Origin of the sequence: Flavobacterium sp. FlaQc-52, from assembly GCF_044007495.1 — a bacterium.
In the GTDB taxonomy this organism is placed as follows: domain Bacteria; phylum Bacteroidota; class Bacteroidia; order Flavobacteriales; family Flavobacteriaceae; genus Flavobacterium; species Flavobacterium cupriresistens.
In genome coordinates, this window is sequence record NZ_JBIPCV010000011.1 from 57,672 (window position 1) to 115,342 (window position 57,671).

Sequence of the window (57,671 nt, forward strand, 5' to 3'; positions counted from 1 at the left end):
CTTGCAATTGATCCAAAAACCATAAACGTTCCTGACTGAAAGACAATGGAATTCTCGCCGGACGCTCCTCCGCAACAATAGTCGGCAATAAGACTCCTTCTGATTGAACCGATACATGAGCCCCTAATGCGGCTATGGTAGTATATTCAAATATTTCTCTGATAGCTAACTCAATAGACAATTCTTTACGGATCATCGACACCAATCGGGTCGCCAGTAAACTATGACCTCCTAATTCAAAGAAGTTATCGTAAACACCTATTTTTTCTATTCCCAATAAATTCTGCCAGATAACAGCTAATTGTTCCTCTGTCTCTGTGCGTGGTGCAACATACTCCTGTGTAGAGAGATCTGAATTATCTGGATCCGGTAACGCTTTCCTGTCCAGTTTACCATTTGAAGTCAATGGCATCTGATCCAATTCGACCCAGATCATCGGAACCATATATTCGGGTAAACTTACCTTTAATTGATCCTGTAAATCTGTTTTATTTAGCTCCCCTTCTACAACCACATAACCAACCAGACGTTTGTTACCATTTGCATCTTCTTTGGCCAAAACACAACACTGAATCACCGATTCTAACAATGACAAAGTAGTCTCAACCTCACCCAACTCAATACGATAACCACGAATCTTAACCTGATTGTCCTTTCTGCCGATAAACTCAATACTACCATCCGCAAGCCAGCGTGCTAAATCGCCTGTCTTGTAAATTCTTTCTCCTTCTATAAATGGATTTGTTATAAACTTCTCTTGGGTTAGTTCCTCCTGGTTTAAATAACCTCGGGATACTCCTGAACCGCCAATACATAACTCCCCAACTACGCCTACCGGTACTAAACTCAGCTGCGAATCTAAAATGTAAATTTGAGTATTACCTATAGGTCTTCCTATGTTTATTTCTCTATCGTTACAAGTACCCTTATCATAAAAAGAGATGGTAGAAGTTACGGTCGTTTCTGTCGGACCATATTTATTATAAAATGAATATCCTTCATTCCAGGCTTCCATTAAATCTTTATTACAAATCTCCCCTCCAACAACTATTCTTCTTAAGGATTTTAAATCGGTCCTCACAGGTAAAGTACTTAACATACTTGGAGTAGTATGAAAATGTGTTATCTTTTGAACATCAATAAAATTCAGTAAATTTTCAGTATCAAGAATCGTTTCTTTATTTACAAGAATCAATTTACTACCACTACACAAGGTTATAAAAATTTGTTCAACAGAAGCATCAAAAGCAAAGTTTGAAAACTGCAAAACAACATCACTTGAATCAATAGCAAATGTGTTAACCTGAGAAGTAACCAGATTTATACTATTTGTATGTTCAATCATTACCCCTTTAGGTCTTCCTGTACTTCCTGAAGTGTAAATTACATAAGCCAAATGATTCGGCGCTACTAGACCACTATAATCTTCTGTAGAATATCCTGAGATCACATCCCAATCCTTGTCTAACAGTACCACCTTAAGATGGGTATGTTCTGCTAATACTTTATGGCTTGCGGTGCTGCTTAACACCAAATTCATACCCGCATCTTGCAACATATAAGTAATACGATCTGATGGATAATCAGGATCTATTGGAACATAAGCCCCACCAGATTTCAAAATTCCCAAGATACCTACAAGCATTTCCAGTCTGCGCTCTACACAGATCCCCACAAGGGCATCAGCTTGAACTCCTTGTTCTCTTAAATAAGATCCTAGTTGATTCGATTTCTCATTTAATTCCTTATAACTTAATTCTGCTCCCTCATAAACCACAGCAATGGCATCCGGAGTCTTTTTAACCTGCTCTTCAAATAAATCAACTAATGACTTATCCTTTGGATACGCAAGAGCTGTGTCATTGAAAACAGTTAACAATTGGTGCTTTTCATCTGCAGTCAACATCGTCAGATTACCGATTGGCTGATTGATATCATTCACAATATCTGCCAACAACTCCTGATAATGCAACAACATACAATCAATTGTACCTTTATCAAATAAATCGGTACAGTATCCCATATTTAAGGCGATACCATTACTATTTTCAGATACATTAAAGGTCAAATCAAATTTTGAACCGAAAGTCTCAAATTCATAGTTTGAAATCTCAATATCCTCTAATACTGTTTCTGTAGCTTCTTCGGGTGTGTTCTGTAATACGAACATTACCTGAAACAATGGTGTCATACTTCTGTCACGGGTAGTAACCACTCGGTCTACTACCTTTTCAAATGGAACTAACTGATGGTCATAACTCTCCAAAGTCGTTTCCTTTACTCTTCCTAAGAGTTCACTGAAACTTGGATTGCTTCCCAGATCAGTGCGAAGTGCCAGGGTATTGACAAAAAAGCCAATCATGCCCTCTAATTCCGATTGGGTACGGTTTGCTATTGGCGTTCCTACACAAATATCGTCTTGACCGCTATAACGCGCCAGTAACACTTTAAAAGCTGACAACATTACCATAAACAAGGTAACGCCTTCTTTTTGGCATAATGCTTTTAAAGACTCACTGATTTCTTTATCCAAAACTAAGTAAACATCCGATCCTGCTGTACTTTGAATTGAAGGACGTGCATAATCTGTTGGTAAGGATAAAGTAGCCACTCCCTGAAGCTTCGTTTCCCAATACAATAATTGGGATTCTAATACGTCGCCTTCGAGATACTTTCTTTGCCAGATCGCATAATCTGAATATTGTAAAGCAAGTTCCGGTAAAACAGCTGACCTTCCTGACTGAAAAGCGCTGTAAAACTCCATAAACTCATTCACCAAAATACCACTTGACCAACCATCGCTGGCAATGTGATGAAACACACAAGCCAATACATACTGTTGGTTTCCTAAATCATAGAGACCACTTTTTAACTTATAATCCTTTGCTAAATCAAAAGGACTTGCTAAATAATGTTGCAGATTACTTTCCAATAATCCTTGCTCTGTTACTTTTATCTGATCCAGTTTCCAATCTTCCGCATCTATTACTTGCTGGTATCCTACACCATCCTCTGATAAAAGTATCGTACGCAATACCTCATGACGTGATACTATATTTTGTAATGTTTTTTCTAAAATTGATACATCTACTGCTCCTTCTAAACGCAGCACTATTGGGATATGATACGCAATACTTCCTTCTAACTGATCCAAAAACCACAAACGTTCCTGACTGAAAGACATTGGAATGCGCTCCGGACGCTCCTCCACAACAATTGCCGGCAATAATATTCCTGCCGATTGTCCCGCTACATGAGTTCCTAAAGTTGCTATAGTAGTATATTCGAATACTTCTCTGATAGATACTTCAATAGACAGCTCTTTACGAATCATCGATACCAATCGGGTAGCCAATAAACTGTGGCCTCCCAACTCAAAGAAGTTATCATAAACTCCAACTTTTTCTATCCCTAATAAGTTCTTCCAGATGGCTGCTAATTGTTCCTCAATCTCTGTACGAGGCGCAACATATTCTTTTGTAGACAAATCCGAATTATCCGGATCCGGTAATGCTTTTTTGTCCAGTTTACCGTTTGAAGTTAAAGGCATTTGATCCAATTCAACCCAGATCATCGGAACCATATATTCCGGTAAGCTTAATTTCAATTGATTCTGTAAATCAGTCTTATCGAGTTTGTTCTCTGAAACTACATAACCCACCAGTCGTTTGGTACCTACTGCATCTTCTTTAGCCAATACACAACATTGAATAACCGATGCTAACGATGACAACGTATTCTCGATCTCACCTAACTCGATGCGATAGCCTCGAATCTTAACCTGATTGTCCTTTCTGCCAATATATTCAATATTTCCATCCGGGAGCCAGCGTGCTAAATCGCCCGTTTTATAAATTCTTTCTCCTTCTATAAATGGATTTGCTATAAACTTCTCTTGCGTTAATTCTTCTTGATTTAAATAACCAAGTGCAACTCCTGAACCTCCAACACATAATTCTCCAATAACACCGATTGGCAATAAATTCAATTTGGAATCTACGATATAGGCCTGACTATTTTTAATAGGCTTACCAATAGGAAGATTGGTATAAGTAACTTTATCAATCGTATAGGTCGTCGAAAACGTAGTATTTTCTGTAGGACCATACCCATTGACTATATTTAAATCGCTATAAAGCTCTTTTAATTTATTGGTATAATTAAACAAAACTACATCACCACCAACTGCTAAATCACTCAAATTTTCAAAAACAGTTACATCATCTTCTACTACTTGATGAAACCAAGAGGCTGTCATCCACATAGTGGTAACTTTATTTTTTACAATAAGTTCTTTTAGATTGCTGACATTTAGCAATGCATTTGTATCTGCTAATATTAATTGACCTCCATTTAGTAAGGTTCCGAAAAATTCTAAAGTAGTAGCATCAAAAGAAATAGATCCTGTTGACAACCATACCGTATCTGAATTTAATGAGATATAATCACAACTTGTACATAAACTGACAATATTACGATGTGTTACCATCACTCCTTTCGGATTACCCGTTGTTCCTGAAGTATACATAATATAAGCAACTGAAGCAGGCTCTGTTTTATGTAAAATTTCAGAAGCTTTATAATTAACCGATTTATCTATATCCAGGAAGACGATAAACTCTGAAGATAGACCTGATAATAAAGATTCTTCCCTGTAAATCAGAAAATTGACACTCGAGTCCTTCAAAATATAGGATAATCGTTCAGCCGGTAATGTAGGATCTAAAGGAACATAAGTACTTCCTGATTTTAGGATACCTAATATACTAATGATCATATCAAAACTTCTGTTAAACAAGACTCCTATTCGGGAGTTTCTTATCACTCCAACCGATTCAAAATAATGAACCAATTGATTGGAACGCTCATCCAGTTCTTTGTAAGTCATTACCTGATCTCCAAAAACCAATGCTGTCGCATCCGGTGTTTTAAGAACCTGATCTTTAAATAAATCGCTTATCGTTTTATCTTGAGGGTAAGCTAATTCCGTATCATTAAAAATATTCAACAATTGATGTTCTTCTGCTCCGGTAAGCATAGAAAGCCCATCTATAGGCTGATTGACATCCTTCACAATACTTGTCAACAACTCCTGATAATGCAACAGCATACGATCAATTGTAGCCTTATCAAACAAAGCACTACAATATTCTATATCTAAAATAATATTATCTTTAGTTTCAGATATATTTAGCGTTAAGTCAAATTTTGAATTAAATGCATCAGACTCATATCCCGAAAGCATGATATTCTCTAAAGTCAGTTCGTCTGAACCTTCCGGTGTATTTTGTAATACAAACATCACCTGAAATAAAGGACTCATACTTCTGTCACGGGTAGTAACCACGCGATCTACAACCTTCTCAAATGGAACTAACTGATGGTCATAGCTGTCCAATGTAGTCTCTTTTATTTGCTCTAAAAGTTCCTTAAAACTTGGATTACCTCCAAGATCACTGCGAAGCGCCAGCGTATTGACAAAAAAGCCAATCATTCCCTCTAATTCCGATTGGGTACGGTTTGCAATTGGAGTTCCCACACAAATATCCTCCTGCCCGCTGTAACGAGATAACAATACTTTAAATGCCGATAACAGCAACATAAACAAGGTAACACCCTCTCTCTGACATAACGTATTTAATGATTCACTACATTCTTTATTTAAGATAGCCGAAACATTTGATCCCGCTGTACTTTGTATCGAAGGACGGGGATAATCTGTTGGTAAAGTTAAGGTAACTACATCTTGCAGCTTTTCTTCCCAATAGGATAACTGGGATTCTAAGACAGCTCCTTCGAGATACTTTCTTTGCCAGATCGCATAATCTGAATATTGTAAAGTTAATTCCGGTAAAACAGCTGTTCTGCCATATTTCAGCGCACTGTAAAGCTCCATGAACTCATTGACCAAAATACCTTCGGACCAACCATCACTGGCAATGTGATGAAACACACAAGCCAATACATACTGTTGGTTTCCTAAATCATACAGACAGCTTTTTAATTTATAATCTTTTGCTAAATCAAAAGGACTTACTAAATAATGCTGTAGATTACTTTCCAATAATCCTTCGTCTGCTATTTTTACCTGGTCCAAAGTCCAGTTTTCTGTACTTATAACTTCCTGATACCCTACACCATCTTCTGATAATAATATCGTACGAAGTACCTCATGACGGGAAACTATGGCTTGTAATGTTTGTTCCAAGATGGATATATCCAGTGCTCCTTCCAGACGAAGTACAGTAGGCATATGATATTCTGTACTGCCTTGCAATTGATCCAAAAACCACAAACGTTCCTGACTGAAAGACAATGGAATTCGCTCCGGACGTTCTTCAACAACAATAGCAGGCAACAATACTCCCTCTGACTGAACGGATACATGAGCCCCTAAAGCTGCTATAGTAGTGTATTCAAATACTTCTCTGATTGATACTTCGATAGACAATTCTTTACGAATCATCGACACTAATCGGGTAGCCAATAAACTATGCCCTCCCACCTCAAAGAAGTTATCATAAATACCTATTTTTTCTATACCCAATAAGTTCTGCCAGATTACTGCTAATTGCTCCTCCGTTTCTGTACGCGGCGCAACATAGGCCTGACTAGACAAATCAGAATTATCCGGATCCGGTAAGGCTTTCCTGTCCAGTTTGCCATTAGGAGTCAGCGGCATGTGATCCAGTTCAACCCAGATCATCGGAACCATATACTCGGGTAAACTTGATTTTAATTGTTCTTGTAAATCAGCTTTATTGAGTTTTCCTTCTACCACTACATAACCAACCAAACGTTTGATACCATTAACATCTTCCTTGGCCAAAACACAACATTGGGTAACCGATTCTAATAATGATAATACATTCTCAATCTCACCCAGCTCGATACGATACCCACGGATCTTAACCTGGTCGTCTTTCCTACCGATAAGTTCAAGATTACCATCAGGCAACCAACGTGCCAAATCACCCGTTTTATATATTCTCTCTCCTTCTATGAAAGGATTTATGATAAATTTCTCTCTATTTAACTCTTCTTGGTTCAGATAGCCAAGGGCAACTCCTGTTCCTCCGATACATAACTCTCCAATTATACCAACAGGTAAAAGTGTATTCGATTGATTTAATACGTAAAACTTATTATTCCATAAAGGTTTACCAATTGGTACATGAACTAAACCATCCAGATTGTTAATGGTATCAACTTCAAAATAAGAACTGTCAATGGTAGTTTCTGTAGTACCATAACTGTTAATGATTCTCATGGAATGTCCAAATCTAACATACACTCTTTTGAAATCATTCATGCTGCAGATATCAGAACCTAAAATCAAAAGCTTCATCCAGCTATAATCTAAATTCTGATCATGGATATAATCCATTAATGGAATTACTAATCCCGGAGTACCTTCCAATATAGTAACACCGGTTTCTGAAATCAAGCTATACAATCGAGCCGGATCAAGTCGAATATCTGAAGAGCAAAGTATCATTTTACCTCCAAATAACAAACTTCTGCATAAATCTCCTGAAAATACATCAAAAGAAAAACTGGCCATTTGTAATAAACAAGTTGTATGATCGAGTTTATAAGATGCTTCCCAGCTTAAGGCTATGTTCAATAAACTGGTGTGACTAATCGCAACTCCTTTGGGTCTACCTGTAGAACCTGAGGTGTAAATACAATATACCTTTTGTTCTGAATCTAAAGTTATATTTAAAGCTGTGATCGGTTGCTGATGTATATGCTCTTTACATAAATCTATTGCAACTCCTGTAATCTCAACTTTATCAGCAATTAGAAATTCATAGTCCTTTTGGGTAACAAAAAAGGAAATACCACTGTCCTCTATTATATAATCAATACGGTCTTGCGGATATTCAGGATCTATTGGCACATAAGCACCTCCTGATTTTATAACCCCTAAAACACTTATCAGCATCTCCAAACTACGATCCAAACAAATGCCGACTAAATCCCCGGCTTGGACACGTTGTTTTAGCAAATAATGACCTAATTGATTCGACTTCTCATTTAATTCTCTATAAGTCAATTCTTCTCCTTCATAAACCACTGCAATGGCATCAGGAGTATTTTTAACCTGCTCTTCAAATAAAGCAACTATCGTTTTGTCCTTTGGATAGTCTACTGCCGTATTATTAAAAACATCTAATAACTGGTATTCTTCCTCTGTAGTCAACATTGACAGAGTACCTATTGGTTCATTGATATCATTCACAATACCTGCCAATAACTCCTGATAATGCCACAACATACGATCAATCGTAGCTTTATCAAATAAAGTGGTACAATAATTCATATTCAAAACAATACCATTATTGCTTTCGGATACATTTAATGTTAAATCAAATTGAGCCGTAACAATGTCAAACGCGTAACCTGAAAGGGTAATATCTTGCAACCCTTTTTCTGAATCTCCTGAACTTGCCTGTGCGTTTTCTAATTCAAACATCACCTGAAATAGAGGACTCATACTTCTATCACGGGTAGTAACCACTCGATCCACTATCTTCTCAAATGGAACCAACTGATGATCGTAACTACCCAAAGTAGTCTCTTTTACTCTTCCTAAGAATTCCCTGAAACTTGGATTGCCTCCAAGATCCGTGCGAAGTGCCAGCGTATTGACAAAAAAGCCAATCATACCTTCTAATTCTGATTGGGTACGGTTTGCTATTGGTGTTCCTACACAAATATCGTCCTGACTACTATAGCGAGATAACACTACTTTAAATGCCGATAACATCAACATAAACAAGGTAACACCTTCTTTTTGACATAAAACATTTAACGATTCGCTAATTTCTTTACTTAAGACCAAAGAAACATTCGATCCTGCTGTACTTTGCACAGCTGGACGAGCATAATCTGTTGGTAAAGATAAAGTAGCCACTCCCTGAAGTTTCGTTTCCCAATACGCTAATTGGGATTCTAAAACAGCTCCTTCGAGATACTTTCTTTGCCAAATTGCATAATCGGAATATTGCAGAGTAAGTTCCGGTAAAACCGTTGCTCTTCCTGACTGCAAGGCACTGTAAAGCTCCGTAAACTCACGCACCAAAATACCTTCTGACCAACCGTCACTGGCAATGTGATGAAACACACAAGCCAATACATACTGTTGGTTTCCTAAATCATACAGACAACTTCTTAACTTATAATCCTTTGCTAAATCAAAAGGGCTTACTAAATAATGTTGCAGATTACTTTCCAATAATCCTTGCTCTGTTATTTTTACCTGATCTAGTATCCAGTTTTCTGCGCCTATTATTTCTTGATAACCTACTCCATCCTCTGATAAAAGAACTGTGCGAAGTACCTCATGACGAGAAACTATACTTTGTAATGTTTGTTCTAAAATTGAGACGTCCAGTGCTCCTTCCAGACGCAGTACAATAGGAATATGATACTCTATACTGCCCTGCAGCTGATCCATAAACCACAAACGTTCCTGACTGAAAGACATTGGAATACGTTCCGGACGTTCTTCAACAACAATAGCCGGCAGCAATATTCCTGCCGATTGCCCCGATACATGAGTACTTAAAGTTGCTATAGTCGTGTGTTCAAAGACTTCTCTGATAGATACTTCAATAGACAGCTCTTTACGAATCATCGATACCAATCGGGTAGCCAATAAACTATGACCACCTAATTCGAAGAAATTATCATAAACTCCGACTTTTTCTATACCTAACAAATTCTGCCAAATAACGGCTAATTGTTCCTCAATCTCTGTTCGCGGAGCAACATATTCCTGTGTAGATAATTCTGAACTATCCGGATCCGGCAATGCTTTCCTATCCAATTTACCATTTGAAGTCAATGGCATTTGATCCAGTTCAACCCAGATCATCGGAACCATATATTCGGGTAAACTTAATTTTAATTGTTCTTGTAAAGCTGTTTTATCAAGTTTGTTCTCTGAAACTACATAACCAACCAGACGTTTGTTACCTGATGCATCTTCTTTGGCTAATACACAACATTGTGTAACTGATTCTAACAATGACAACGCATTTTCGATCTCACCCAATTCGATACGGAAACCACGGATCTTAACCTGATTGTCCTTTCTGCCAATGTATTCTATATTTCCATCCGGTAACCAACGTGCTAAATCGCCCGTTTTATAAATTCTTTCTCCTTCTATAAAAGGATTCGCTATAAATTTCTCTTGTGTTAATTCTTCTTTATTCCAATAACCTCGGGCTACCTGAATCCCTCCAATGCATAATTCACCTGTTACACCAAGTGGTACAAGTTCGTGTGCTTCATCTAAAACATACAAGCTGGTATTGGCAACCGGTTTACCTATTAAAACGGCTGACAAGTGACCTTCCAAAGGAACTTCCCAAGAACTAACGTCAATCGCTGCCTCGGTAGGACCGTATAAATTATCTAAACGTACATTGCGGAATTTCTCTCTAAACAGACTAACATGATCCAGTTGTAAAGCTTCCCCACTACATAAAACACGCTGTAATGAACTACAATCTCCTAATTCAATTGAACTAAGGAAAACGCTTAACATTGAAGGAACAAAATGGATCGTAGTGATATTATTTTCCTCGATGAGTTCTTTTAAATAAACAGCATCTTTATGACCTTCCGGTTTCGCAAAAACCAATTTAGCACCGCAGATAACAGACCATAATAATTCCCAAACAGAAACATCAAAACTAAAGGAAGTTTTTTGAAGAATAGTATCTTCAGCCGTTAACTGATAATGGGATTGCGTCCATAACAATCGATTTACAATACCACCATGCTCGTTCATCACCCCTTTTGGATTACCTGTACTTCCTGAAGTATAAATCACATAAGCCAGATGATTCGGTGCTACTACAACACTTAGATTTTCTGTTGAATATCCCGAAATCTTATCCCAATCTGTATCTAACAATACAACATTAATAGCACTATATTCCTCTAACACTTTATGACTCGCTGTGCTACTTAGCACCACTTTCATACCTGCATCATCTAACATATAGGCAATACGATCCTGTGGATAATCTGAATCGATTGGCACATAAGCCCCTCCTGATTTCAAGATTCCCAAGATTCCAACCAACATCTCCAAACTACGCTCTATGCAGATACCCACAAGCGTATCCGGCTCAACGCCTTGTTCTCTTAAATAAGATCCTAATTGATTCGACCTTTCATTTAATTCTTTATAACTTAATTCTGCTCCCTCATAAACCACCGCAATGGCATCAGGAGTATTTTTAACCTGCTCTTCAAATAAATCGACCAACGTTTTATCTTTTGGATAAATAGCCAATGTGTTATTGAAAACATCCAATAATTGGCCACTTTCCTCTTTTGATAAAACATTTAAGGTACTTATACTTACCCCTTCCTTGCTTAGACCTTCTAAAAGTTTTGTCAAAGCATTTTCCATGTATCCCAAAATACGGGTTGCCCCTATACTTCCATCAATCTGAGCCGTTAATTCAAAACCATCTCCAAGATCATCTACATTTAAGGTAAATGGGTAATTGGTTCGTTCCTGACCACCAAGAATGGTGATGCCCGAATCAAATTCAACAGTCTCATCCTGCTCTGCTACTGCCAGAGCCGAGTGACGATAATTTAATAAAGCACTAAAAAAGGCTTTATCATTACCAATACCACTCCAATCCTGAATATGCGATAAAGGTGTTTGCTCATAGGACAATAAATCCTGCAACAGTCCTTTGACTTGATTCACGTATTCTACAACATCACCTTTCAAATCCAACAATAACGGCAACGTATTGATAAACAACCCTAAGGAATCTGCTGCTCCTAAAGAGCCTTGAAGTCTTCCAGAGAACAACGAGCCGAAAACTGCATAATCTTTATTACTACACCTGGCCACTACCAATCCGTACGCGGCATGAAACAAGACGGCCGGGGTTATGCCGTGCAACACACATAATTTACGTAACTCTGTATTTAAATCTTTGGAGAGTACTATATGAGATTCTTCAATACTCCTGCCATTTCCTAAGACATTGGATAATTCAAAAGGATAAGTAGGCTCTTCGATCACTCCAAATAAAGACTTAAAGTAAGATGCTCCATTATTAACCGATTGCGCATGCAAAGTATGCCCTATAAAATCTCGGTACAAAACAGGAACTCCTAAACTATCTCCTTTACCCGATAAATACATCGTAATTTCTGATATGATTTTCTCCATACCAACATGGTCAATTATTAAGTGGTGTTGGTATACAATCAAATAATAACTGCCATTCTCAGTGTCATCTGCTGATTTTAACTGCAATAATGGTGCTTTTGAAACATCCATCCAATACCCTCCCGGAGCTATCAGAAGTTCTAATTGTGGTAAAACTGCTTTTGAATGATCCAATTCTAAATGCTCAATCCATAAAGGCGCTTCGCGTAAAACAACTTGAACTGCAACCGGTAAACCTGAACTCAAAATACCAGTACGCAAAACATCATGACGGTTCACTACAAATTGTAATGCCTCAATAAAAGAATCTCGTTTATCCTGATCTGAAAAAGAAAGTAAATTAGGAAGGATATAAGGATCTCCCTGTTTAGGATCACCCATTAGATGATGGAAATGAATCCCTTCTTGTAATGGTGATAAAGGATAGATATCCTCAATGTTAGAAACACCTCCCATTACCGTATCACTTATCTTATCTAAATCACTTTGGCTCAAATCTACCAAAGGAACCATTGACGGAGTAATAGAACTACTATCTACAGCTATACCATTGGCCGGAACACGATATGCTAAAGATAAAGAAGATAATTTCTCACTCATCGATGCTATCGTAGGGCCTGCAAAAATATCTTTTACTCCAATATGAAAATCTAACTTCTGTAAACGGGAGATTAACTGAACAGCCAATAAACTATGACCACCCAACTCAAAGAAATTATCATAAACTCCAACTTTTTCTATACCTAATAAATTCTGCCAGATGATTGCCAATTGTTCCTCAATTTCTGTACGTGGAGCAACATAGCTCTGACTGGACAAATCTGAAATGTCAGGATCCGGTAAGGCTTTCCTGTCCAATTTGCCATTAGGAGTCAAAGGCATATGATCCAATTCAATCCAGATCATCGGAACCATATATTCCGGTAAACTTAATTTCAATTGCTCCTGTAAATCAATCTTATTCAGCTCACCTTCTACCACTACATAACCAACCAAACGTTTGGTACCTCCTGCATCTTCTTTGGCTAAAACACAACACTGACTAACAGCTTCTAATGACGATAAAGCATTTTCGATCTCACCTAACTCGATACGATAACCGCGAATCTTTACCTGATCGTCTTTTCTTCCGATAAATTCAATATTACCATCGGCAAGCCAACGTGCTAAATCGCCTGTTTTGTAAATTCTTTCTCCTGCTACAAAAGGATTTGTTATAAACTTTTCCTTAGTTAACTCTTCTTGGTTTAAATAACCACGAGCCACTCCTGAACCTCCGATACATAATTCTCCGACTACTCCAATGGGTAAAGACTGATGTCTTTCATCCATAATATATACCTTGGTATTGTCTACAGGTTTACCAATAGGAATTTTAATTGGTCTATCCTTTTTTACTTTATAACTAGTCGCAACTACAGTAATCTCTGTTGGTCCATAATTATTATAAATAGTAATATCAGTCGATTTATTTAAATGCAGCACATCTCCTCCTGTTAAAACAACAAGGTTTGGCAACGAAATCTCTTCTTCTATAAAACTTTCACACAGGGAAGTTGGTATATAACTATGTGTAATCGAATGATCAATCAGAAACATTGAAAGTTGATCCAAATCATAGCGCATTTTATCCGGGATAGGATACAAGCTCGCTCCAAAAACTAAATAAGGACATATTTCCCAAATACTGGCATCGAAACCAATTCCGGAAAATAAAGTACCCCTGCTTTGAGCCGTAACAGCATACGCTCTTTGGTGCCAAAAACATAAATGAATTAAATTTCTATGTTCAATCATGACTCCTTTAGGTTGCCCTGTACTTCCCGAAGTGTAAATAACATAGGCCAAGTCATTTGACTTTATAGCAATCTCAGGCTGAACATCTGAATAATCAGAAATAGTTTCTTTAAATAAATTCAGAAATGAATTGTCTATAATTACCCTACAACCACTATCGTTTTTTATATATTCTTTTCTTTCTTCCGGATAATTAGCGTCAATAGGGACATAAGCAGCACCCGTTTTTAATATTGCCAGAAATGAAACAATTAACCAATCACTGCGCTCTAAAATAACGCCAACTAAATGCTCCGAATGAATCGTATTATGAGCTAACAGATAATTTGCCAACGCATTAGAACGCTTATCCAATGCCTTATAGCTCAACTCTTCTCCCTCATAAACCACTGCAATAGCATCAGGAGTCTTTTTAACCTGCTCCTTAAATAAATCCACCAGCGTTTTATCCTTTGGATATTCTACCGTTGTATCATTGAAAATATCCAATAACTGGTGCGACTCTTCTTCTGATAAAATAGGTAAAGCCGTTGTATTTACTTCTTCGTTTTTTAGACCTTCCAGAAGTTCCGTCAAAGCATTTTCCATATAAACCAGAATACGCTTAGCCTCTATACTTCCATCAATCTGAGCTGTTAATCCAAAATCATCTCCAAAATCGTCTACACTTAAAGTGAATGGATAATTGGTGCGTTCCTGACCTCCCAGAACCGTTATACCGAAATCAAATTCACTTGCATCTTCCTCTTCTGTTAAAGCAGGTGCCGAGTGACGGTAATTCAATAAAGCACTGAAAAAGGCTTTATCATTGCTTATACCACTCCAATCCTGAATATGGGATAAAGGAGTTTGCTCGTATGATAGTAAATCCTGTAACAAAACTTTTACCTGATTCACATATTCTGCTACATTCCCTTTTAACTCCAAAAGTACCGGCAATGTATTGATAAACAACCCTAGAGAATCTGCTGCTCCTACAGAACCCTGAAGTCTTCCCGAAAACAAGGATCCAAAGACAGCATAGTCCTTATTACTACACTTGGCTACTACCAATCCGTAAGCGGCATGGAACAAGACTGCCGGGCTTATCGCATGCAACACACTCAATTTACGCAACTCTGTACTTAAATCTTTTGAGAGTACTACACGAGACTCTTCAATGCCCTTACCACCTCCTAAAACATTAGATAATTCAAAAGGATAGGTAGGTTCTTCGATTGCTCCAAATAAAGTCTTAAAGTAAGATGCTCCATTATTAACCGCTTGCGCATTCAAAGTATGACCTATAAAATCGCGATACAAAGCAGGAACTCCTAAACTGGCACCTTTTCCGGATAAATACGATATCACCTCTGATATAATTTTCTCCATACTAACATGGTCCATTATTAAGTGATGTTCGTATATAATCAAATAATAACATCCATTCTCAACATCTACTGCCGATTTCAAATGCAATAATGGCGCTTTTGAAATATCCATCCAACAACCTCCCGGAGCTATCATAAGCTCTAATTGTGGTAAAACTGCTTCAGAACGATCCAATTCTAAATCTTCAATCCATAAAGGAGCTTCGCGTAAAACAACCTGAACAGCTCTTGGTAACCCTGAACTTAAAACACAGGTACGTAAAACATCATGACGGTTCACTACAAATTGTAGCGCCTCAATGAAAGAATCCCGTTTACTTTGATCTGAAAAGGAAAGTAAACTTGGGAGAACATATGGATCTCCCTCTTTAGAATTACTCATCAAATGATGAAAATGAATCCCTTCCTGTAATGGCGATAAAGGATAAATATCCTCAATATTGGAAACACCTCCCATTACCGTATCAATTATCTTATCCAGATCACTCTGGCTCAAATCCACCAAAGGAACCATTGACGGAGTGATAGTCTCACTATCAACTTTAATGTTATTAGCAGGAACACGATATGCTAAAGAGAAAGAAGACAACTTCTCACTCATTAAAGCTATCGTTGGTCCCGAAAAAACATCTTTTACTCCAATATGAAAATCTAACTTCTGTAAACGAGAGATTAACTGAACAGCCAATAAACTATGGCCTCCCAATTCAAAGAAGTTATCATAAACACCTATTTTTTCTATACCCAATAAGTTCTGCCAGATTACTGCTAATTGCTCCTCCGTTTCTGTACGTGGCGCAACATAGGCCTGACTGGACAAATCGGAATTATCCGGATCCGGTAAGGCTTTCCTGTCCAGTTTGCCATTAGGAGTCAGCGGCATGTGATCCAGTTCAACCCAGATCATCGGAACCATATACTCGGGTAAACTTGATTTTAATTGTTCTTGTAAATCAGCTTTATTGAGTTTCCCTTCTACCACTACATAACCAACCAAACGTTTGATACCATTAACATCTTCCTTGGCCAAAACACAACATTGGGTAACCGATTCTAATAATGATAATACATTCTCAATCTCACCCAGCTCGATACGATACCCACGGATCTTAACCTGGTCGTCTTTCCTACCAATAAGTTCAAGGTTACCATCAGGCAACCAACGTGCCAAATCGCCCGTTTTATATATTCTTTCTCCTTCTATGAAAGGATTTATGATAAATTTCTCTCTATTTAACTCTTCTTGGTTCAGATAGCCAAGGGCAACTCCTGTTCCTCCGATACATAACTCTCCAATTATACCAACAGGTAAAAGTGTATTCGATTGATTTAATACGTAAAATTTGTTATTCCATAAAGGTTTACCAATTGGTACATGAACTAAACCATCCAGATTATTAATGGTATCAACTTCAAAATAAGAACTGTCAATGGTAGTTTCTGTAGTACCATAACTGTTAATGATTCTCATGGAATGTCCAAATCTAACATACACTCTTTTGAAATCATTCATGCTACAGATATCAGAGCCTAAAATCAAAAGCTTCATCCAGCTATAATCTAAATTCTGATCATGGATATAATCCATTAATGGAATTACTAATCCCGGAGTACCCTCCAATATATTAACACCGGTTTCTGAAATCAAGCTATACAATCGAGCCGGATCAAGTCGAATATCTGAAGAGCAAAGTATCATTTTACCTCCAAATAACAAACTTCTGCATAAATCTCCTGAAAATACATCAAAAGAAAAACTGGCCATTTGTAATAAACAAGTCGTATGATCGAGTTTATAAGATGCTTCCCAGCTTAAGGCTATGTTTAATAAACTGGTGTGACTAATCGCAACTCCTTTGGGTCTACCTGTAGAACCTGAGGTGTAAATGCAATATACCTTTTGTTCTGAATCTAAAGTTATACTTAAAGTCGTGATCGGTTGCTGATGTATATGCTCTTTGCATAAATCTATTACAACTCCCGTAATTTCAACTTTATCAGCAATTAGAAATTCATACTCCTTTTGGGTAACAAAAAAGGAAATACCACTGTCTTCTATTATATAATCAATACGGTCTTGCGGATATTCAGGATCTATTGGCACATAAGCCCCTCCTGATTTTAAAATACCCAAGATAGCCACAAACATATCCAAACTACGATCTACACAGATCCCTACAAGACTGTCTGCCACCACACCCTGATCACGAAGATAATGTCCCATCTGGTTTGAACGCTCGTCTAACTGTCTATAACTTAACTCTTCTGAGCCAAAAAGTACAGCTATAGCATCAGGAGACTTTTGCACCTGCTTTTCAAACAAATCAAGTATTGTTTTATCTTTTGGATATTCAACCGCTGTGTTATTGAAAACATCTAATAATTGATGTTGTTCCTCTTGCGATAAAACATTTAAGGTAGTTACATTTAATCCTTTGTTACTTAAACCTCCTAAAAGTTCCGTCAAAGCATTTTCCATATAAACAAGGATACGCTTAGCTTCTACATTTCCATCAATCTGAAACGTTAATCCAAAATCATCTCCAAAATCATCAACACTTAATGTAAATGGATAATTGGTGCGTTCCTGACTTCCAAGAACCGTTATCCCCGAATCAAACTCATTTGCATCATCCTCTGATAGAGACCGCCCTGTATGACGGTAATTTAATAAAGCACTAAAAAAGGCTTTATCATTTCCTATCCCACTCCAATCCTGAATATGTGATAAAGGCGTTTGCTCATAGGACAATAAATCCTGTAACAAAACTTTCACCTGATTCACATATTCTACTACATCACCTTTTAATTCCAGAATCACCGGTAAGGTATTGATAAACAACCCTAAGGAATCTGCGGCTCCTAAAGAACCCTGAAGTCTTCCCGAGAACAAAGAACCAAAAATCGCATAGTCCTTATTACTACACCTAGCCACTACCAATCCGTACGCGGCATGAAACAAAACTGCCGGACTTATGGCGTGCAACACACATAATTTACGCAACTCTGTACTTAAATCATTTGGGAGCACTATATGAGATTCTTCAATCCCCTTACCATCTCCTAAAACATTCGATAATTCAAAAGGATAAGTAGGCTCTTCGATTGCGCCAAATAAAGTCTTAAAATAAGATGCTCCATCATTTACCGATTGGGCATGCAAAGTATGACCTATAAAATCACGGTACAAAACAGGAACTCCTAAACTGGCACCTCTTCCCGATAAATACGATATCACCTCTGATATGATTTTCTCTAAACCAATATGGTCAATTATTAAGTGGTGTTGGTATACAATCAAATAATAACAACCATTCTCAGCATCTTCAACTGATTTCAACTGCAATAATGGTGCTTTTGTAACATCCATCCAATAACCTCCTGAAGCTATCAGAAGCTCTAATTGGGGTAAAACTGCTTCAGAACGATCCAACTCTAAGTCTTCAATCCATAAAGGCGCTTCACGTAAAACAACCTGAACGGCTTTTGGTAAACCTGAACTTAAAATACAGGTACGTAAAACATCATGGCGGTTCACTACAAATTGTAGGGCCTCTATGAAAGAATCTCGTTTACTCTGATCTGAAAAAGAAAGCAAATTAGGCAAAACATAAGGGTCTCCCTGTTTAGAATCACTCATCAGATGATGAAAATGAATCCCTTCCTGTAACGGTGATAAAGGATAGATGTCTTCTATGTTAGAAACACCTCCCGCTACTGTGTCTATTATAAAATCCAGATCACTCTGACTCAAATCAGCCAAAGGAACCATTGCTGGGGTAATAACATCGCTATCAACTGTTATACCATTGGCCGGAACACGATACACTAATGATAAAGAAGATAACTTCTCACTCATTAAAGCTATCGTTGGTCCTGCAAAAATATCTTTTACTCTAATATGAAAATCTAATTTCTGTAAACGAGAAATTAATTGAACAGCCAGTAAACTATGGCCTCCTAACTCAAAGAAGTTGTCATAAACTCCCACTTTTTCTATACCTAAAAGGTTTTGCCAAATGGCAGCCAATTGTTGTTCCGTCTCTGTGCGAGGCGCAACATACTCCTCTGTAGAAAGATCTGAATTATCCGGATTCGGTAACGCTTTCTTGTCCAATTTACCATTAGACGTTAAAGGCATTTTATCCAGTCCAACCCAAATCATCGGAACCATATATTCCGGTAAACTTAATTTTAATTGATCCTGTAAAGCTGTTTTATCTAGTTTATCCTCTGAAACTACATAAGCAACCAGACGTTTGTTACCTCCTGTATCTTCTTTTGCTAAAACACAACATTGAGTAACCGATTCTAATAATGACAAAGCATTCTCGATCTCTCCCAATTCAATACGATAACCACGGATCTTAACCTGATTGTCTTTTCTTCCAATATATTCTATACTACCGTCAGCTAGCCAGCGCCCTAAGTCACCTGATCTATACAAGCGGTCTCCTGCTACAAAAGGATTCGCTATAAACTTCTCTTGCGTTAGTTCTTCTCTGTTTAAATATCCTCTTGCAACTCCTGCTCCTCCAACACATAACTCTCCAATAACGCCTACCGGTACTAAATTTAGATTGGCATCTAAAATATAACATCCTAAAGTAGGAATCGCTGAACCAATAGCACTAACCGAACTTAACATATCTGAACTTGTTAGCTCTTTATAGGTAACGTGAACCGTAGTCTCGGTAATACCATACATGTTTATCATTTTACAAGACGGATATAATACTTTCCAATTTTGTAAATAAACAGGGTTTAATGCCTCTCCTCCAAAAATCACATATCTGATCGCATGATCAAAATTCTCGGATAAGAATGCTTCCTGAAGTGCATAAAAAGATCCCGGAGTCTGGTTTAAAACCGTTACCCCTTCATTGATCAATAATTCTTTAAACGAAATAGCGTCTTTGGTTACTGCTTTTGGAACCACTACCAAACGGCCTCCATGAAGCAAGGCTCCGTACATTTCCCATACCGAGAAATCAAAACAAAACGAATGAAACAGCGTCCAGACATCATGAGTTCCGAAATCAAATAAACAGGATTCATTTTTAAACAAACGAACAACATTACTATGGGTAATCAAAACTCCTTTTGGATTACCTGTACTTCCTGAAGTATAAATCACATAAGCCAAATGATCCGGTGCTACAACAACACTTAAGTTTTCTGTTGAATAGTTTGAAATCTTATTCCAATCTGTATCTAAGAGCACAACATTAATAGCGCTATATTCCTCCAATACTTTATGACTTGCTGCACTGCTCAGTACTAAATTAATTCCGGCATCATCCACCATATAGGCAATACGATCTTCAGGATAATCCGGATCGATTGGCACATAAGCACCTCCTGATTTCAAGATTCCTAAAATACCAACCAACATCTCCAAACCACGCTCTACACAAATCCCTACAAGAGTGTCTGGCTCAACGCCTTGTTCTCTTAAATAAGATCCTAATTGGTTCGACCTTTCATTTAATTCTCTATAACTTAATTTGGCTCCTTCATAAACCACCGCAATGGCATCAGGAGTATTTTTAACCTGCTCTTCAAATAAAGCAACTATAGTTTTATCCTTTGGATACTCAACTGCCGTATTATTGAAAACATTCAACAATTGATGTTCTTCCTTCGCAGTAAGCATTAAAAGACTATCTATTGACTGGTTGATATTATTCACAATACCTGCCAATAACTCTTGGTAATGCAGCAACATACGATCAATCGTTACTTTATCAAATAAGGCTGTACAATAATTGATACTCAATACAATACCGTTATTTCCTTCTGATACATCCAATGTTAAATCTGACTTCGAAGTAACGGTATCAAACTTATAACCTGAAAGAGTAATGTCTTCTAAACCCTTTCCTGTTTCTCCTGAACTTTGCTGTGTATTTTGCAACACAAACATCACCTGAAATAAAGGACTCATACTCCTGTCGCGGGTCGTAACCACACGCTCTACTATCTTCTCAAATGGAACCAGCTGATGATCATAACTGTCCAAAGTAGTCGCTTTAACTTCTGCTAAAAGTTCTTTGAAACTTGGATTGCCTCCCAAATCACTGCGCAGTGCCAGAGTATTGACAAAAAAACCAATCATTCCTTCTAACTCCGACTGGGTACGGTTTGCGATCGGCGTTCCTACACAGATATCATCTTGCCCGCTATAACGCGACAACAATACCTTAAAAACAGACAGCATCACCATAAATAAGGTAACGCCTTCTTTTTGGCATAAAATATTTAAAGACTCACCAATTTCTTTATTTAAAACAACAGAAACATTCGATCCTGCTGTACTTTGCTCAGATGGGCGAGCATAATCTGTTGGTAATGCCAGCGTAGCCACTCCCTGAAGCTTCTCTTCCCAATACGATAATTGAGATTCCAAAACAGCTCCTTCGAGGTATTTCCTTTGCCAGATTGCATAATCTGAATATTGTAAAACAAGTTCCGGTAAAACGGCTGTTCTACCTGACTTCAGTGCATCGTAAAGCTCCAGAAACTCATTCATCAAAATACCTTCCGACCAACCATCGCTGGCAATGTGATGAAACACACAAGCCAGTACGTACTTTTGATTTCCTAAATCATACAGACAGCTTCTTAATTTATAATCCTTTGCTAAATCAAAAGGAGTCATCAGATAATCTTGCAAACTGCTCGCCAACAAAGACTCATCTGTTATTTTCACCTGATCCAGTTTCCAATCTTCTGAGCCTATTACTTCCTGATATCCTAAACCCTCCTCTGATAAAAGAATGGTGCGAAGTACCTCATGACGAGAAACGATACTTTGTAATGTTTGTTCTAAAATCACCCCATCTACTGCTCCTTCCAAATGAAGAACAGTAGGGATATGATATTCTGTACTACCTTGCAACTGATCTAAAAACCACAAACGTTCCTGACTGAAAGACATTGGAATACGCTCCAATCGCTCTCCTGTATAGGGAGTGACTTTCTCCAGTATTTTTTTTGCAATCTTGTTATCTTGATATTTATCTAATAATTCTTTGGTTATATTTTCACTCTGATATTTTTCCAGGTACTCAATAATCTGTTCTTTATTAGCTCTTATTTCCTGGAGTAATTCCGGACCGATTTCAGTATTTGACTTAATACTTAAAGATCCATTTTTTAATACCAACTTTATGCCTTCTTTGTTTATTCTTTGAAAAAAACTTAAAAATTCCATATATTATTAAAATTATAACCTAATATTCCTTACTATTATTTATACTATATCTTTCCTTAAAACTATTGACGTTAATTGCCTTATAATGTCAATAAGACAATAACTCAGCCACCGAATTAAATTTAAACAGTTCTCTAATTCGGCACACATTATCAGTCATCAAACAATTCATTTACAAACCATTAGCACGCAATACAAAAAAGTTATCCTAAATCCCTCCTTTTAGTACACTCTGCCAAATGGCAATCAATTGTATTTCTGACGCTGTTCTTACGCAGCAACATATTCATTAGATAGCGCTCACCGATCAGAATCAGGCGAGTCTTTCCTACGTAATTTTCACATTAGACGCTAATCGGATATTACTTTGTTCCACCCAGATCATGGGAACTCTATAACTCGAGTAACTTCATTCTAAACCTGCTGAAAATCAGCTTTTATTTTAACTTACTTTCTATAACTATCACAATCATCAGAGCGCTTGATATCTGCTACCTCTCCCTAGCCAAAAGGCAGTATTAAATCACAAAAATTCAATAAGGATAAAGCGCTTTTGATCTCATAAAATACCATACGAAAACCAAAAAACCCCACTCCTTAAACCCTACTTTACCATCAAGTAATCAGCATATTAATCAACCGACCTATAAGTTTTTTCATTCAAAAAAAAGTTTCACTATAGACTTCTTTTTAAGTTAATTCTTCCTTATATAAATAGCCGTGAGCAACCAGAATTACTCCAATACATAATTTTGCAATCAGCCCTAAAGATAGTATATTATCAAAATTATCCTATATATTAAGATAAAAATTCCTCATTAAATGAAATTAATTAATTAGAATTATGATATTATTAATTAATCTTTCAAATATGAGTTTATTGATATTTTGAACTAAAATTAAAGCGGTTTTTTTTGTTAAAATTCTTGTTTTAAAACCATTAAATAATCTGATATAGTTATTTCCGATTTTAAATTGCCCCTTACAATTGCGAAAAAAGTGCCTCAATTTTTTTTCTTGATTTTCCGAAAATAGAAGCTCGTTTTTTTTATACTCTGAAATAATTTCATTCAACGGATAAATTTATTTTTTATCCTTACCTAATAATTGCTTTTCAAAACCACTTAACTTTTGGGCTACAATCCAAATAATAGTGCAATTTTAAAATGAAAAAGCCAGCTCGAGAGCTGGCTTTTTGTTGAAAATCTAATTTGAAGGCTATTTCTATTTTTGAATTTAACTACATGCTTTACAATCAAATCCAAACCTTAGTATCGATTCTTAGTTGGCACATCCGGATCGGCAGCCAACTGTATTGAAATTATAGCTCAATATGCATACTAAATTCATCTATAGAATCATTAAAGTTAATTATCTTATAATGTAAGTAAGAAGATAACTCATCTACCGTACTAAATTTAAATATCTCTTGGATCGGTACTTCTATAGACAACTCGTCACGTATGATAGATACTAAACGGGTCACCAATAAACTATGACCACCCAATTCGAAGAAGTTGTCATAAACTCCAACTTTTTCTACTCCTAGTAAATTCTGCCAGATTTCCACCAACTGTCTTTCTGTATCGGTACGCGGCGCAACATACTCCTTACTCGATAACTGTGAATTATCAGGATCCGGTAAGGCTTTCTTATCTAATTTACCATTAGAAGTTAAAGGCATTTTATCCAGTTCAACCCAAATCATCGGAACCATGTATTCCGGTAAACTTAATTTTAATTGATCCTGTAAAGCTGTTTTATCTAGTTTATCCTCTGAAACTACATAAGCAACCAGGCGTTTGTTACCTGATGCATCTTCTTTGGCCAATACACAACATTGAGTAACTGATTCCAATAAGGACAAAGCATTTTCGATCTCACCCAATTCAATACGATAACCACGGATCTTTACCTGATTATCCCTTCTTCCAATATATTCTATACTACCGTCAGCTAGCCAGCGTCCTAAGTCACCTGATCTATACAAGCGGTCTCCTGCTACAAAAGGATTTGCTATAAACTTCTCTTGCGTTAATTCTTCTCTGTTTAAATAACCTCTTGCAACTCCTGCTCCTCCAACACATAACTCTCCAATAACCCCTACCGGTACTAAATTTAGATTGGCATCTAAAATATAACATCCTAAAGTAGGAATTGCTGAACCAATAGCACTAACCGAGCTTAACAGGTCTGAACTTGTAAGTTCTTTATAGGTAACGTGAACCGTAGTCTCGGTAATACCATACATGTTTATCATTTTACAAGACGGATATAATGCTTTCCAATTTTGTAAATAAACAGGGTTTAATGCCTCTCCTCCAAAAATCACATATCTGATCGCATGATCAAAATTCTCTGATAAAAATGCTTCCTGAAGTACATAAAAAGATCCCGGAGTCTGGTTTAAAACCGTGACTCCTTCACTGATCAATAATTCCTTAAAGGAAATAGCGTCTTTGGTTACTGCTTTTGGAACCACTACCAAACGGCCTCCATGAAGCAAAGCTCCATACATTTCCCATACCGAGAAATCAAAACAAAACGAATGAAACAGCGTCCAGACATCATGAGTTCCGAAATCAAATAAACAGGATTCGTTTTTAAACAAACGAACTACATTACTATGGGTAATCAAAACTCCTTTTGGATTACCTGTACTTCCTGAAGTATAAATCACATAAGCCAAATCATCCGGCGATACTACAATGTCCTGATTTTCCTTAGAATAACCCGAAATCTTATCCCAATCTGTATCTAAGAGTACAACATTAAGATCGGTATATTCCTCCAGTACTTTATGACTTGCTGCACTACTCAATACTAAATTAATACCTGCATCACCTACCATATAAGCAATACGATCTTCAGGATAATCCGGATCGATTGGCACATAAGCCCCTCCTGATTTCAAGATTCCCAAGATTCCAATCAACATCTCCAAACCACGCTCTACACAGATCCCCACAAGAGTATCAGCTTGAACGCCTTGCTCTCTTAAATAAGATCCTAATTGATTCGACTTCTCATTTAATTCTTTATAACTTAATTTGGCTCCCTCATAAACCACCGCAATGGCATCAGGAGTATTTTTAACCTGTTCTTCGAATAAAGTTACTAATGTCTTATCCTTTGGATATTCAACAGCTGTGTTATTGAAAACATCCAATAATTGGTGCTCTTCACCTGTAGTCAAGATTGACAGGGTGTTTATTGGCTGGTTGCTATCACTTACAATACCTGTCAACAATTCTTGGTAATGCAGTAGCATACGCTCAATTGTCGCTTTGTCAAACAAAGCGGTACAATAATTCAGATTCAAAACAATACCATTATTGCTTTCAGCTACATTCAATGTTAAATCAAATTGGGCTGTAACAACATCAAAATCATAAGCTGAAAGGTTAACGTTTTGCAAACCTCTTGTTGTTTGCTCTAAACCTGACTGGGCATTTTGCAACACAAACATTGTCTGAAACACAGGACTCATACTTCTGTCGCGAGTCGTAACCACACGGTCTACCACCTTCTCAAATGGCGCTAACTGATGGTCATAACTCTCCAATGTAGTTTCTTTTACTCTTTCCAGAAGTTCACTGAAACTTGGATTATCTCCAAGATCCGTGCGAAGAGCCAAAGTGTTGACAAAAAAGCCAATCATACCTTCTAATTCTGACTGGGTACGGTTTGCAATTGGTGTTCCCACACAAATATCATCCTGTCCACTATAACGCGATAATAAAACCTTAAAGGCAGACAGTAACATCATAAACAAGGTAACCCCTTCTCTCTGAGCTAAAGCATTTATCGACTCACTAATTTCTTTATTTAAAACAAAAGAAACATTTGATCCTGCTGTACTCTGCACAGAAGGACGAGCATAATCTGTTGGCAATGCCAGTGTAGCCACTCCCTGTAACTTCTCTTCCCAATACGCTAATTGAGATTCTAAAACAGCTCCTTCGAGATATTTTCTTTGCCAAATTGCATAATCGGAATATTGCAGAGTAAGTTCAGGTAAAACTGTTGCTATTGTTGTAGCACTTCCTGATTGTAAAGCACTGTAAAGTTCCATGAATTCATTCACCAAAATACCTTCTGACCAACCATCACTGGCAATGTGATGAAACACACAAGCCAGTACGTACTTTTGATTTCCTAAATCATAAAGACAACTTCTTAACTTATAGTCCTTGGATAAATCAAAAGGTTTTATAAGGTACGTTTTAACAGCACTTTCTAATAAAGATTCTGTTGTTTTAACCTGATCCAATATCCAATCTTCTGCAGGTATTATTTGCTGATAACCTACACCAGCCTCCGATAATAGTATCGTACGAAGTACCTCATGACGAGATACAATAGTCTGCAGGGTTTTCTCTAAAATCGATACTTCTAATTCGCCTTCCAAACGTAACACCACAGGAATATGATATTCTGTACTACCTTGCAGCTGATCTAAAAACCACAAACGTTCCTGACTGAAAGACAATGGAATGCGCTCGGGACGATCCTCTGAAACAATAGTCGGCAGTAGTACTCCCTCGGATTGATCCGATACATGAGCTCCTAAAGTTGCTATAGTTGTATGTTCAAATACTTCTCTTACAGATATCTCAAGAACCATTTCTTTACGAATCATCGATACCAATCGGGTAGCCAATAAACTATGACCGCCCAATTCGAAGAAGTTATCATAAATCCCCACTTTTTCTATACCCAATAAGTTTTGCCAGATAACAGCCAATTGCCTTTCTATGTCTGTACGTGGCGCAACATAGGCCTGACTAGACAAATCGGAACTATCCGGATCCGGTAACGCTTTTCTGTCCAATTTACCATTTGAAGTCAAAGGCAGCTGATCCAGTTCAACCCAGATCATCGGAACCATATACTCGGGTAAACTTAATTTTAATTGTTCTTGTAAAGCTGTTTTATCGAGTTTGTTCTCTGAAACTACATAACCAACCAAACGTTTGTTACCTGCTGTATCTTCTTTGGCCAATACACAACTCTGGGTAATTCCTGATACTGAAGAAAGCACATTCTCGATCTCACCGAGTTCGATACGATGCCCTCGAATCTTTACCTGATCGTCTTTCCTGCCGATATATTCTATAGTACCGTCAGCGAGCCAGCGTGCCAAATCGCCTGTTTTATAAATTCGCTCTGCTTCTACAAATGGATTTGCAATAAACTTCTCCTTGGTTAATTCTGCTCTGTTCAAATAACCGCGAGCCAACTGAACTCCGCCAATATGCAATTCTCCAATTATACCACAAGGCAATATCGCATTATGATCATCTAATATGTACAACTGAACATTAGCAATGGCTTTACCGATAATTACTTTTTTCGAGAAATCTAACTTTTGAGCTGTAATATAGATAGTAGCCTCTGTTGGTCCATATAAATTCCAAACCTCTTTACTAATAGAAGTAAGGCTGTTTTTTAAGGATTCCTTGATCGCCTCTCCTCCGCTTAGAATCTTTACTTCTTCCTTGTTCTGCCAACCCGTATCAACAAGCATTTGCCAAGTCGATGGAGTTGCCTGCATAAAATCAGGGTGATAGTGAGCGATAGCAGATTGAAGTTCATCGCCATCTCTGATAGTTGCATTATTTAAAACGATAACTTTTGCGCCTAACAAAAGTGGCGCGAAAAACTCTAAGTAAAAAATATCAAAAGTATAGGTGGTAACCGAAAGAAAACTCTTGAGGACTTCCATTTCTAAGCGGCCAATCATACTTTGTAAAAAATTAAACAGGCTAACATGATCAATACAGACTCCCTTAGGTTTGCCGGTACTTCCCGAAGTATAAATCACATAAGCCAAATCACCAGATGCTACTGCAATACCTGAATTTTCTGTTGCATATTTTGAGATCTTATCCCAGTGCGTGTCCAGTAAAACAACATTACCGCTTGTATATTCTGCTATTGTTTTATGACTCGCTGCGCTGCTTAACACCAGATTTATACCAGCATCACTCACCATATAGGCCATACGATCCTCGGGATAATCGGGATCTATTGGCACATAAGCGCCTCCTGATTTTAAGATTCCTAAAATACCGACCATCATCTCCAAACTACGTTCCACGCAAATACCCACAAGAGTATCAGCTTGAACTCCCTGCTCTCTTAGATAATGTCCTAATTGATTAGACTTCTCATTTAATTCTTTATAACTTAATTCTTCTCCTTCATAAACCACCGCAATGGCATCAGGAGTATTTTTAACTTGTTCTTCAAATAAATCAAGGATCGTTTTATCTTTTGGATATTCAACCACTGTGTTATTGAAAACATTCAATAATTGATGTTCTTCTTCTTTTGATAAAACAGTTAAAGTATTTATAGTTAACTCTTCGCTTTTTAGACCTTCTAAAAGTTCTCTCAAAGCATTTTCCATATAAACAAGGATACGGTCTGCTCCTATACTCTGGTCAATCTGAGCTGTTAAACTAAAATGATCTCCATAATCATCTACACTTAATGTAAATGGATAATTGGTGCGTTCCTGATTTTCAAGAACCGTTATCCCCGAATCAAACTCATTTGCACGATCCTCTTCTGATAAAGACGGTGTCGAGTGACGGTAATTCAATATAGCACTAAAAAGGGCTTTATCATTGCCTATACCACTCCAATCCTGAATATGCGATAAAGGCGTTTGCTCATAAGACAATAAATCCTGTAACAAAACTTTCACCTGATTCAAATACTCTGATGTGCTGCCTTTTAATTCCAACAACACCGGTAAGGTATTGATAAATAATCCTAAGGAATCTGCGGCTCCTAAAGAACCTTGAAGTCTTCCCGAGAACAAAGAACCAAAAATCGCATAGTCCTTATTACTACACTTCCCTACTACCAATCCGTAAGCGGCATGAAACAAAACTGCCGGACTTATGGCGTGCATTACACCTAATTTGCGTAATTCTGTACTTAAATCTTTGGAGAGCACTACATGAGATTCTTCAATCGCCTTACCATCTCCTAAAACATTCGATAATCCAAAAGGATAAGTAGGCTCTTCGATTGCGCCAAATAAAGTTTTAAAATATGCCCCTCCATCATTTACTGATTGGGCGTGTAAAGTATGGCCTATAAAATCACGGTACAAAACAGGAACTCCTAAACTGGCTATATTTCCTGATAAATACATCGTAATCTCAGCTATGATTTTCTCCATACCTACGTGGTCAATTATCAAGTGATGTTGGTATACAATCAAATAATAGCTGCCATTCTGAGTATCATCTGCTGATTTTAACTGCAATAATGGTGCTTTTGTAACATCCATCCAATATCCTCCAGGGGCTATCAGAAGTTCCAATTGTGGTAAAACTGCTTTTGAATGATCCAATTCTAAATGCTCGACCCATAAAGGCGCTTCACGTAAAACAACCTGAACGGCTTTTGGTAAACCTGAACTCAAAATACTGGTACGTAAAACATCATGACGGTTCACCACAAATTGTAAAGCCTCTATGAAAGAATCTCGTTTACTCTGATCTGTAAAAGAAAGTAAACTTGGAAGCACATAAGGATCGCCCTCTTTAGGATCACTCATCAAATGATGAAAATGAATTCCTTCCTGTAACGGCGATAAAGGATAAATATCTGCTATATTGGTAATGCCTCCCGTCACAGTTGCCAGTATGCTATCCAGATCACTTTGACTCAAATCAGCCAAAGGAACCATTGCTGGGGTAATAACATCGCTATCAACTGTTATACCATTGGACGGAACACGATACACTAATGATAAAGAAGATAACTTCTCACTCATTAAAGCTATCGTTGGTCCTGCAAAAATATCTTTTACTCTAATATGAAAATCTAATTTCTGTAGACGAGAAATCAACTGAACAGCCAGTAAACTATGGCCACCCAATTCGAAGAAATTATCATAAACTCCGACTTTTTCTATTCCCAATAAGTTTTGCCAAATAGCTGCCAATTGTTGTTCCGTCTCTGTGCGAGGCGCAACATACTCCTGTGTAGAAAGATCTGAGTTATCCGGATTCGGTAACGCTTTTCTGTCCAATTTACCATTAGACGTTAAAGGCATTTTATCCAGTCCAACCCAAATCATCGGAACCATATATTCGGGTAAGCTTAATTTTAATTGATCCTGTAAAGCTGTTTTATCTAGTTTGTTCTCTGAAACTACATAAGCAACCAGACGTTTGTTACCTGATGCATCTTCTTTAGCTAAAACACAACACTGAATCACAGCTTCTAATGAAGATAAAACGTTCTCGATCTCACCAAGCTCGATACGATAACCACGGATCTTTACCTGATCGTCTTTTCTTCCTATATATTCAATATTTCCGTCAGCTAGCCAACGTACTAAATCTCCCGTTCTATAAATTCTGTCTCCTTTTACAAAAGGATTTGTTATAAACTTCTCCTGAGTTAATTCATCCTGATTTAAATAACCTCTCGCAACTCCTGAACCTCCAACACACAATTCTCCAATAACGCCAACCGGTACTAAATTTAAATTAGCATCTAAAATATAAGCAACGCTATTATTAATCGGTTTTCCTATTGGAAGATTCTTGTTCGTTATATTATCAATGGTATAAGTCGTTGAAAAAGTAGTGTTTTCTGTTGGACCATAACCGTTAACCACTTTAAGATTCGGATAAAGTTCTTTTAACTTATTTGTATAATTAAATAAAACTACATCTCCTCCTACTATTAAATAATCGAGGGGTTCAAAAAGAGATAAATCAGATTCTACTACCTGATGAAACCACGAAGCGGTCATCCATAAGGTATTTACTTTTCGTTCAATAAGCAGTTCTTTTAAACTAACTGAATTTAAAAGCGTATTGATAGAGGCTACTATTAATTGTCCTCCATTTAATAAAGTTCCCCAAAATTCTATCGTAGTCGCATCAAAAGAGATTGAACCTGTTGACAACCATACTGTTTCTGAATTTAAAGCGAGATAATCACAACTCTTAGATAAACTTACAATGTTTCCGTGAGTAACCATCACTCCTTTTGGTCTGCCGGTACTTCCCGAAGTATAAATCACATACGCCAAATCATCCGGTGTTACTTCAATACCCGGATTTTCTGTTGAATATCCCGAAATCGCATCCCAATTCGTGTCTAAGAGTACAACATTAATAGCGGTATACTCCTCTAATACTTTATGACTCGCTGTACTACTTAATACCAGTTTCATACCTGCATCATCAATCATATAAGCGATACGATCTGACGGGTAATCAGGATCTATGGGTACATAAACGCTTCCTGATTTTAAGATTCCTAAAATACCGACCATCATTTCCAAACTACGCTCTACACAGATCCCTATAAAAGTATCAGACTGAGCGCCTTGTTCTCTTAGATAATGTCCTAATTGATTGGACTTTTCATTTAATTCTTTATAAGTTAATTCTTCTCCCTCATAAACCACCGCAATGGTATCAGGAGTATTTTTAACCTGCTCTTCAAATAAAGCAAGGATCGTTTTATCTTTTGGATATTCAACCGCTGTGTTATTAAAAACATCTAATAACTGATCAGACTCTTCTTTTGATAAAATCGAGTCCATACTTACACTCGCTTCAGGTTTGTTCCTGAAACAATCTAAAATATTATTCAGATAAGAATGAAAACGCTCTAAAGATATTTCTGAGTTAAGATTTTTGTACATCGAATATTGAACTTCAAATCCAGTAGTTCCAGTTAAATTTATTGTTAAATTTAGACCTGAACTTGTTCGCTCAAAAGAACTGTTTTTTATATCCTCTTTATGCTCATCATTCGTATCCGGAAGTAAAACTCCTGTTGAAAAATTCTCCGGAGTGATTTCATTATACACATGAAAATCAACATAATTGAACAATACATCAAAAAAAGAATCATCCCTGTCTACTCCGATAAGACGTTTAATTTCAAAAAATGTCAGATGACTATAGCGTTTTATTTCATTCATCTTTTCTTCGACACTTTTAAAATACGACAACCAGCTTCCCTCTGATTCAAAAATATAGCGTACCGGTATCGTATTTAAAAAACATCCTAAAATTTTGTCTCCATCTTCGACTGATGGACGGTTATTTGCCGCCAAACCAACCGTTAGCTCTGTTTCATGAGTCAGTAGCTTTAGTGCATAGATATAGACCCCAAAAAACACACTTTTTAGCGTCAAATTATGCTCTTTACATTGTTTTTTCAGATCATTTAAAAAAGATAAATCATATCGTTTGGTGTAATACTCAGTCACTCGTGTTTCTTCTGAGAAAATATCCAAATATTTATATCCTGTCAATTCTTCTTTCCAGAAAGAAATAGCCTCAACATCTTGCTTAGCCATCAATTCTTTAATGATATAATCTCTCTGATTACAAGCTATTTCGGAAGAAAAAGAATTATTTTCCTTCTTTAACTCAAAATACGTTTTATAAAGTTCCGTCGTAAATGTAGCGAGACTCCATCCGTCCATAATAGCATGATGAAACTGGTATACAAATAACTTAGTATGGGCGTCAATAGTAAAAACAGTAAAACGATATAATGCTCCTTCCTCAATACTAAAAGGAATGGCTCTTTCTGATATCAGAAATTCTTCAATTTTCCTTTCTTGTTCCTTCTTATCAAATAAACTTAAATCTCTTTGTTCTATGTCAAAAGAAACATTTTTATATACGATTTGAACCGGTTGTTCATAATCTGAAAAATTAAAACTCGTACGAAAAATAGAATGTTTTTCGATTAATAATGCCATTGCTTTTTCAAACTTAGCAAAATCAAAAGAATCATCTTTAAAAGGAAATGTCATCTGATCATGAAAAACACCTAAGCCCGGATCTACTAATGATTCCATAATCATCCCTTGCTGAACATCTGTCATTGGGTAAATGTCTTCAATCAAATCTGAATTCTCCATAGAATTCCTAATAGATAAGCTCAGTTTTTCTATCTCAGAATCGACACTTTGATAAAGCTGTTCTGTCTTAGCATCATGCGTATTATCATTTAATGCTGAAATTGCAAAACGCTCTATAGTACTGTATTTAAAAAGATCGAGTAATTGAATCCGTTTCTTAAACGTTTCATTTATTTTTGATATCAATCGGATCGATATAATAGAATCTCCTCCTATTTCAAAGAAATTATCATAAACTCCAACTTTTTCTATTCCCAGTACATTTTGCCAAATAGCAACCAACTGTCGTTCCGTTTCTGTACGTGGCGCAACATATTCTTTACTGGATAATTCTGAACCATCCGGATCAGGTAAAGCTTTCTTGTCTAGTTTACCGTTTGATGTCAATGGCATTTGATCCAGTTCAACCCAGATCATCGGAACCATATATTCCGGTAAACTTAATTTCAATTGATCCTGTAAATCAGTCTTATTCAGTTTACCTTCTGAAACTACATAACCAACCAAACGTTTATTACCTGATGCATCTTCTTTAGCTAATACACAACATTGTGTAACTGATTCCAACAATGCCAAAGTGTTCTCAATCTCACCCAATTCGATACGATACCCACGAATCTTAACCTGATTATCCTTTCTGCCAATGTATTCTATATTTCCATCCGGTAACCAACGTGCTAAATCGCCCGTTTTATAAATTCTTTCTCCTTCAACAAAAGGATTTACTATAAATTTCTCTTGTGTTAATTCTTCTTTATTCCAATAACCTCGGGCTACCTGAATTCCACCAATACATAATTCACCTGTTACACCTAATGGTAAAAGTTCGTGTGCTTCATCTAAAACATATAAACTGGTATTGGCAACCGGTTTACCGATTAAAACGCCTGACAAGTCCCCTTTAAGAGGAACTTCCCAAGAACTAACGTCAATCGCTGCCTCGGTAGGACCGTATAAATTATCTAAACGTACATTATTAAATTTCTCTCTAAATAGACTAACATGATCCAGTTGTAAAGCTTCTCCACTACATAAAACACGCTGTAATGAACTACAGTCTCCTAACTCAATTGAACTAAGGAAAACGCTTAACATTGAAGGAACAAAATGGATCGTAGTGATATTATTTTGCTCGATGAGTTCTTTTAAATAAAGAGCATCTTTATGACCTTCCGGTTTCGCAAAAACCAATTTAGCACCGCAGATAACAGACCATAATAGTTCCCAAACAGAAACATCAAAACTAAAGGAAGTTTTTTGAAGAATGGTGTCTTCAGCCGTTAACTGATAATGGGATTGCGTCCATAACAATCGATTTACGATACCTCCATGCTCGTTCATCACCCCTTTTGGTCTGCCTGTACTTCCTGAAGTATAAATCACATAAGCCAGATGATCCGGTGCTACTACAACACTTAAGTTTTCTGTTGAATAGTTTGAAATCTTATCCCAATCTGTATCTAAGAGTACAACATTAATAGCGCTATATTCCTCCAACACTTTATGACTTGCTGCGCTACTTAGCACCACTTTCATACCTGCATCATCCACCATATAAGCAATACGATCCTCAGGATAATCCGGATCGATTGGCACATAAGCACCTCCTGATTTTAAGATTCCCAAAATACCAACCAGCATCTCCAAACCACGCTCTATGCAGATCCCTACAAGAGTGTCTGGCTCAACGCCTTGTTCTCTTAAATAAGATCCTAATTGATTCGACTTCTCATTTAATTCTTTATAACTTAATTTGGCTCCTTCATAAACCACCGCAATGGCATCAGGAGTATTTTTAACCTGTTCTTCAAATAAAGTTACTAATGTCTTATCCTTTGGATACTCAACTGCCGTATTATTGAAAACATCCAATAATTGGTGCTCTTCTCCTGTAGTCAAGATTGACAGTCTGTTTATTGGCTGATTGCTATCACTTACAATGCCTGTCAACAATTCTTGGTAATGCAGCAACATACGCTCAATTGTCGCTTTATCAAACAAAGCGGTACAATAATTCAGATTCAAAACAATACCATTATTGCTTTCGGCTACATTCAATGTTAAATCAAATTGGGCTGTAACAACATCAAAATCATAAGCTGAAAGGCTAACGTTTTGCAAACCTCTTGTTGTTTGCTCTAAACCTGACTGGGCATTTTGCAACACAAACATTGTCTGAAACACAGGACTCATACTTCTGTCGCGAGTCGTAACCACACGGTCTACCACCTTCTCAAATGGCGCTAACTGATGATCATAACTCTCCAATGTAGTTTCTTTTACTCTTTCCAGAAGTTCACTGAAACTTGGATTGCCTCCCAAATCACTGCGAAGGGCCAAAGTATTGACAAAAAAGCCAATCATACCTTCTAATTCTGACTGGGTACGGTTTGCAATTGGTGTTCCCACACAAATATCATCCTGTCCGCTATAACGCGATAATAAAACCTTAAAGGCAGACAGTAACATCATAAACAAGGTAACCCCTTCTCTCTGAGCTAAAGCATTTATCGACTCACTAATTTCTTTATTTAAAGCGAAAGAAACATTTGATCCTGCTGTACTCTGCACAGAAGGACGAGCATAATCTGTTGGCAATGCCAGTGTAGCCACTCCCTGTAACTTCGCTTCCCAATACGTTAATTGGGATTCTAAAACAGCTCCTTCGAGATATTTTCTTTGCCAGATTGCATAATCGGAATATTGCAGAGTAAGTTCAGGTAAAACTGTTGCTGTTGCTGTTGCTGTTGCTGTAGCACTTCCTGATTGTAAAGCACTGTAAAGTTCCATGAATTCATTCACCAAAATACCTTCTGACCAACCATCACTGGCAATGTGATGAAACACACAAGTCAGTACGTACTTTTGATTTCCTAAATCATAAAGACAACTTCTTAGCTTATAGTCTTTCGATAAATCAAAAGGTGTTATAAGGTACGTTTTAACAGCACTTTCTAATAAAGATTCTGTTGTTTTAACCTGATCCAATATCCAGTCTTCTGCAGGTATTATTTGCTGATAACCTACACCAGCCTCCGATAAAAGAATGGTACGGAGTACCTCATGACGAGATACAATAGTCTGCAGGGTTTGTTCTAAAATCGATACTTCTAATTCGCCTTCCAAACGTAACACCACAGGAATATGATATTCTGTACTACCTTGCAGCTGATCTAAAAACCACAAACGTTCCTGACTGAAAGACAATGGAATACGCTCGGGACGATCCTCTGAAATAATAGTCGGCAGTAGTACTCCCTCGGATTGATCCGATACATGAGCTCCTAAAGTTGCTATAGTTGTATGTTCAAATACTTCTCTTACTGATATCTCAAGAACCATTTCTTTACGAATCATCGATACCAATCGGGTAGCCAATAAACTATGACCACCCAATTCGAAGAAATTATCATAAACTCCCACTTTTTCTATACCCAATAAGTTTTGCCAGATAACAGCCAATTGTCTTTCTGTGTCTGTACGTGGTGCAACATAGGCCTGACTAGACAAATCGGAACTATCCGGATCCGGTAATGCTTTTCTGTCCAATTTACCATTTGAAGTCAAAGGCAACTGATCCAGTTCAACCCAGATCATCGGAACCATATACTCGGGTAAGCTTAATTTTAATTGTTCTTGTAAAGCTGTTTTATCGAGTTTGTTCTCTGAAACTACATAACCCACCAAACGTTTGTTACCTGCTGTATCTTCTTTGGCCAATACACAACTCTGGGTAACAGATTCTAATGAAGATAAAGCGTTCTCGATCTCACCGAGTTCAATACGATGCCCTCGAATCTTTACCTGATCGTCTTTCCTGCCGATATATTCTATAGTACCGTCAGCGAGCCAGCGCGCCAAATCGCCTGTTTTATAAATTCGCTCTGCTTCTACAAATGGATTTGCAATAAACTTCTCTTGCGTTAATTCTGCTCTGTTCAAATAACCACGAGCCAACTGAGCTCCGCCAATATGCAATTCTCCAATTATACCACAAGGCAATATCGCATTATGATCATCTAATATGTACAACTGAACATTAGCAATGGCTTTACCGATAATTACTTTTTTCGAGAAATCTAACTTTTGAGCTGTAATCCAGATAGTAGCCTCTGTTGGTCCATATAAATTCCAAACCTCTTTACTAATAGAAGTAAGGCTGTTTTTTAAGGATTCCTTAATCGCTTCTCCTCCGCTTAGAATCTTTACTTCTTCCTTGTTCTGCCAACCCGTATCAACAAGCATTTGCCAAGTCGATGGAGTTGCTTGCATAAAATCAGGGTGATAGTGAGCGATAGCAGATTGAAGCTCATCGCCATCTCTGATAGTTGCATTATTTAAAACGATAACTTTTGCGCCTAACAAAAGTGGCGCAAAAAACTCTAAGTAAAAAATATCAAAAGTATAGGTGGTCACCGAAAGAAAACTCTTGAGGTCTTCCATTTCTAAGCGGCCAATCATACTTTGTAAAAAGTTAAACAGGCTAACATGATCAATACAGACTCCCTTAGGTTTGCCGGTACTTCCAGAAGTATAAATCACATAGGCCAAATCACCAGGTGCTACTGCAATACCTGAATTTTCTGTTGCATATTTTGAGATCTTATCCCAGTGCGTGTCCAGTAAAACAACATTACCGGTTGTATGCTCTGCTATTGTTTTATAACTCGCTGCGCTGCTTAACACCAAATTTATTCCGGCATCACTCACCATATAAGCCATACGATCCTCGGGATAGTCGGGATCTATTGGCACATAAGCCCCTCCTGATTTTAAGACTCCTAAGATTCCAACCAACATCTCCAAACTACGTTCCACGCAAATACCCACAAGAGTATCAGCTTGAACGCCTTGTTCTCTTAAATAATGTCCTAATTGATTGGACTTCTCATTTAATTCTTTATAACTTAATTCTTCTCCTTCATAAACTACCGCAATGGCGTCAGGAGTATTTTTAACTTGTTCTTCAAATAAATCAAGTATTGTTTTATCTTTTGGATATTCAACTACTGTGTTATTGAAAACGTTTAGTAATTGATGTTCTTCTTCTTTTGATAAAACAGTTAAAGTATTTATAGTTAACTCTTCGCTTTTTAGACCTTCTAAAAGTTCTCTCAAAGCATTTTCCATATAAACAAGGATACGGTCTGCTCCTATACTCTGGTCAATTTGAGCTGTTAAACTAAAATGATCTCCATAATCATCTACACTCAATGTAAATGGATAATTGGTGCGTTCCTGATTTTCAAGAACCGTTATCCCCGAATCAAATTCATTTGCACGATCCTCTTCTGATAAAGACGGTGTCGAGTGACGGTAATTCAATATAGCACTAAAAAGGGCTTTATCATTGCCTATACCACTCCAATCCTGAATATGTGATAAAGGCGTTTGCTCATAAGACAATAAATCCTGTAACAAAACTTTCACCTGATTCAAATACTCTGATGTGCTGCCTTTTAATTCCAACAACACCGGTAAGGTATTGATAAATAATCCTAAGGAATCTGCGGCTCCTAAAGAACCTTGAAGTCTTCCCGAGAACAAAGAACCAAAAATCGCATAGTCCTTATTACTACACTTCCCTACTACCAATCCGTAAGCGGCATGAAACAAAACTGCCGGACTTATGGCGTGCATTACACCTAATTTACGTAATTCTGTACTTAAATCTTTGGAGAGCACTATATGAGATTCTTCAATCCCCTTACCATCTCCTAAAACATTCGATAATCCAAAAGGATAAGTAGGTTCTTCGATTGCGCCAAATAAAGACTTAAAATAAGCCCCTCCATCATTTACCGATTGGGCATGCAAAGTATGACCTATAAAATCACGGTACAAAACAGGAACTCCTAAACTATCCCCTTTACCCGATAAATACGATATCACCTCTGATATGATTTTCTCTAAACCAATATGGTCAATTATTAAGTGGTGTTGGTATACAATCAAATAATAACAACCATTCTCAGCATCTTCAACTGATTTCAACTGCAATAATGGTGCTTTTGTAACATCCATCCAATAACCTCCTGAAGCTATCAGAAGCTCTAATTGGGGTAAAACTGCTTCAGAACGATCCAACTCTAAGTCTTCAATCCATAAAGGCGCTTCACGTAAAACAACCTGAACGGCTTTTGGTAAACCTGAACTTAAAATACAGGTACGTAAAACATCATGGCGGTTCACTACAAATTGTAAGGCCTCAATGAAAGAATCTCGTTTACTTTGATCTGAAAAAGAAAGCAAATTAGGCAAAACATAAGGGTCTCCCTGTTTAGAATCACTCATCAGATGATGAAAATGAATTCCTTCCTGTAACGGTGATAAAGGATAGATATCCTCGATGTTAGAAACACCTCCCGCTACTGTGTCTATTATAAAATCCAGATCACTTTGACTCAAATCAGCCAAAGGAACCATTGCTGGGGTAATAACATCGCTATCAACTGTTATACCATTGGCCGGAACACGATACACTAATGATAAAGAAGATAACTTCTCACTCATTAAAGCTATCGTTGGTCCTGCAAAAATATCTTTTACTCTAATATGAAAATCTAATTTCTGTAGACGAGAAATCAACTGAACAGCCAATAAACTATGACCACCCAATTCGAAGAAATTATCATAAACTCCCACTTTTTCTATTCCCAATAAGTTTTGCCAAATGACTGCGAATTGTTGTTCCGTCTCTGTGCGAGGCGCAACATACTCCTGTGTAGAAAGATCTGAGTTATCCGGATTCGGTAACGCTTTCTTGTCCAATTTACCATTAGACGTTAAAGGCATTTTATCCAGTCCAACCCAAATCATCGGAACCATATATTCCGGTAAACTTAATTTTAATTGATCCTGTAAAGCTGTTTTATCTAGTTTGTTCTCTGAAACTACATAAGCAACCAGACGTTTGTTACCTGATGCATCTTCTTTGGCCAACACACAACATTGAGTAACTGATTCTAACAATGACAAAGCATTTTCGATCTCTCCCAATTCGATACGATAACCACGGATCTTTACCTGATTATCCTTTCTTCCAATATATTCTATACTGCCGTCAGCTAGCCAGCGTCCTAAGTCTCCTGATCTATACAAGCGGTCTCCTGCTACAAAAGGATTTGCGATAAACTTCTCTTGCGTTAATTCTTCTCTGTTTAAATATCCTCTTGCAACTCCTGCTCCTCCTACACATAACTCTCCAATAACGCCTACCGGTACTAAATTTAGATTGGCATCTAAAATATAACATCCTAAAGTAGGAATCGCTGAACCAATAGCACTAACCGAACTTAACATATCTGAACTTGTAAGTTCTTTATAGGTAACGTGAACCGTAGTCTCGGTAATACCATACATGTTAATCATTTTACAAGACGGATATAATGCTTTCCAATTTTGTAAATAAACAGGGTTTAATGCCTCTCCTCCAAAAATCACATATCTAATCGCATGATCAAAATTCTCTGATAAGAATGCTTCCTGAAGCGCATAAAAAGATCCCGGAGTCTGGTTTAAAACCGTGACCCCTTCAGTGATCAATAATTCTTTAAACGAAATAGCGTCTTTGGTTACTGCTTTTGGAACCACTACCAAACGGCCTCCATGAAGTAAGGCTCCATACATTTCCCATACCGAGAAATCAAAACAAAACGAATGAAACAGCGTCCAGACATCATGAGTTCCGAAATCAAATAAACAGGATTCGTTTTTAAACAAACGAACTACATTACTATGGGTAATTAAAACTCCCTTTGGATTACCTGTACTTCCTGAAGTATAAATCACGTAAGCCAAATCATCCGGTGCTACTACAACACTTAAGTTTTCTGTTGAATAGTTTGAAATCTTATCCCAATCTGTATCTAAGAGCACAACATTAATATCGGTATATTCCTCCAGTACTTTATGACTTGCTGCACTGCTCAATACTAAATTAATTCCGGCATCACCTACCATATAGGCAATACGATCTTCAGGATAATCGGGATCGATTGGCACATAAGCACCTCCTGATTTTAAGATTCCTAAGATTCCAACCAACATCTCCAAACCACGCTCTACGCAGATCCCCACAAGAGTGTCTGGCTCAACGCCTTGTTCTCTTAAATAAGATCCTAGTTGATTCGACTTCTCATTTAATTCTTTGTAACTTAATTTGGCTCCCTCATAAACTACCGCAATGGCATCAGGAGTATTTTTAACCTGTTCTTCAAATAAAGCAACTATGGTTTTATCCTTTGGATACTCAACAGCTGTATTATTGAAAACATTCAACAATTGATGTTCTTCCTTCGCAGTAAGCATTAAAAGACTATCTATTGACTGGTTGATATTATTCACAATACCTGCCAATAACTCTTGGTAATGCAGCAACATACGATCAATCGTCGCTTTATCAAATAAAGCGGTACAATAGACCACATCCAATGCAATACCGTTTTTCTTTTCGGATACATTCAACATTAAATCAGACTTTGAAGTAACAGTGTCAAACTCATAGTTTGAAAGCGTAAGATCCTTTAAGTCTAATTCACCTGAACCTTCGGGTGCATTTTGCAACACAAACATCACCTGAAATAAAGGACTCATACTCCTGTCGCGGGTCGTAACCACACGCTCTACTATCTTCTCAAATGGAACCAACTGATGATCATAACTGTCCAATGTAGTTCTTTTAACTTCTGCTAAAAGTTCTTTGAAACTTGGATTGCCTCCCAAATCACTGCGAAGGGCCAACGTATTGACAAAAAAGCCAATCATTCCTTCTAACTCCGATTGGGTACGGTTTGCAATTGGCGTTCCAACACAGATATCATCTTGCCCGCTATAACGCGACAACAATACCTTAAAAACAGACAGCATCACCATAAACAAGGTAACACCTTCTCTTTGGCATAAAATATTTAAAGACTCACTAATTTCTTTATTTAAAACAACAGAAACACTTGATCCTGCTGTACTCTGCTCAGATGGGCGAGCATAATCTGTTGGTAATGCCAGCGTAGCCACTCCCTGAAGTTTCTCTTCCCAATACGATAATTGAGATTCCAAAACAGTTCCTGTCAGATACTTTCTTTGCCAAATTGCATAATCGGAATATTGTAAACTAAGTTCCGGAAGTACGGCAGTTCGGCCAGATCGCAAAGCGCTGTAAAGCTCCATGAACTCATTCACCAAAATACTCTCAGACCAACCATCACTGGCAATATGATGAAAGACACACACCAATATATACTTTTGATCTCCTAAATCGTATAAGCCTCCTCTTAATTTATAATCCTTTGCTAAATCAAAAGGGGTCATTAAATAATCCTGTAGATTACTTTCAAATAATGATGCACTTTCTATTTTAAACTGGTCTAACATCCAGTCCTTTTCACTTATAACTTCTTGATAACCTAACCCGTCCTCTGACAACAGCATGGTACGAAGTACCTCATGACGAGATACAATGGTCTGCAAGGTTTGTTCTAAAATCAATACGTCTAATTCTCCTTCCAAACGCAATGCAATAGGAATATGATATTCTGAACTACCCTGCAGCTGATCTAAAAACCACAAACGTTCCTGGCTAAAAGACAATGGAATACGGGCAGCATCATCCTTGGTATGCGGAGTGATTTTTTTCAATAATTCACCTACCGTATCTTCATTTTCTAACCCTTCCAAATATTTAATAATACCAGCCTTATTCTCTCTTATTTCTAAAATAAGTTCAGGATCAATTTCAGAATTTGCTTTAATATTTAATGAACCATCTATTAATACTAGCTTTATTTTTTCTTTATCTAATTTTCTAAAAAAACTTAAAAATTCCATATTCTATTTACTAAACTATATATTAATATTTACACTATAATTAATTGTATCATTTTCAGCAATACGTATCTTATAATCGATATAAGATGCCAGCTCTTCCGCAGTTTTGAATTTAAAAACGTTTCGAATAGAGACTTCTATCGCTAATTCATCACGTATAATAGATATCAAGCGAGTCACCAATAAACTATGACCGCCCAATTCGAAGAAGTTGTCATAAATCCCTACTTTTTCGATACCCAACAAATTCTGCCAGATTTCCACCAACTGTCTTTCTGTATCGGTACGCGGCTCAACATATTCCTTACTCGATAACTGTGAATTATCAGGATCCGGTAAGGCTTTCTTGTCCAGTTTACCATTTGAAGTTAAAGGCATTTTACCCAGTTCAACCCAAATCATCGGAACCATGTATTCCGGTAAACTTAATTTTAATTGTTCTTGTAGTACCTCTTTATTCAATGAACCTTCCAACACTACATAACCAACCAAACGTTTATTGCCTGATACATCTTCCTTAGCCAATACACAACATTGAGTAACCGATTCTAACAATGACAAAGCATTCTCGATCTCTCCCAATTCAATACGATACCCACGGATCTTAACTTGATTATCCTTTCTTCCAATATATTCTATACTACCGTCAGCTAGCCAACGTCCTAAGTCACCTGATCTATACAAGCGGTCTCCTGCTACAAAAGGATTTGCGATAAACTTCTCTTGCGTTAATTCTTCTCTGTTTAAATAACCTCTTGCAACTCCTGCTCCTCCTACACATAACTCTCCAATAACGCCTACCGGTACTAAATTTAGATTGGCATCTAAAATATAACATCCTAAAGTAGGAATCGCTGAACCAATAGCACTAACCGAACTTAACAGATCTGAACTTTTAAGTTCTTTATAGGTAACGTGAACCGTAGTCTCAGTAATACCATACATGTTAATCATTTTACAAGACGGATATAATGCTTTCCAATTTTGTAAATAAACAGGGTTTAATGCCTCTCCTCCAAAAATCACATATCTGATCGCATGATCAAAATTCTCGGATAAGAATGCTTCCTGAAGTGCATAAAAAGATCCCGGAGTCTGGTTTAAAACCGTTACTCCTTCACTGATCAATAATTCTTTAAACGAAATAGCGTCTTTGGTTACTGCTTTTGGAACCACTACCAAACGGCCTCCATGAAGCAAGGCTCCATACATTTCCCATACCGAGAAATCAAAACAAAACGAATGAAACAGCGTCCAGACATCATGAGTTCCGAAATCAAATAGACAAGATTCATTTTTAAACAAACGAACTACATTACTATGGGTAATTAAAACTCCTTTTGGATTACCTGTACTTCCTGAAGTATAAATCACATAAGCCAGATGATCCGGTGCTACTACAACACTTAAGTTTTCTGTTGAATAGTTTGAAATCTTATCCCAATCTGTATCTAAGAGTACAACATTAATATCGGTATATTCCTCCAGTACTTTATGACTTGCTGCACTGCTCAATACTAAATTAATTCCGGCATCACCTACCATGTAAGCAATACGATCCTCAGGATAATCGGGATCGATTGGCACATAAGCACCTCCTGATTTTAAGATTCCTAAGATTCCAATCAGCATCTCCAAACCACGTTCTACGCAGATCCCCACAAGCGTATCAGGCTGAACGCCTTGTTCTCTTAAATAAGATCCTAGTTGGTTCGACCTTTCATTTAATTCTTTATAACTTAATTTGGCTCCTTCATAAACTACCGCAATAGCATCAGGAGTATTTTTAACCTGCTCTTCAAATAAATCAACTATGGTTTTATCCTTTGGATATTCAACAGCTGTGGTATTAAAAATATCCAATAACTGGTGTTCTTCCTCTAAAGTCAACATCGACAAACTGCTTATTAGCTGAGTACTATCGCTGATGATAGCAACCAACAGCTCTTGGTAATGTATTACCATACGATCAATTGTAGTCTTATCAAACAAAGCGGTACAATAATTCATATTCAATGCGATACCATTACTTTCTTCGGCTACATTCAATGTTAAATCAAATTGGGCTGTAACAACATCAAACTCATAACTTGTCAGTGTTATATTCTCTAAGGTCAATTCACCTGAATCTTCCGGTGTATTCTGTAAGACGAACATCACCTGAAACAGAGGAGTTATACTCATATCCCTGATACTAGCCACTCGATCCACGACCTTCTCAAATGAAGCCAATTGATGGTCATAACCATCTAATGTAGTTTCTTTTACTCTTACCAGAAGTTCACTGAAACTTGGATTATCTCCAAGATCACTACGAAGTGCCAAGGTATTCACAAAAAAGCCAATCATGCCTTCTAACTCCGATTGCGTACGGTTTGCTATTGGTGTTCCCACACAAATATCGTCCTGACCACTATAACGAGATAACAATACTTTAAAAGCAGATAACAGCAACATAAACAAGGTAACACCTTCTTTTTGGCATAACGCTCTTAACGATTCACTAATTTCTTTATTTAAAGTGAAAGAAACATTTGATCCCGCTGTACTCTGCACAGAAGGACGTGCATAATCTGTTGGTAAGGATAAGGTAGCTACTCCCTGAAGTTTCTCTTGCCAATACGATAATTGGGATTCTAAAACAGCTCCTTCGAGATACTTTCTTTGCCAAATTGCATAATCGGAATATTGTAAAGTAAGTTCCGGTAAAACCGTTGCTCTTCCTGACTTCAAGGCACTGTAAAGCTCCATGAACTCACGCACCAAAATACCTTCTGACCAACCATCACTGGCAATGTGATGAAACACACAAGCCAATACATACTCGCGATTTCCTAAATCATATAAACAACCTCTTAATTTATAGTCTTTTGACAAATCAAAAGAACTCATCAAATAGGTTTTAACAGTACTTTCTAATAAGGATCTGTCTCTTATTTTAACCTGATCCAACATCCAATTCCTCGGACTTATAACTTCTTGATATCCTACACCCTCTTCTGATAACAGAACCGTGCGAAGCACTTCATGACGTAAAACTATAGTTTGTAATGTTTGTTCTAATATTGATACTTCTAATTCCCCTTCCAAACGCAACACCACAGGAATATGATATTCTGTACTACCCTGCAACTGATCTAAAAACCACAAACGTTCCTGACTGAAAGACAGCGGAATTCGTTTTGGACGCTCTTCCATAACAATAGCCGGTAATGCTACTCCTTCTGATTGAACCGATATATGAGCTCCTAAAGTTGCTATAGTAGTGTATTCAAATACTTCCCTAATTGCTATTTCAATTGACAGTTCTTTACGAATCATTGATGCCAAGCGCGTAGCCAGTAAACTATGGCCACCCAATTCGAAGAAATTATCATAAATTCCAACTTTTTCTATTCCCAATAAGTTTTGCCAAATGACTGCCAATTGTTGTTCCGTCTCTGTGCGAGGCGCAACATACTCCTGTGTAGAAAGATCTGAATTATCCGGATTCGGTAACGCTTTTCTGTCCAATTTACCATTTGAAGTTAAAGGCATATGGTCCAGTTCAACCCAAATCATCGGAACCATATATTCGGGTAAGCTTAATTTTAATTGATCCTGTAAAGCTGTTTTATCTAGTTTGTTCTCTGAAACTACATAAGCAACCAGGCGTTTGTTACCTGATGCATCTTCTTTGGCTAAAACACAACACTGAATCACAACTTCTAATGAAGATAAAACGTTCTCGATCTCACCTAGTTCAATACGATACCCACGGATCTTAACCTGATCGTCTTTTCTTCCAATATATTCAATATTTCCATCGGCAAGCCAACGTACTAAATCTCCTGTTCTATAAATTCTGTCTCCTGCTACAAAAGGATTTGTTATAAACTTCTCCTGAGTTAACTCATCCTGGTTTAAATAACCACGAGCCACTCCTGAACCTCCTACACACAATTCTCCAATAACTCCTATAGGTACTAAATTTAGATTGGCATCTAAAATATAAGCAACGCTATTATTAATTGGTTTTCCTATTGGAAGATTCTTGTTCGTTATATTATCAATGGTATAAGTCGTTGAAAAAGTAGTATTTTCTGTCGGACCATAACCGTTAACCACTTTAAGATTCGGATAAAGTTCTTTTAGCTTATTTGTATAATTAAATAAAACTACATCACCTCCTACTATTAAATAATCAAGGGGTTCAAAAAGAGATAAATCAGATTCTACTACCTGATGAAACCACGAAGCTGTCATCCATAAGGTAGTAACTTTTCGTTCAATAAGCAGTTCTTTTAAACTAACTGAATTTAAAAGCGTATTGATAGAGGCTACTATTAATTGTCCTCCATTTAATAAAGTTCCCCAAAATTCTATTGTAGTCGCATCAAAAGAGATTGAACCTGTTGACAACCATACTGTTTCTGAATTTAAAGAGATATAATCACAACTCTTAGATAAACTTACAATGTTTCCGTGGGTAACCATCACTCCTTTTGGTCTGCCGGTACTTCCCGAAGTATAAATCACATACGCCAAAGCATCCGGTGTTACTTCAATACCTGGATTTTCTGTTGAATATCCCGAAATCGCATCCCAATCCGTGTCTAAGAGTACAACATTAATTGCGGTATACTCCTCTAATACTTTATGACTCGCTGCACTACTTAATACCAGTTTCATACCTGCATCATCAATCATATAAGCAATACGATCTGACGGGTAATCAGGATCTATTGGCACATAAACGCTTCCTGATTTTAAGATTCCTAAAATACCGACCATCATTTCCAAACTACGCTCTACACAGATCCCTATAAAAGTATCAGAATGAGCGCCTTGTTCTCTTAGATAATATCCTAATTGATTGGACTTCTCATTTAATTCTTTATAACTTAATTCTTCTCCTTCATAAACCACCGCAATGGCATCAGGAGTATTTTTAACCTGCTCTTCAAATAAAGCAAGGATCGTTTTGTCTTTTGGATATTCAACCGCTGTGTTATTAAAAACATCTAATAACTGATCAGACTCTTCTTTTGATAAAATACTTAAAGCATTTATATTTAATTCTTCGCTTTTCAGACCTTCTAAAAGTTCCGCCAAAGCATTTTCCATATAAATCAGAATACGCTTAGCGCCTATACTCTGGTCAATCTGAGCTGTTAAACTAAAATCATCTCCATGATCGTCTACACTTAATGTAAATGGATAGTTGGTACGTTCCTGACCACCAACAACGGTTATACCTGAATCAAATTCACCTGTCTCATCCTGCTCTGTTAAAACATGTGCCGAGTGACGGTAATTCAATAAAGCACTGAAAAAGGCTTTATCATTTCCTATCCCACTCCAATCCTGGATATGTGATAAAGGCGTTTGCTCATAGGACAATAAATCCTGTAACAGTCCTTTCACCTGATTCACATACTCAGATGTGCTGCCTTTTAATTCCAACAACACCGGTAAGGTATTGATAAACAACCCTAAGGAATCTGCTGCTCCTAAAGCTCCTTGAAGCCTTCCGGAAAACAACGACCCAAAAACAGCATAGTCTTTATTACTACATCTGGCCACTACCAATCCGTAAGCAGCATGGAACAATACCGCCGGAGTCATACCGAATCTAACGCATGTTGCACGCAATTCGATACTGAAAGATTCTGAAAGTTTAACTTCTGAATCCTCAATATTCCTGCCACCTCCTAAAACATTAGATAAGTCAAAAGGATAAGTAGGCTCTTCGATCGCTCCAAATAAAGACTTAAAATAAGATGCTCCATCGTTTACTGATTGGGCGTGTAAAGTATGACCTATAAAATCACGGTACAAAACAGGAACTCCTAAATTGGCTTTATTTCCTGATAAATACATCGTAATCTCAGCTATGATTTTCTCCATACCCACGTGGTCAATTATTAAGTGATGTTGGTATACAATCAAATAATAACAACTATTCTGGGTATCATCTGCTGATTTTAACTGCAATAATGGTGCTTTTGTCACATCCATCCAATATCCTCCAGGGGCTATCAGAAGTTCCAGTTGTGGTAAAACTGCTTTTGAATGATCCAATTCTAAATGCTCAACCCATAAAGGCGCTTCACGTAAAACAACCTGAACGGCTTTTGGTAAACCTGAACTTAAAATACTGGTACGCAAAACATCATGACGGTTCACTACAAATTGTAAGGCCTCAATAAAAGAATCTCGTTTACTCTGATCTGTAAAAGAAAGCAAACTTGGAAGCACATAAGGATCGCCCTCTTTAGGATCACTCATCAGATGATGAAAATGAATTCCTTCTTGCAAAGGGGATAAGGGATAGATATCTTCTATGTTTGAAATACCTCCCGTTACAGTTGCCAGTATGCTGTCCAGATCACTCTGACTCAAATCAGCCAAAGGAACCATTGCTGGGGTAATAACATCGCTATCAACTGTTATACCATTGGCCGGAACACGATACACTAATGATAAAGAAGATAACTTCTCACTCATTAAAGCTATCGTTGGTCCTGCAAAAATATCTTTTACTCTAATATGAAAATCTAATTTCTGTAAACGGGAAATCAACTGAACAGCCAGTAAACTATGGCCACCCAATTCGAAGAAATTATCATAAACTCCCACTTTTTCTATTCCCAATAAGTTTTGCCAAATAGCTGCCAATTGTTGTTCCGTCTCTGTGCGAGGCGCAACATACTCCTGTGTAGACAAATCTGAACTATCTGGATTCGGTAACGCTTTCTTGTCCAATTTACCATTAGAAGTTAAAGGCATTTTATCCAGTTCAATCCAAATCATCGGAACCATATATTCCGGTAAACTTAATTTTAATTGTTCTTGTAAAGCTGTTTTATCTAGTTTGCTCTCTGAAACTACATAAGCAACCAGGCGTTTGTTACCTGATGCATCTTCCTTGGCTAAAACACAACACTGAATCACAGCTTCTAATGAAGATAAAACGTTCTCGATCTCACCCAGTTCGATACGATACCCACGGATCTTAACCTGATCGTCTTTTCTTCCAATATATTCAATATTTCCATCGGCAAGCCAACGTACTAAATCTCCTGTTCTATAAATTCTGTCTCCTGCTACAAAAGGATTTGCGATAAACTTCTCTTGAGTTAACTCGTCCTGATTTAAATAACCTCGAGCCACTCCTGAACCTCCTACACATAACTCTCCAATAACGCCAACCGGTACTAAATTTAAATTAGCATCTAAAATATAAGCAACGCTATTATTAATCGGTTTTCCTATTGGAAGATTTTTGTTCGTTATATTATCAATGGTATAAGTCGTTGAAAAAGTAGTATTTTCTGTCGGACCATAACCGTTAACCACTTTAAGCTTCGGATAAAGTTCTTTTAACTTATTTGTATAATTAAATAAAACTACATCTCCTCCTACTATTAAATAATCAAGGGGTTCAAAAAGAGATAAATCAGATTCTACTACCTGATGAAACCACGAAGCGGTCATCCATAAAGTATTGACTTTTCGTTCAATAAGCAGTTCTTTTAAACTAACTGAATTTAAAAGCGTATTGATAGAGGCTACTATTAATTGTCCTCCATTTAATAAAGTTCCCCAAAATTCTATTGTAGTCGCATCAAAAGAGATTGAACCTGTTGACAACCATACTGTTTCTGAATTTAAAGCGAGATAATCACAACTCTTAGATAAACTTACAATGTTTCCGTGAGTAACCATCACTCCTTTTGGTCTGCCGGTACTTCCCGAAGTATAAATAACATACGCCAAATCATCCGGTGTTACTCCAATACCTGGATTTTCTGTTGAATATCCTGAAATCGCATCCCAATCCGTGTCTAAGAGTACAACATTAATAGCGGTATACTCCTCTAATACTTTATGACTCGTTGCACTACTTAATACCAGTTTCATACCTGCATCATCTACCATATAAGCAATACGATCTGATGGGTAATCAGGATCTATGGGTACATAAACGCTTCCTGATTTTAAGATTCCTAAAATACCGACCATCATTTCCAAACTACGCTCTACACAGATCCCTATAAAAGTATCAGACTGAGCGCCTTGTTCTCTTAGATAATGTCCTAATTGATTGGACTTTTCATTTAATTCTTTATAAGTTAATTCTTCTCCCTCATAAACCACCGCAATGGTATCAGGAGTATTTTTAACCTGCTCTTCAAATAAAGCAAGGATCGTTTTATCTTTTGGATATTCAACCGCTGTGTTATTAAAAACATCTAATAACTGATCAGACTCTTCTTTTGATAAAACACTTAAAGCATTTATATGTAATTCTTCTCTTTTCAGACCTTCTAAAAGTTCTGCCAAAGCATTTTCCATATAAATCAGAATACGCTTAGCGCCTATACTCTGGTCAATCTGAGCTGTTAAACTAAAATCATCCCCATGATCGTCTACACTTAATGTAAATGGATAGTTGGTACGTTCCTGACCACCAACAACGGTTATACCTGAATCAAATTCACCTGTCTCATCCTGCTCTGTTAAAACATGTGCCGAGTGACGGTAATTCAATAAAGCACTGAAAAAGGCTTTATCATTACCAATCCCACTCCAATCCTGGATATGTGATAAAGGCGTTTGCTCATAGGACAATAAATCCTGTAACAGCCCTTTCACCTGATTCACATACTCAGATGTGCTGCCTTTTAATTCCAACAACACCGGTAAGGTATTGATAAACAATCCTAAGGAATCTGCGGCTCCTAAAGCTCCTTGAAGCCTTCCGGAAAACAACGAACCAAAAACAGCATAGTCTTTATTACTACATCTGGCCACTACCAATCCGTAAGCAGCATGGAACAATACCGCCGGAGTCATACTGAATCTAACGCATGTTGCACGCAATTCGATACTGAAAGATTCTGAAAGTTTAACTTCTGAATCCTCAATATTCCTGCCACCTCCTAAAACATTAGATAAGTCAAAAGGATAAGTAGGTTCTTCGATTGCGCCAAATAAAGACTTAAAATAAGATGCTCCATCATTTACCGATTGGGCATGTAAAGTATGACCTATAAAATCACGGTACAAAACAGGAGCACCTAAACTGGCTTTATTTCCTGATAAATACATCGTAATCTCGGATATGATTTTCTCCATACCCACGTGGTCAATTATTAAGTGATGTTGGTATACAATCAAATAATAACAACTATTCTGGGTATCATCTGCTGATTTTAACTGCAATAATGGTGCTTTTGTCACATCCATCCAATATCCTCCAGGGGCTATCAGAAGTTCCAGTTGTGGTAAAACTGCTTTTGAATGATCCAATTCTAAATGCTCAACCCATAAAGGCGCTTCACGTAAAACAACCTGAACGGCTTTTGGTAAACCTGAACTTAAAATACTGGTACGCAAAACATCATGACGGTTCACTACAAATTGTAAGGCCTCAATAAAAGAATCTCGTTTACTCTGATCTGTAAAAGAAAGCAAACTTGGAAGCACATAAGGATCGCCCTCTTTAGGATCACTCATCAGATGATGAAAATGAATTCCTTCTTGCAAAGGGGATAAGGGATAGATATCTTCTATGTTTGAAATACCTCCCGTTACAGTTGCCAGTATACTGTCCAGATCACTTTGACTCAAATCAGCCAAAGGAACCATTGCTGGGGTAATAACATCGCTATCAACTGTTATACCATTGGAAGGAACACGATACACTAATGATAAAGAAGATAACTTCTCACTCATTAAAGCTATCGTTGGTCCTGCAAAAATATCTTTTACTCTAATATGAAAATCTAACTTCTGTAGACGAGAAATTAATTGAACAGCCAGTAAACTATGACCACCCAATTCGAAGAAATTATCATAAACTCCCACTTTTTCTATTCCCAATAAGTTTTGCCAAATGACTGCCAATTGTTGTTCCGTCTCTGTGCGAGGCGCAACATACTCCTGTGTAGACAAATCTGAACTATCTGGATTCGGTAACGCTTTTCTGTCCAATTTACCATTTGAAGTTAAGGGCATCTGGTCCAGTTCAATCCAAATCATCGGAACCATATATTCCGGTAAACTTAATTTTAATTGATCCTGTAAAGCTGTTTTATCTAGTTTGCTCTCTGAAACTACATAAGCAACCAGGCGTTTGTTACCTGATGCATCTTCTTTAGCTAAAACACAACATTGGATAACCGATTCTAATGAAGATAAAACGTTCTCGATCTCACCAAGCTCGATTCGATAACCGCGAATCTTAACCTGATCGTCTTTTCTTCCAATATATTCAATATTTCCATCGGCAAGCCAACGTACTAAATCTCCTGTTCTATAAATTCTGTCTCCTTTTACAAAAGGATTTGTGATAAACTTCTCCTGAGTTAATTCATTCTGGTTTAAATAACCACGAGCAACTCCTGAACCTCCGATACATAATTCTCCAATAACGCCAACCGGTACTAAATCTAAGGAAGTATTTAAAATATAAATTCCCGTATTACCTATAGGTCGTCCTATGCTAATTTCTTTAGAAGCAAAACTACCTTTATTGTAAAAAGATATCGTAGAAGTTACGGTTGTTTCTGTTGGTCCATATTCATTATAAAATGCATATCCCTTGTTCCAGTCCTCCATTAAATCTTTGCTGCAAGTCTCTCCTCCAACCACTACTCTTCGCAATGATTTTAAATCTGTCCTTACAGCTAAAGTACTTAACATACTTGGAGTAGTATGAAAATGTGTTACATCTTGACTATCAATAAAATCAAGTAAATTTTCGGTATCGAGAATTGTTTCTTTGTTTATAAGAACCAACTTACTGCCACTGCACAAAGCCATAAAAATTTGTTCTACTGAAGCATCAAATACAAAGTTTGAAAACTGTAAAACAACATCGCTTGAATCAATACTAAATAGGGCAATTTGTGAAGCAACTAAATTTACAACATTAGTATGTTCAATCATCACTCCTTTAGGTCTGCCAGTACTTCCTGACGTATAAATAACATAAGCCAAATGACTTGGTGCTACTTCAACACTTAGATTTTCTTTAGCATACCCAGAGATCAAATCCCAATCCCGGTCTAACAGCAAAACATTAATACCAACAGGATCTTTCAAAACCTTATGACATTTTTCGCTGCTTACCATCAGTTTTATTCCGGTATCATTCAACATATAAACAATACGATCTGATGGGTAATCAGGATCTATTGGCACATAAGCTGCTCCTGATTTCAAGATCCCCAAGATACCAACCAACATCTCCAAACTGCGCTCCAGACAAATCCCCACAAGGGCATCAGGCTCAACACCTTGTTCTCTTAAATAAAACCCTAATTGATTGGACTTCTCATTTAATTCTTTATAACTTAATTCTTCTCCCTCAAAAACTACCGCAATAGCATCAGGAGTTTTTTTAACCTGTTCTTCAAACAAATCAACAAGCGTTTTATCCTTTGAATATTCAGCCGTTGTGTTATTGAATATATCTAATAATTGCTGCTCTTCTTGTAAAGTTAATATCGACAGACTGTTTATTGGCTGAGTACTGTCACTGATGACCGCAACCAAAAGCTCTTGGTAATGCATCAGCATACGATCAATCGTAGCCTTATCAAACAAGTCTGTACAATACACTAAATCTAATGCAATACAATTGGCCACTTCGGATACATTCAGCGTCAAATCAAATTGAGAGGTAACAGTGTTAAACTCATAATTTGAAAGCGCAACATTTTCTAAAGCTAATTCACCTGAGCCTTCCGGTGTATTCTGTAATACGAACATCACCTGAAACAGAGGAGTCGTATTCCTGTCGCGGGTCGTAACTACACGGCCTACAACCTTCTCAAATGGAACCAACTGATGGTCATAACTTCCTAAAGTAGTTTCCTTTACTCTGGATAACAGTTCCCTAAAACTTGGATTATCTCCCAAATCACTACGAAGCGCCAAAGTATTGACAAAAAAACCAATCACACCCTCTAGCTCGGATTGTGTGCGGTTTGCAATTGGTGTTCCCACACAAATATCATCCTGACCACTATAACGAGATAACAATACTTTAAAAGCTGATAACAGCAACATAAACAAGGTAACACCTTCTTTTTGGCACAACGATTTTAACGAATCACCAAGCTCTTTATCCAAGACTAGCGAAACATTCGATCCTGCTGTACTTTGCACGGAAGGACGAGCATAATCTGTTGGTAAGGATAAGGTAGCCACTCCCTGTAAGTTTGCTTCCCAATACGATAATTCAGATTCTAAAGCAGCTTCATTAAGATACTTTCTTTGCCAGATTGCATAATCCGAATATTGTAAAACCAGCTCCGGAAGAACCGCAGCTCTTCCCGATTGCAAGGCATTGTAAATCTCCATAAATTCATTGACCAAAATACCTCCTGACCAACCATCGCTGGCAATGTGATGAAATACACAAGTCAATACATAGTTCTGATTCCCTAAATCAAACAGACCACTTCTTAACTTATAATCTTTTGACAAATCAAAAGGAATCTTTAAATACTCCTGAAGATTGTTGTCTAATACACCTTTATTTGTTGTTTCAAATTGATCCAATCTCCAATCCTCAGGACTAATAACTTCCTGATAACCTAGACCGTCCTCTGACAACAAAATGGTATGAAGTACCTCATGGCGCGAAACTATAACTTGTAATGTTTGTTCCAGTATCGACACATTTAATTCCCCTTCCAAACGTAACGCAATAGGAATATGATATTCTGTACTACCTTGTAACTGATCCAAAAACCACAAACGTTCCTGACTGAAAGACAATGGGATTCGCTCCGGACGATCTTCAACAACAATAACCGGAAGTAATACTCCCTTTGATTGAGCCGACACATGAGTTCCTAAAGCTGATATGGTTGTATATTGAAATACTTCTCTGATTGACAATTCAACAGATAATTCTTTACGTATCATTGATACCAATCGGGTAGCCAGTAAACTATGACCGCCCAATTCGAAGAAATTATCATAAACACTTACTTTTTCTATACCTAACAAATTCTGCCATATGGCTGCCAATTGTCTTTCTATTTCTGTGCGAGGCGCAACATACTCTTGGGTAGAAAGAGCTGAGTTATCCGGATTCGGCAACGCTTTTCTGTCTAGTTTTCCGTTTGAAGTTAAAGGCATATGGTCCAGTCCAACCCAAATCATCGGAACCATATATTCCGGTAAACTTAATTTTAATTGATCCTGTAAAGCTGTTTTATCAAGTTTATCCTCTGAAACTACATAAGCAACCAGGCGTTTGTTACCTCCTGCATCTTCTTTGGCCAATACACAACATTGGGTAACCGATTCCAATAAAGACAAAGCATTTTCGATCTCTCCCAATTCAATACGATAACCACGGATCTTAACCTGATTGTCCTTTCTTCCAATATATTCGATACTACCGTCAGCTAGCCAGCGCCCTAAGTCTCCTGATCTATACAAGCGGTCTCCTGCTACAAAAGGATTTGTTATAAACTTCTCTTGCGTTAATTCTTCTCTGTTTAAATATCCTCTTGCAACTCCTGCTCCTCCTACACATAACTCTCCAATAACGCCTACCGGTACTAAATTTAGATTGGCATCTAAAATATAACATCCTAAAGTAGGGATCGCTGAACCAATGGCACTAACCGAACTTAACATATCTGAACTTGTTAGTTCTTTATAGGTAACGTGAACCGTAGTCTCAGTAATACCATACATGTTAATCATTTTACAAGACGGATATAATGCTTTCCAATTTTGTAAATAAACAGGGTTTAATGCCTCTCCTCCAAAAATCACATATCTGATCGCATGATCAAAACTCTCTGATAAGAATGCTTCCTGAAGTGCATAAAAAGATCCCGGAGTCTGGTTTAAAACCGTTACCCCTTCACTGATCAATAATTCTTTAAACGAAATAGCGTCTTTGGTTACTGCTTTTGGAACCACTACCAAACGGCCTCCATGAAGCAAAGCTCCATACATTTCCCATACCGAGAAATCAAAACAAAACGAATGAAACAGCGTCCAGACATCATGAGTTCCGAAATCAAATAAACAAGATTCGTTTTTAAACAAACGAACAACATTACTATGGGTAATTAAAACTCCTTTTGGATTACCTGTACTTCCTGAAGTATAAATAACATAAGCCAGATGATCCGGTGCCACTACAACATTTAAGTTTTCTGTTGAATAGTTTGAGATCTTATTCCAATCTGTATCTAAGAGTACAACATCAATAGTTGCGTATTCCTCCAGTACTTTATGACTTGCTGCACTGCTCAATACTAAATTAATTCCGGCATCATCTATCATATAGGC

At 37.2% G+C, this 57,671-nt stretch carries 3 protein-coding genes and 1 pseudogene (2 of these 4 cut by a window edge); all 4 read right to left on the bottom strand.

Going from position 1 to position 57,671, the window contains the following annotated elements:
- Nucleotides 1–22,603, bottom strand: the 5' portion of a protein-coding gene (locus ACHRV5_RS17500) for a non-ribosomal peptide synthase/polyketide synthase (protein WP_395427625.1). It extends 6,272 nt beyond the left edge of the window; only the first 22,603 of its 28,875 coding nucleotides appear in the window; the start codon lies at nucleotides 22,601–22,603; its stop codon lies beyond the left edge, outside the window.
- A gap of 828 nt (nucleotides 22,604–23,431) precedes the next feature.
- Nucleotides 23,432–23,651 (bottom strand): annotated as a pseudogene (locus tag ACHRV5_RS17505) (IS982 family transposase); the annotation flags it as partial.
- A 273-nt stretch (nucleotides 23,652–23,924) separates the two neighbouring features.
- Nucleotides 23,925–43,355 (bottom strand): non-ribosomal peptide synthase/polyketide synthase, encoded by a 19,431-nt coding sequence (locus tag ACHRV5_RS17510; RefSeq protein ID WP_395427626.1) that lies wholly within the window; start codon nucleotides 43,353–43,355, stop codon nucleotides 23,925–23,927.
- Nucleotides 43,356–43,370: 15 nt separating this feature from the next.
- On the bottom strand, nucleotides 43,371–57,671 hold the 3' portion of the coding sequence (locus tag ACHRV5_RS17515) for a non-ribosomal peptide synthase/polyketide synthase (protein ID WP_395427627.1). Its footprint extends 8,031 nt past the window's final position; 14,301 of the gene's 22,332 nt are visible here — the last part of the coding sequence; its start codon lies off the right edge, out of view; the stop codon is at nucleotides 43,371–43,373.

What these genes read in the sequence shown, in the direction of transcription:
- ACHRV5_RS17510 (WP_395427626.1), bottom strand. Translation starts at nt 43,355, where the DNA reads ATGGAATTTTTAAGTTTTTTTAGAAAATTAGATAAAGAAAAAATAAAG.